The following is a 56496-nucleotide window of genomic DNA, read 5'->3' on the forward strand; positions in this document are numbered from 1 at the left end:
CAGCGTCGGCGCGATCCACCAGCACTTCGGCGCCGCCCACGACGGCCCCGACTGGCGCCCCGCCCACCACATAGGCCCCGCCGAGTTCGGCGTCCGCCCCACCCGCCGCGTCTCAGGACTCCCCGACGTCCCGCCCTACGTCCCCCGCGACTGCGACACCGAACTCGCCGCGAAGCTCACCCAGTACGGACTCGTCCTGCTGCTCGGCAAACCGGTCACCGGCACGTCGTACGCCGCGTGGCACGCCGCCCACCACCTCGACGGCCACCAGCTCTACGCCCCCGAGCGCGGCGCGGATCTGCGCGCCCTGCTCGGCAGCCTCAAGGGGAAGCCGGGCCGGTACCTGCTGTGGCTCGACGACATCGAGGGCCACCTCGGCGAACGGGGCCTGGAACCGGGCCTGCTGGGGCGGCTCACGGCACTCGGCGTGCGCATCCTCGCCACCATGGACGCCGACGCGTACTACGAGCGGCGGACCGGATCGACCCCCGGCGACCGGGTGGTCGCCCACGCGCACACCGTCGAACTGCCCCGCACCTGGAGCGAGTCCGAGTTCGCGCGGCTCGCCGAGCAGGTCGAGGACCCGCGCGCGTACGAGGCCCATCTGTGGACCGACGGCGGTAACCCGGCCGCGTACCTGGCGCTCGGCCACCTGCTGTACGAGGAGTGGATCCGGCTGAGCGCGCGGAACGCCGACCCGGACGGCGTCGCGCTCGTCCGGGCCGCGCTCGACGTGGCGCGGTGCGGATACGCCGGCCCGGTGCCGCTGGACCTGCTGCGGCAGCTCGGGGCGCCGGGCGACACCGACTGGGCGGCCGGGGAGCGGATCGGGAACGTCGGCTTCCTGATGCCGGGGGAGCGGCCCGGGACCTGGCGGGCCCACGGGGCGCTCGTGGCGGGCGCGCTGCGGACGGCGGGGGAGCCCGCCACGGACGAGCTGCGCTGGCGGGTGTTCGACGCGGCGGACCACCGCGGCCCCGAGGAGGCGGCCGTCGGCGACGCACTCGCCGCCGTGCTGCGGCCCCGCGCCGAGGCGGGCGAGGCCGACGCGGCGCACGGCATGGGCCAGCTGGCCCGGCTGGCCGACGACCCGGAGCAGGAGGAGCGGTGGTTCCGGCAGGCGGCCGACGCCGGACACGAGGCGGCCGTCGAGGACCTCGCCGTCCTGCTCGTGGCGGACGGCGAGTTCACCGCGGCCGTCCCGTACCTGGAGACGCTGGCCGCGGCGGGCAGGACCTGGGCGGCCCTGCAACTCGCCGATCACCACCGCGCCCGCGCCGAGGAACTGCTCACCGGCGCGGTGGAGGCGTCGGTGCCGTCCGGGCAGGCGGCGCTCAGCCTCGGCGACCTGATCAGCGGCACCCCCGGCCGCGCCGAGGAATCGATGAGCCACTACCTCGCGGCATGGGGCGCCGGCGTCGGCGACGCGGCCCTGCGCATCGCGGGCCTGCTGCACGACTGGGGCAGGCCCCAGGAGGCCGAGCCCTGGTACCGCTGCGCCGCCGAGGCGGGCGACACCCTCGCCGCCTACTACCTGGGCGTCTTCCTCTTCAACGCGGGCGAGCGCACCCCCGAGGTCCACACCCTCCTCACCCGTGCCGCCGCGGCGGGCCACGCCGCGGCGGAGACCGCCCTCGGCATGCTCGCGGAGGAGCGGGGCGACCGGCGGGAAGCCCTCACCCACTACGAGAAGGGCGCCGAGGGGGACCACCCCGAGGCCCCCTACCGGATCGCGCTCATGGCGGACGACCCGGCCGTCCGGGACGACTGGCTGCACAGGGCCGCGGAGAACGGCCACTACGACGCGAGCAGGACCACCGGGACGATCGCGCCGCGCCCGCCGGATACCGTCGACGGGTGACCGAAAGCCCCACCCCGCAGCCCGCCATGCCCGAACTCTTCACCTGGGAGTTCGCCGGCGACCCGTACCCCGCCTACGCCTGGCTGCGCGAGCACTCACCCGTGCACCGCACCACGCTGCCCAGCGGCGTCGAGGCGTGGCTGGTCACCCGCTACGCCGACGCCCGCCAGGCCCTCGCCGACCAGCGGCTCAGCAAGAACCCGGACCATCACGACGAGCCGTCCCACGCCAAGGGCAAGACGGGCATCCCCGGCGAGCGCAAGGCCGACCTGATGACCCACCTCCTCAACATCGACCCGCCGGACCACACCCGCCTGCGCCGCCTCGTGTCCAAGGCGTTCACCCCGCGCCGGGTGGCCGAATTCGCCCCCCGGGTCCAGGAGCTGACGGACCGGTTCATCGACGACTTCGCCGCCCGCGGCGAGGCGGACCTGATCCACGAGTTCGCCTTCCCGCTCCCCATCTACGCGATCTGCGACCTGCTGGGCGTCCCGCGCGAGGACCAGGACGACTTCCGGGACTGGGCGGCGATGATGATCCGGCACGGCGGGGGCAAGCGCGGCGGTGTCGCTCGCGGGGTCAAGAAGATCCGCGACTACCTGGCCGACCTGATCCACCGCAAGCGCGAGGCACTCGGCGACGACCTGATCTCGGACCTCGTCCGGGCGTCCGACCACGGCGAACACCTCACGGAGAACGAGGTGGCGGCCATGTGTTTCGTGCTGCTCTTCGCGGGGTTCGAAACCACCATCAATCTCATTGGGAACGGCACCTATGCGCTGTTGACGGATGAAGAGCAGAGAACCGCGTTGCAGGAAGCGGTGGACGGCGAGGATCTGCAGCTGCTTGATTCCGGAATCGAGGAGATGCTGCGCTTCGACGGCCCGGTCGAGGTGGCCACCTGGCGGTTCGCCACGCAGCCCTTGGAGATCGGCGGGCAGGACATCGCTGTGGGCGATCCGGTTCTCGTGGTTCTCGCCGCGGCCAATCGGGACCCGTCCCGGTTCGCGGAGCCGGACGTCCTGGACCTGGCCCGCAAGGAGAACCCGCACCTGGGGTTCGGGCATGGCATCCACTACTGCCTGGGGGCACCGCTGGCCCGCCTCGAAGGGCGAACGGCCCTGGCGACCCTGCTGCGCCGCCTGCCCGACCTGAAGCTGGCCGAGGACCCCGCCGAGCTGAGGTGGCGCGGCGGCCTCATCATGCGCGGACTGCGCAGCCTGCCGGTCGAGTTCACACCGCGTCAGGCATAGCGGTCACGTCCCGTTTCGCACCTTAAGTGAGCCCTAAGGAACTGACGGATCGTCAAACCTGTGACTTTCACGTGATCTGCGCTGCATCGACTTGTGACAAGCGTTCGAGTCCCGCTACGTTCACCAGTCATCGCGACACATGCACAACAGGCACCACTCTTCCCACTCGTCGCGTGCAGCATCAGTCTCGCGAAAGGCAACCGCATGCTCTCCGGGAACGGTCGTCACCGTCGCCCCCGTCAGGCTCCTGCTCTCGTCGTCGCCTTCGGCGTCACGGGAAGCGCCATCGCGATCCCGCTGCTCGCCGCGACGAGCGCGAGCGCCGCCTCCACCACCACCTGGGACAAGCTCGCCGAGTGCGAGAGCGGTGGCCAGTGGAGCCTGGACGCCGGCAACGGCTACTACGGCGGGCTCCAGTTCTCGCAGGAGATGTGGGAGCAGTACGGCGGCCTCGACTTCGCCCCGCGGGCCGACCAGGCCAGCCGCTCGCAGCAGATATCCGTCGCCGAGAAGGTCCTCGACGCCCGGGGCCCCCTCGCCTGGCCGAGCTGCTCGATCACCGCGGGCCTCACCCAGGGCGACGACTCCGCCGACGTCGACCCGGGCGCGAGCCCCTCCCCGCAGGCGTCCGACTCCGCGGGTGACGGCCAGGGATCGGACGGCTCGGGAGAGAAGAATCACGGCAAGTCCGGTGAGTCCGGCAAGGCCGATGAGTCCGGCGAATCGGGCGATCCGTCCGACTCCCCGTCAGCTGACGCCTCGGGAGATACCTCCGGTAACAAGGAGAGTGGCGAGCCGACGGACGACGCGACCGGCAAAACGGACAAGTCGGGTCGACTCGACTCCGCTTCCCCGGCCGCTCCGGACGCCTCGGAGTCCGCCACGCCGTCCTCGTCGGCCCCCGCCGACGACGCCACCGGCGGCCGGCACCGCGGCGACCGCGCCCCGGACGACACCGCCGACTCCCGTACGGGGGACGGCCGTCACGCCTCCCGCGACACGGAGCGCGGCGACGGTGACTACACGGTCCGCTCCGGCGACAACCTGTGGGACATCGCGGACGCCCAGGACGTGCGAGGCGGTTGGTCCACGCTCTACGACCTGAACAAGGAGACGGTCGGCTCCGACCCGGACCTCATCCTTCCTGGTCAGAGTCTGGATCTTGGTGTCGAATCGGGCGAAAAGTAGCGGGAGTTCAGGGTGGGTTGAGGCTCGTATGTCCACTTTTGCTCGAGTGAGACATGAGTCTCAAAGACCCTGATCGTCTTTGAAATCGGGCGGATCTACTGCTTAACGTCGTCACCGCTCGCCACTGCGGGCCCCGATGGACGTCACGCCGAATCCTGCCAACGTCCGTACGGGAACAGTCGACGCGTCAGCGCCGTAGGCAGGAGCGGGGGACCCAGGTAAGCGCCGTCGAGGGAGACCGAGACGGCTTGGGGTTAAGCCGCGCACAAGGTTGCGCGGCCGGGCACTCACTGGCCCGAACCCGACAGCTCACCTCGTAGGCGTCGGTGAGGGGATCTCTCCATGCTGTTCTCCAGCAAGGGCAAGCACCGCCGCCCGTCCAAGGCCGTCCGTGTCGCCACGCTCGCCGGTGTCACCGGTGCCGCCGTCGCCGTCCCGCTGATGGGCGCCACCTCCGCCTCCGCCGCCTCCACCTCCGAGTGGGACCAGGTCGCGCAGTGCGAGTCCGGTGGCAACTGGTCCATCAACACCGGCAACGGCTACTACGGCGGCCTCCAGTTCTCGGCCTCCACCTGGGCCGCGTACGGCGGCACCGCCTACGCGTCCACGGCCAACCAGGCCTCCAAGGCGCAGCAGATAGCCGTCGCCGAGAAGGTCCTCGCCTCCCAGGGCAAGGGCGCCTGGCCGAGCTGTGGTGTGGGCCTCTCGGGCGCCTCCACGTCCAACTCCGCGCCGGCCGCCGAGCCGCAGCAGCAGTCGCAGCCGCAGGCCCAGCCGAAGCAGGCTCAGCCGAAGCAGCAGGAGCGCTCCGACTCCTCGACGACCACGCGGTCCGAGAAGCGCGAGACCGTCACCACCCCGACCGGCAAGAAGGTCGAGAAGGGTGACGGCGAGTACAAGGTCAAGTCCGGTGACACCCTCAGCAAGATCGCCGAGGCGCACGGGACGACCTGGCAGAAGGTCTTCAAGCTGAACAAGGACATCGTGTCCGACGCCGACCTGATCTACCCGGGTCAGCAGCTGCACCTGAAGTAAGCAGCGCGCCGCACGTATATAGGGGAACCCGGCATCGGCGGACGCCGAGATCCCTTCCCGTCCCCAAAACGGGCCGCTCATCGCGCCCCCCGTCTCCGGAATCCGGAGGTGGGGGGTTTCGCGTGTCCGCCGTGCCCGGCGACGGTCGCCGGCCCGGCAGAACGGATTCCGTCACCCGGTCGCCACCACCCCGCTTTGTTTAGGTCGGGAACATTTTGCTAACGGCCGTGTCCACGAGACGGGCGGTCGGCTGGCCGATGCCCCGGAGGCGGTTAGGCTCAAGGGGTCGGGGCCGTGCATCGCGGCCCCGCATAGCCCGCGTCACATCCCAGAAGGAGATGCTCGTGCCGTCCATCGACGTCGTCGTAGCCCGGGAAATCCTGGACTCCCGAGGCAACCCCACGGTCGAGGTCGAGGTCGGCCTCGACGACGGCAGCACGGGTCGTGCTGCTGTTCCGTCCGGCGCCTCCACCGGTGCCTTCGAGGCCATCGAACTCCGTGACGGTGACCCCAACCGTTACCAGGGCAAGGGCGTCGAGAAGGCCGTCCTCGCCGTCATCGAGCAGATCGGCCCGGAGCTCGTCGGCTACGACGCCACCGAGCAGCGCCTGATCGACCAGGCGATGTTCGACCTGGACGCCACCGACAACAAGGGCTCCCTCGGCGCCAACGCCATCCTCGGCGTCTCCCTCGCCGTGGCCCACGCCGCCTCCGAGGCCAGCGACCTGCCGCTGTTCCGCTACCTCGGCGGTCCGAACGCGCACCTGCTGCCCGTCCCGATGATGAACATCCTGAACGGTGGGTCGCACGCCGACTCCAACGTCGACATCCAGGAGTTCATGATCGCCCCGATCGGCGCGGAGTCCTTCTCCGAGGCGCTGCGCTGGGGCACCGAGGTCTACCACACCCTCAAGAAGGTCCTGAAGAGCAAGGGCCTGGCCACCGGCCTCGGCGACGAGGGCGGCTTCGCGCCGAACCTCGGCTCGAACCGCGAGGCCCTCGACCTCATCCTCGAGGCCATCAAGGAGGCCGGCTACATCCCCGGCCAGCAGGTCGCCCTCGCGCTCGACGTCGCCGCCTCCGAGTTCTACAAGGACGGCAAGTACCTCTTCGAGGGCAAGGAGCGCTCCGCCGCCGAGATGACGGAGTACTACGAGGAGCTCGTCTCCGCGTACCCGCTCGTCTCCATCGAGGACCCGCTGTACGAGGACGACTGGGCCGGCTGGAACGTCATCACCGAGCGCCTGGGCGACAAGGTCCAGCTCGTCGGCGACGACCTCTTCGTCACCAACCCGGAGCGCCTGGCCCGTGGCATCGAGGAGAACTCGGCGAACGCCCTCCTGGTCAAGGTCAACCAGATCGGCTCGCTCACCGAGACCCTGGACGCCGTCGAGCTCGCCCAGCGCAACGGCTTCAAGTGCATGATGTCGCACCGCTCGGGCGAGACCGAGGACGTGACGATCGCGGACCTCGCCGTCGCCACGAACTGCGGCCAGATCAAGACCGGCGCCCCGGCCCGCTCCGAGCGCGTCGCCAAGTACAACCAGCTCCTGCGCATCGAGGAGATCCTGGACGACGCCGCGGTCTACGCCGGCCGCAGCGCCTTCCCGCGCTTCAAGGGCTGACCTCCCCTGACGCCGTAGTTACGTACGTCCCCGCACTCGGTCCCGTACCGTGTGCGGGGACGTACGTACGTATCGGGGAGGCGAGCAGGCGATGGCCGGTAAGGTCCGCGACCGGAACAAGGACCGGTCCGCCGCGTTCTCCACGGCCACCCGCCTGAGGCTGCTCGGTGAGCAGACCGCCGAGCGCGTCTACCGCTCGCAGAACAAGCGCCAGGCCCGCCGCTCCCGCCTCACCGGCCGCGCGGCGCTCCTCGCCCTCGTCCTGTGCACGCTGGTGGTCGCGCTCGCGTACCCGATAAGGCAGTACGTCTCCCAGCGCGGCGAGATCGAGGACCTCCAGCGCCAGCAGCAGGAGGCCAAGGAGCGGGTCGACCGGCTCCGCGACGAGAAGGCCCGCTGGCAGGACGACGCGTACGCCGAGCAGCGGATCCGCGAGCGGCTGCACATGGTGATGCCGGGCGAGACCGGGTACGTCGTGCCCGACCCGCGCGCCACCGCGTCGAGCCGCGCCGAGCAGGGCGAGACGGACCGCCCCTGGTACTCGAACGTCTGGGACGGCGTCGACAAGGCCGACCGCGCGGACAACTGACCCGCCTCCCGCACTTCACCCCTCCCTGATCCACGTACACGAAAGACAGTCAGAGACAGTCATGGAAACGCCCCCGCCCCAGACCGAGTCCACCGCGCCCACGGACGCCGACATCCACGCGTTCCAGGAGCAGCTGGGGCGTCCGCCGCGCGGCCTGCGGGCCATCGCGCACCGCTGCCCCTGCGGCAACCCGGACGTGGTCGAGACGGCCCCGCGCCTGGAGGACGGCACGCCGTTCCCGACGACGTTCTACCTGACGTGCCCGCGCGCCGCCTCGGCCATCGGCACGCTGGAGGCCAACGGCGTCATGAAGGAGATGACGGAGCGCCTGGGGACCGACCCGGAGCTGGCGCAGCAGTACCGCGCCGCCCACGAGGACTACATCGCGCGCCGTGACGCCATCGAGGTGCTGGAGAACTTCCCGAGCGCGGGCGGCATGCCCGACCGCGTGAAGTGCCTGCACGTCCTCGTGGCCCACTCCCTGGCCGCGGGCCCCGGCGTGAACCCGCTGGGCGACGAGGCGATCGCGATGCTGCCCGAGTGGTGGAAGAAGGGTGCCTGTGTCACCGCGGAGGAGGCCAAGTGACCCGCGTCGCCGCGATCGACTGCGGTACGAACTCCATCCGGCTGCTGGTCGCGGACGCGAACCCGCAGACCGGTGAACTCGTCGACCTGGACCGCCGGATGACGATCGTCCGGCTCGGCCAGGGCGTCGACCGGACGGGCCGCCTGGCCCCCGAGGCGCTGGAGCGCACGTTCGCGGCCTGCCGCGAGTACGCCGCCGTCATCAAGGAGCACGGGGCGGAGCACGTCCGTTTCGTCGCGACGTCGGCCTCGCGCGACGCCGAGAACCGGGACGAGTTCGTGGCCGGCGTCCTGGACATCCTGGGCGTCGAGCCCGAGGTGATCACGGGCGACGCGGAGGCCCAGTTCTCCTTCACGGGTGCGACGAAGGAACTGACAGGACGCGCCGACCTGGACAAGCCCTACCTGGTCGTGGACATCGGCGGCGGCTCCACCGAGTTCGTCGTCGGCGACGACGCGGTGCGTTCGGCCCTCTCCGTCGACGTCGGCTGCGTCCGCATGACGGAGCGCCACCTCGTCGGCGAGGACGGCAAGGTGACGGACCCGCCGACCCCGGCGCAGATCGAGGCGATCCGCGCGGACATCGCCGAGGCCCTCGACAAGGTCACGCAGATCGTCCCGATCCGCTCCGCGCGCACGCTGGTCGGCCTGGCCGGTTCGGTCACGACGGTGGCGGCGCTGGCGCTCGGGCTCCAGGAGTACGACTCGACGGCGATCCACCACTCCCGGATCCCCTACGAGAAGGTCGCCGAGCTCACCGACTGGCTGCTGGCCTCGACGCACGACCAGCGCGCCCTGAAGCCGGTCATCCATCCCGGCCGGGTCGACGTGATCGCCTCGGGCGCGCTCGTGCTGCGCCTGATCATGGAGTGGACCGGGGCCCGCGAGGTGGTCGTCTCCGAGCACGACATCCTCGACGGGATCGCCTGGTCCATCGCCTGACGATGCGCCTGGCGAATCGCCAGGCGCGAGGGCTCGCCTGAGCGTGTCCCACCCCGTCCGAGCACCGGAAACGGGGGTCCCGACACGCTTCGGCGACACCCCGTCGGGAAAGTTCGTGAAGTTCTTCACAAGGAATTCGGTCCCATTGGCGGCTGTTACGAGCCCTTGGGCCCGTCCGGGGGTGCCGCAGGACACTTCTGCCCGGGGTTTACGAGGTTCCGCGCGTGTTACGCGCGGATGAAAACCGTGAGTGGTCCAGTGCCGCCAAATGCTCACTGTGGCTGCTCAAGAGGGGTGAGCAACGACCGGGGGTGCTCCGTGGTTCCCTCCGCGGACCATGACATGGGTCACGTGGGCGGCGAAGTGTAGCAGAGGCCTCACCCGTGCTTGTGAAGGGGCGCACGAGCGACCCCCTCCAGTCGGGTGGATACTCGATGGCATGAGCACCACGGAGCGTCCCAGGATCCTCATTGTCGGGGGTGGGTACGTAGGCCTGTACGCGGCGCGACGCATCCTGAAGAAGATGCGTTACGCGGAAGCGACCGTCACGGTCGTCGACCCGCGCTCGTACATGACGTACCAGCCCTTCCTCCCCGAGACCGCCGCCGGCAGCATCTCGCCGCGCAACGTTGTCGTACCGCTGCGACGCGCTGTGCCGGGCGCCGAGATTCTCACCGGCCGCGTCACCACCATCGACCAGGACCGCAAGGTCGCCACGGTCGCCCCGCTCGTCGGCGAGGCGTACGAGGTGCCCTTCGACTACCTGGTGATCGCGCTCGGCGCGGTCTCCCGCACCTTCCCGACGCCGGGCCTCGCCGAGGTCGGCATCGGTATGAAGGGCGTCGAGGAGGCCATCGGCCTGCGCAACCACGTGCTCGAGCAGCTCGACAAGGCCGAGTCGACGACCGACGAGGAGATCCGCCGCAAGGCGCTCACCTTCGTCTTCGTCGGCGGTGGCTTCGCGGGCGCCGAGACCATCGGTGAGGTCGAGGACCTGGCGCGCGACGCGGCCAAGTTCTACAAGAACGTGAAGCGCGAGGACATGCGCTTCGTGCTCGTCGACGCCGCCGACAAGGTGCTGCCCGAGGTCGGCCCGGAGCTCGGCCAGTACGGCCGCAAGCACCTGGAGTCCCGCGGCATCGAGGTCTACCTGAAGACCACCATGCCGTCCTGCGTCGACGGTCACGTCGTGCTCTCCAACGGGCTCGAGGTCGACTCGAACACCGTCGTGTGGACCGCCGGCGTCAAGCCGAACCCGGCCCTCTCGCGCTTCGGTCTCCCGCTCGGCCCGCGCGGCCACGTGGACACCCAGGCCACCCTCCAGGTCGCCGGCAGCGACTACATCTGGGCCGCGGGCGACAACGCCCAGGTGCCGGACCTCGTCGGCCGCAAGGCGGGCAACGAGAACGCCTGGTGCCCGCCGAACGCGCAGCACGCCATGCGCCAGGCCAAGGTCCTCGGTGACAACGTGGTCTCCGGCATGCGGGGCTTCCCGCAGAAGGAGTACAGCCACAGCAACAAGGGCGCCGTCGCGGGTCTCGGCCTGCACAAGGGCGTCGCGATGATCGTCATGGGCAAGATGAAGATCAAGCTCAAGGGCCGTCTCGCCTGGTACATGCACCGTGGCTACCACGGTCTGGCCATGCCGACCTGGAACCGCAAGGTCCGGGTGATCGCCGAGTGGACGATCAACATGTTCCAGAAGCGCGACATCACCGCGCTCGGTGCCCTGGAGACTCCGCGCGAGGAGTTCTACGAGGCCGCCAAGCCGGCGCCCAAGCCCGTGGTCGAGGAGAAGAAGGCCGAGGCCAAGGCCTCCTGACCCGGCTCAGTGCCATCCCCGAAGGGGCCGCTCGCCATCCGTGGTGCGAGTGGCCCCTTCGGTTTTTCCCCGACCAGATACATGGCCTCTACAAGTATTTTGCCGTTCCGTGACGCGATAACGGGACTGCGCAAGCGGCCTGTTGGTGTTTACGTGGTGTTGGACCGTTCCGGGATTTCCCTCGTCACGGAGGTGTGCGCCATGCAGGACGCCGCACAGCGGCTGAAGAATCTCGCCGAGCAGCTGCTCGGCGCCGAGCTCCCGGTGCGGCTGCGCGCCTGGGACGGCTCGGAGGCCGGGCCCCCGGACACGCCGGCCCTCGTCGTACGCAATCGCCGCGCGCTGCGCCGACTGCTCTGGAAGCCGGGCGAGCTGGGGCTCGCCCGCGCCTGGGTGGCCGGCGACCTGGACGTGGAGGGCGACCTGTACGAGGCGCTGGAGGTCATGGCCGGGCTGATCTGGGAGCGCCCCGATGAGGAGCGCAGGAGCCTCGTGGAGGCGCTCAAGGACCCGGAGGTGCGGGGCGCGGCCCGCGAACTGGTCAAGCTCGCCGGACCGTTCCTGCCACCGGCCCCGCCCGCAGAGGAGATGCGCCGCAGGGGCCGTCTGCACCTCCACACCAAGGGCACCGACAAACAGGCCATCAGCCACCACTACGACGTCGGCAACGACTTCTACGAGCTGGTCCTCGGCCCCTCGATGGTCTACTCGTGCGCCTACTGGGAGTCGCCGGAGTCGACGCTGGAGTCCGCCCAGCGCGACAAGCTGGAGCTGATCTCCCGCAAGCTCGGCCTCAAGCCAGGGATGCGCCTCCTCGACGTCGGCTGCGGCTGGGGCTCGATGGCCGTGCACGCGGCCCGTGAGCACGGCGTGAGCGTCGTCGGCGTCACCCTCTCGCAGGAGCAGGCCGCGTTCGCCAGGAAGCGCGTCGCCGACGAGGGCCTCACCGACCGCGTCGAGATCCGCGTCCAGGACTACCGGGACGTGCGCGACGGGCCGTACGACGCGATCTCCTCCATCGGCATGGCCGAGCACGTCGGCTCCGCGCGGTACCTGGAGTACGCCACCGATCTGTACGCCCTCCTCAAGCCCGGCGGGCGGCTGCTCAACCACCAGATCGCGCGGCGGCCCCAGGAGGACGAGTCGGCGTACGAGGTCGACGAGTTCATCGACGCCTACGTGTTCCCCGACGGCGAGCTGGCGCCCGTCGGCACCACCGCGGGGCTGCTGGAGCGGGCCGGGTTCGAGGTGCGCGACGTCGAGGCCATCCGCGAGCACTACGCGCTCACGCTGCGGCACTGGGTGCGCAACCTGGAGGCCCGCTGGAAGGAGGCCCTGAAGCTGGTCAGCCCGGGCCGGGCCCGGATCTGGCGGCTCTACATGGCGGCCTCCGCACTGAGCTTCGAGCGCAACCGCATCGGCGTGAACCAGATCCTCGCGGTGAAGACACCGGTGAGCGGGGCCTCGGGGATGCCGCTGCGGGCCCGTACCTGGAACGTCTGACGCGCGTCCCGCACCACGCCGTACGACGGAGGGGCCCGACGGTGACATCACCGGCGGGCCCCTTCCGCGTACGACTGCCGTACGGCTACTCGGACTTGATCGCCGCCAGCATGTTCAGCCGGGCCGCGCGGCGGGCCGGCCACAGGGCCGCCAGGATGCCGACCACCGCGGCGAGCGCCAGGAAGATCCCCATCCGGCCCCAGGGCAGGATCAGCGCGTACGTCGACATGCTGTTGCCGATGAGCTGACCGGCCGCCCAGCCGAAGAACACGCCCAGGCCGATGCCGAGCACGCCGCCGAACAGGGAGATCACCAGGGACTCCAGGCGGACCATGCGCTTGATGCCCTTGCGGTCGATGCCGATCGCGCGGAGCATGCCGATCTCCTGCTGGCGCTCGAAGACCGACATGGCCAGGGTGTTGATGACGCCGAGGACGGCGACGATGACCGCCATGGCGAGCAGGCCGTAGAGCATGTTCAGCATCAGCGTGAACATCTGCGCGATCTCGTTGGAGATGTCCTGGCGGTCCTGGATCTTGACCGCGGGGTTCTCGCCGAGGGCCTTGGTCAGCTTGTCCTTGGTGGCGTCGGAGGTGCCGCCGGACGTCTTCAGCATGACCTGCATGTCGGAGACGCCGTCGGTGATGTGCGGGTTCAGGGTCGAGGAGTCGAGCATGATCCCCCGGATCATCTCGTTGCCCTCGTAGACGCCCGCGACCGTCAGCCGCTGCTCCTTGCCGTCCTCGTAGTGGGCGGTGAAGGCCGAGCCGGCCTTCCAGCCGTGGTCCTTCGCGGTCTTGTCGTCGACCACGACGTCGCTGCCGCCGACCGTGAACGTGCCGTTGTCCACCGGGAGTTCGGCGAGCCGGCTGATCGTCTTCCCGTTGACACCGGTCAGGTACTCGGTGCTGCCGTCGATGCGCGAGGGCGAGTTCGACAGACCGCTGGTGGCGGTGACGCCGGGCGTCCCGTCGAGCGTCTTGAGGACGTCGGGCGAGAGCGCGTTCCCGTTCGCCATCGAGACGACGTAGTCCGCCTTGAGGGAGTCGGCCGCCATCTTGTCGATCGCCGACTGGACGCTGCCCGCGATCACCGTCAGACCGGTGATGAGGGTGAGGCCGATCATCAGGGCCGAGGCGGTGGCGGCGGTGCGGCGCGGGTTGCGGACCGAGTTGAGGCGGGCCAGCTTGCCGGCGATGCCGAAGGCGCGCAGCACCGGGGCGGCGGCCGCGATCAGCGGGCGGGACAGCAGCGGCGTGAGGATGAAGACGCCGATGACCAGCAGACCGGCACCGAGACCCATCGGCAGCTGCCCGGAGTCGCCGCTCATGGTCGTCGCGGCGAGCACGGCCGTGACACCGGCGGCCGAGACGAGCGCGCCGAGCGTGTTGCGCAGCACCAGGGACTTGGCGGTGGGGGCGGCGTGCACCGCGTTCATCGCGGCGACCGGCGGGATCTTCGCGGCGCGGCGGCCCGGCAGCCAGGCGGCCAGCATCGTGATCAGGACGCCGACGACGAGCGCGGAGACGACCGTGCCGGGGGAGACGACCAGCGGGCCGTCCGGGATGATCGCGCCGGTCCCGTCCATCAGCGCCCGCATGCCCGCGCCGATGCCGATGCCGACGCCCAGACCGGTGACGGCGGCGACGGCGCCCACGAAGAACGCCTCCAGCAGCACGGACCGGGTGACCTGGCGGCGCGAGGCACCCACGGCGCGCAGCAGCGCGAGCTCCTTGGTGCGCTGGGCGACCAGCATCGTGAAGGTGTTGGCGATGATGAAGATGCCGACGAACAGGGCGATGCCCGCGAAGACCAGCAGCATCGTCTTCATGGAGCTCATCGACGACGAGATCATCTCGGCCTGGTCGTCGGCGAGCTGCTTGCCCGTGTCGGTGTCGACCGCGGCGGTGCCCAGCGCCTTGTCGAGGTTCCGCTTGAGCTGTTCCTGGCTCGTCCCGGCCGCGGCGGTCACGTCGATCTCGTCGTACGCGCCCTGCTTGTGGAAGAGCTGCTGCGCGGTCGCCGTGTCGAACAGGGCGAGGGAGCCGCCGGCCGCGACGTTGCCGTCGTCCGTGGTGAAGATGCCGGTGACGGTGGGCGTGAGCACCGGTCCGTCGATGGACATCCGCACCTGGTCGCCGACCTTGTACCCGGCCCGCTTCGCGGTCTCCGCGTCGAGGGCGACCTGGTGCTCGCCGCGCGGGGCGGCGCCGTCGGTGAGCGGGTAGCGGTCGTCGGGCTCGGCGGCGGTGCCCGAGTAGTTGCCGCCCTTGGTGGAGAAGCCGTTGCCGACGAGCTTGCCGTCCTGGTCGGCGACGGCCGCGTAGCCGCTGACGACGCCGGTCGCGGAGGCGGCGCCCGGCACGCTCCGCGCCTTCTTCAGGGTGGCGTCGGTCAGCTTCGTGGACCTGCCGACCCTGTCGCCCTCGGACTTGGTGGAGCCGGGGGTGACGGCGACGTCCACGTGGTCGAAGCCCTTGGAGGACGACTTCTCCAGGGCGGAGGAGATGGTGTTGGTGAAGACGAGGGTGCCGGTGACGAAGGCGACGCCGAGCATGACGGCGAGCACGGTCATCATCAGGCGGGCCTTGTGCGCGAAGACGTTGCGCAGGGCTGTCTTGAGCATGGGTGAGGTCCAGGTATTCGGAGCCACTCCGGCGATCGAGGAGCGGGGCCCGGGGCGGGGCCCGTGGCGTGCGCGCCGTAGGGGCTGATGAGGGGTCGGCGGCTGCCGGCCGGTGGGGCTTCTCGCGCAGTTCCCCGCGCCCCTCAGGGGCGCGTCCGCACGGTCGGGTCAGCTGGTGCGGCCCTTTGCGTCGAAGCGCTTCATGCGGTCCAGGACCGTGTCCGCCGTCGGTGCGTGCATCTCGTCGACGATGCGGCCGTCCGCCAGGAAGATCACGCGGTCCGCGTAGGCCGCAGCGACCGGGTCGTGGGTGACCATCACCACGGTCTGGCCCAGCTCGCGCACGGAGTTGCGCAGGAAGCCGAGGACCTCGGCGCCGGAGCGGGAGTCCAGGTTTCCGGTGGGCTCGTCGCCGAAGATGATGTCGGGCTTGGAGGCCAGGGCGCGGGCGACCGCCACGCGCTGCTGCTGGCCGCCGGAGAGCTGCGAGGGGCGGTGGCCGAGGCGGTCGGCGAGGCCCACCATCTGGATCACGTTCTCCAGCCACTGCTTGTCGGCCTTGCGGCCCGCGATGTCCATGGGGAGCGTGATGTTCTCCAGGGCGGTCAGCGTCGGCAGCAGGTTGAACGCCTGGAAGATGAAGCCGATCTTGTCCCGGCGGAGCCTGGTGAGCTGCTTGTCCTTGAGGGAGCCCAGCTCGGTCTCGCCGATCCGGACCGAACCGGAGGAGAAGGTGTCCAGGCCCGCGACGCAGTGCATCAGCGTCGACTTGCCGGAGCCGGACGGGCCCATGATCGCGGTGAACTCGGCCTGCCGGAACTCGACGGAGACCCGGTCGAGCGCGACCACCTGGGTCTCACCCTGTCCGTAGACCTTCGACAGATCCGTGGCGCGGGCGGCCGCCGTGGTGGTCCGGCCGGCGAGAGGGGTGGTGGTCACGGGTGGGTGCTCCTGTCGGTGCGACGTTCGGGGACCGTTCCATCGTCCCGGCGGATCGGAGCCGTGGAGTCAGTCGCAGTTCCCGTTCCGAGGGGCGACTCGGGTCGGACCGGGGGAGGCTGTGTCATACCTGGGGATGACACGGGACCCTGAGAAGCGGGCACCCGCCGGGACGCCCCCGGCGGAGGTGAAATCCCGTCAATCCCCTGGAGTGCGCCCTTGCCCGTGACAAGGCCTCCGGCAAGTGCGGATGGAGCTTGTAGTGGTCTGATGCACCCTCAGACGTCAATAAAATAAGACAACATCGGGCTGTTGTTCCGCTGATCGGGGGATGCCGCCGGATAGGCTCGGACGGTCGATGCGGAGCCCCACAGCCTGCCCGGATGGTGGAATGCAGACACGGCGAGCTTAAACCTCGCTGCCCTTCGCGGGCGTACCGGTTCAAGTCCGGTTCCGGGCACCTCCGTCCTCCCCTTCCCGTTTCCCCCTCGTTTCCCGTCCCGCCGCCTTTGCGGGCCTTGCCACAGGTATGTGTGCCCGGCGCGGGATCCGCCGCGCACGAGGGGGATCGGAGATCGCGAACTCCCTTGCTGGGCACGGTCCTTGGTGTGCGCACGCACCCTGCCGGCAGTCGCCGCCCGCTCCCGTCCACCGCCCGGCCATTGACACCCGTGCGACCGGGGCGGAGGATCCCGCCAGAGCCGCAATGAACGAAAGTTCACCAGGCGAACACGAGTGAACGAACGCACAGACGCGAGAGGGATCCGTATGCGCACCACCGTCGGCATCATCGGAGCGGGCCCGGCCGGACTGCTCCTGGCCAGGCTCCTGCACAACGCCGGGATCGACTCCGTCGTCCTGGAGAGCCGCGACCGCGCGTACGTGGAGCAGCGCCAGCGCGCCGGGATCCTGGAGCAGGGCACCGTCGACGTGCTGCGCGAGGCCGGCGTCGGCGCCCGCATGGACCGCGAAGGAATGCCCCACGACGGCATCGAGCTGCGCTTCGACCGCCGCCGCCACCGCGTCGACTTCCCGGCTCTGACCGGCGGGAAGCAGGTCATGGTCTACGCCCAGACCGAGGTCTGCAAGGACCTCATCGCGGCCCAACTCGCCGACGGCGGACCCCTGTTGTTCGAGGCGGAGGCGCTGGCGGTGGAGGGCGCGGACACGGACGCGCCGCGCGTCCGGTTCCGGCACGAGGGCCGCGAGGACGTCCTCGACTGCGCCTACGTGGTCGGCTGCGACGGCTTCTGGGGCGTGGCCAGGAACGCGATACCGGCGCCGGAGTCCGCGACGTACGAGCGCACGTACCCCTTCGGCTGGCTCGGCATCCTCGCCGACGTAGCCCCGTCCCACGACGAGCTGGTCTACGCCCGCTCCGACCGCGGCTTCGCGCTCCTGTCCATGCGCTCGCCCTCGGTCACCCGCGCCTACCTCCAGGTCCCCGAGGGCACGGACGCCGCCGACTGGTCCGACGACGCGATCTGGGACGAGCTCGACCGCCGCCTGGCGGTCGACGACCCGGCCTGGCGGCTGGCCCGCGGACCGATCACGCAGAAGTCCGTCACCCCGATGCGCTCCTACGTCCACGAGCCCATGCGGCACGGCCGGCTCTTCCTCGCCGGTGACGCGGCGCACATCGTCCCGCCGACCGGCGCGAAGGGTCTCAACCTCGCCGTCGGCGACGTCGTCACGTTCGCCCGCGCCCTCGTCGCGGCCACGGAGAAGGGCGACGCCGCGCTCCTCGACGCGTACTCGCAGACCTGCCTGCGCCGCGTCTGGCAGGCCGAGCGGTTCTCCTACGCGATGACCACGATGCTGCACCGCGCGCCCGACGCCACCGCGTTCGACGACAAGATCCAGCTCGCCCGGCTCGACCGCCTGACCACGTCGAAGGCCGCGGAGGCCGATCTCGCGGAGGCGTACACCGGTTTCCCGCTGTGATCGCCGCCGGGCGGAACATCACGGGGCCCGGCCACGTTCGTAGAAGCAGAAAGGGGTAACAGGATGAGAAAGATCCTCCCTGAGCACTAGGGCCGGATCTTTGCCAAGCTATTACTCTTGTGGCAAGGCCATACACGGTGGCCATGGAGGAGTGAAATGAGGAGCAGCAACCCGGTCTTCTCGCGACGGGGGTTCAGCCGCGACAACGGCTACGCGCAGTTCAACACCGCGCAGCAGCCGCAGGCCGGGGGCCCCGCAGTCGGGACGCAGGCCAATCCGTACGGCCAGGCCCCCGCCGGCAACCCGTACGCGCAGAACCCCTACGCGCAGCAGGATCTGCAGTACGGCGCTCCGCAGGCGCCCACCACCACCGGCCGCATGACGATGGACGACGTCATCATGCGCACGGCGACCACCCTCGGTCTCCTCGTCGTGACCGCCGCGCTCGCCTGGGCGCTGCTCCCGGTCGACGAGGCCAACATCAACAAGTCGTACGGCATCGCGATCGGCGCCGGCCTCGTCGCGATGGTGCTCGGCTTCGTGCAGGCCTTCAAGCGCAAGGCGTCCCCGCCGATCATCCTGGCGTACGCCGCCCTCGAGGGTGTCTTCCTCGGCGTGCTCTCCAGCATCGTCGACAACTACATCGCGAGCGGTGCGGCCATGCAGGCCGTGCTCGGCACGATGGCCGTGTTCGTCGCGGTCCTCGTCGCGTACAAGGCGGGCTGGATCCGCGTCAACCGCCGCTTCTACGGCTTCGTGATGGCCGCGGCGATGGGCTTCATCCTGCTGATGGCGGTGAACCTGCTGTTCGCGCTGTTCGGCGGCGGTGACGGCCTGGGCTTCCGCAGCGGTGGCCTCGGCATCCTGTTCGGCGTCATCGGCATCCTGCTCGGTGCCTGCTTCCTGGCCCTGGACTTCAAGCAGGTCGAGGACGGCATCGCGTACGGCGCCCCGAAGGAAGAGGCGTGGCTCGCCGCCTTCGGTCTGACCATGACGCTGGTCTGGATCTACATGGAGTTCCTGCGGATCATCGCGATCCTGCAGGGCAACGACTAACCGGCCGTCCGGTAGCTGTCTCGGGCCCGCGCACCCTTCGGGGTGCGCGGGCCCTTGGCTTACGGGGAGTCGGGGCGCGGCTCGGCCCGCCTCAGCCGAATCGGCGGGCGGCGCGCCTCAGGTCGTACTCGTGGATGATCGCTTTGGCATGGCCGTACGCGAGATCGTGCTCCCCGCGCAACCAGCTGACCTTCTCTTCGAAGCGAAGGAAGCAGGGGCCATCTTCGACGGTGCGCAGCCAGTCGGAGACTTCACGACCGGTGCAGTGGGGGATTCGAGCCAGCAGATTGCGGTGGGTCTCCTCGGAGAAGACTTGGGACATCGGCGCCTCCGGAACGCTTCGATGTGGCCGGTCCTTCACGCCACCGTGCCTGAGCGTTGGGGCCTTGTAAACAGCTACAGTTCGCCGGGTGCTTGATACGACGCCTTTGACCGCAGCGGTGGATCAGTTCGCGGACCGGCTCAGAGCCGCGCCGCAGAGTCGGCTCCAGCGGGGGGCCGCCGCGGAGGCGCTGGCGCTGGCCAGGGAACTCTCGGCGCGGGCCCAGCTGTTGGACGATCCCGCGGGGGTCGTCCGGGAGATGCCGGACGCGGGGATGTTCGCGGCGGCCGATCAGATCACGGTGGCCGGGCGGGATCTGGCGGTGTCCCTGCGGGGGGCCGGGGAGCTGGCGGAGGCCGTGGAGCTGGTCGAGGCGGCGATGAAGCGGGCCGGCGTCTAGCGGGTCGCTCCGTGGGTTCGGCGGGTTCTTGCCGGGTGCGGGTCCGGTGGGGGCTGGTCGCGCAGTTCCCCGCGCCCCTGGGGCGCGAGAAGCCCCGCCGGGCCGCAGTCGGCGAACAAGCAGTCGTGGCTACGGCGCTCAACCGTGGCCCGCGAACGGCTCAGGCCGAGGCTATGACGCGGTCCGCCAGGATGTAGACGCTGGCGCCGGCGCACTCGAAGGTCAGGGCGTACGCGCCGGAGACGCCGGAGCCGCCGAGGAGGACCGGGGTGTCGCCGTCGCGCAGGGCCGCGGCGAGCTGCTCGGCGGTCTCCCGGTGACCCGGGGTCATGCAGAGCGTGGTGCCGTCGGCGAAGACGTAGACGTCGAGCGTGCCGAGCGGGCCGGGGCGGACGTCGGACAGGGCCGTGCGCGCCTGCGCCAGCTCCTCCAGACACGCCACCGTGCGCTCGTGGTCGCTGGAGACGGGCGACTGGACCGGGACGAAGTCCGGGTGCGAGGGGTGGCGGCGGCGGGCCGCGGCCAGCTCGGCGGACTCCCCGGCGAACTCGTCCTCCGGCTCCAGGGCCGGCTCGACGACCGGCTCGAGACCGGCGAAGTCGGCCTGGCGCGGCATGAAGAACTCGTCGCCGAGCGCACCGCCACCGGTCAGGAACGGCGGCAGGTCGGACGTGTCGCGCGCCTCCTGCGCCGCCCAGAACGCCCGCGCCTCCGCCAGCTCGCGCTCCCGCTCCTCGGCGAGTGCGTCGGCGACGGCGCCGCGTATGGCGTCCGTGTCGGGAGTCGTGCGAGCCGCCGGCACGCCCGGACGCACGGCATCCGCGCGATCACGGGCCAGCTCCTTGCGGAGGTCCGCGATCTGCCGACGCAGGCCCCGGACGTTGTGCAGGGTGGCGGCGCCGACGGCCGTGGCAGCGGCCGTGGCGAGCAGCAATGCAAAGGGGATGGCGCTCACTGACGTACTCCCGGTTTCAAGTCGACCCCCGACTTCCTACATCAGCTTGAAGCCTGGACGAACCAGCTGTCAGTGCATTACGTCACGAATTGGACAGGTCTTTTGGCCGGGCGTTTAGCCCCGATATGGCCTGGGTACCGGGCTGACCTGCGAAAATCCATCTCCCCCGAGATGCATGTCACATCCTGGGGGAGATTGGATCACGATTGCATAGACGGATTCAGGTCAGCTCCGGCTCTGCTCTGGTCAGTTCCGGTCAGCTGAGGCGCTCGATGACCATCGCCATGCCCTGACCGCCGCCGACGCACATGGTCTCCAGGCCGAACTGCTTGTCGTGGAACTGGAGCGAGTTGATCAGCGTGCCGGTGATCCGGGCGCCGGTCATGCCGAAGGGGTGGCCGACGGCGATGGCGCCACCGTTCACGTTCAGCTTGTCCTCGTCGATGCCGAGGTCGCGGGCGGACGGGATGACCTGCGCGGCGAACGCCTCGTTGATCTCGAACAGGTCGATGTCCGAGACGGACAGGCCGGCCAGCTTCAGGGCGCGCTTGGACGCCTCCACCGGGCCCAGGCCCATGATCTCGGGGGAGAGGCCGGAGACACCGGTCGACACCACGCGGGCGAGCGGGGTCAGGCCCAGCTCGCGGGCCTTCGTGTCGGACATGATCACGAGGGCGGCGGCGCCGTCGTTCAGCGGGCAGCAGTTGCCCGCCGTGACCAGGCCGTCGGGGCGGAAGACGGGCTTGAGGCCCGAGACGCCCTCCAGGGTGACGCCGGCGCGCGGGCCGTCGTCCTTCGACACGACCGTGCCGTCGGGGGTGGTCACCGGGGTGATCTCGCGCTCCCAGAAGCCGTTCTTGATGGCTTCCTCGGCGCGGTTCTGCGAGCGCACGCCGAAGGCGTCCATGTCCTCGCGGGTGATGCCCTTCAGGCGGGCCAGGTTCTCGGCGGTCTGACCCATCGCGATGTACGCGTCGGGGACCAGGCCGTCCTCGCGCGGGTCGTGCCAGGTGGTGTTCTCCTGCTGGGCGACGGCCGCGGTGCGGGCCTCGGCCTCGGCGAAGAACGGGTTGCGCGTGTCGGGCAGCGAGTCGGAGTTGCCCTTCGCGAAGCGCGACACCATCTCGACGCCGGCCGAGATGAACACGTCGCCCTCGCCCGCCTTGATGGCGTGCAGCGCCATGCGCGTGGTCTGCAGGGAGCTGGAGCAGTAGCGGGTGACGGTGCAGCCCGGGAGGTGGTCCATGCCCATCTGCACGGCCACGATGCGGCCGAGGTTGTTGCCCTGCTCGCCGCCGGGGAGGCCGCAGCCGAGCATCAGGTCGTCGATGTCGTGCGGGTCGAGCTCGGGGACCTTGGCGAGGGCGGCCTGGATGATCGTGGCGGTCAGGTCGTCCGGCCGCAGATCCTTCAGGGAGCCCTTGAAGGCGCGGCCGATGGGGGAGCGGGCGGCTGAGACGATCACTGCTTCGGGCATCACGGCTCCAGAGGGTTCGTTGACCTTTTCAGGCGGGACCGTCTGGGAAGTTACCCGTACGTACTGCTCAGGTCACCGGCATGGGTGTGTGACCCCCGCCGCATTTTTCTAAGCGCTTGCTCAGCGCTCCGCGTCGAACGCTTGGGTGACCCCGCTCCTCAATCGCCGGAGGGGCTTGGATTGCCGGACGTGGCCGGGACCGGGTCCTGGGTGGAGAGTTGGCGGCGGCGGCGTCGCTTGAGGAGGGCCCACGGGCCGCGCGGCCCCGTGGGCATGGCGGCAGTGACCTCCGTGCCGCCCTCCTGGACCGCCCGGGCCGCCGCACGGGCCACCGGCAGGAAGCCCTCGGCGCGGGAGACGTCCGGGCGCTCCTCCTCCGGCCACAGGCCCAGGGAGGCGCACAGCGTGGGCAGGACGGCCATCGCCGCCGTCGCGTAGCCCTCCGCCGAGGGGTGGTAGTTGTCGGGGCCGAACAGCTCGCGCGGGTTCGCCGAGAACTCCGGGCCCAGCAGATCGCCCAGCGAGACGGTGCGCCCGCCCTGCTCCACCGTGCCGATCGTCTGCGCCGCGGCCAGCTGCCGCGACGCCCGCCGGGCCAGCCAGCGCAGCGGCTGCTGCACCGGCTCCACGGAGCCGAGGTCGGGACAGGTGCCCACGACCACCTCCGCACCGGCCGTGCGCAGCCTGCGGACCGCCGAGGACAGGTGGCGTACGGACTTGGTGGCGGGGATGCGGTGCGTGACGTCGTTCGCGCCGATCATGATCACGCAGACGTCCGGCTGCCAGGCCGGATCGGCGAGGATCAGCGCCACCTGGCGGTCCAGGTCGTCGGACTGGGCGCCGGGCAGCGCCACGTTGCGCAGCTCCACCGTGCGCTCGGCCACCGCCGCGAGTCCCGACGCGAGCAGCGCCGCCGGCGTCTGCCGGGCCCGGTGCACGCCCTGCCCCGCGGCCGTGGAGTCGCCGAGCATGGTGAAGCGCAGGGGCTGCGCCCCCGACGTCGCGTACGCCCTGCCGTACAGGCCGTCCGCCGACGGGACGTGCACCGGGTCCGTCCCGTGGTTGCCGACCTGGCGGCGCGCCATCTGGACCTCCGCAAGAACCACGCCGACGGCGGCCGCGCCGAGCAGCCCGATCCCGCCGCCGCCGTACGCCGCCCCCGCGGCGATCCGCCGTGCCACCCTCGCCCTGCTCGACATGTTCCGCGGCCACCTGCCTCTGTTCAGCGACGTACGACGATCGACGTTCCTTACGGCTACATGAACTCATTGCCCCGTAATCACCGTCGGCCAATCGCAACGGGAGATGAAGGGCCGGTACGCGCAATACGCTGACCGCATCCCCTACGCAGGAGACCCGGAGACAACGTGCAGATCCACGACTCGATGATCAGTCTCGTCGGCAACACCCCGCTGCTGAGGCTCAACAAGGTGACCGAAGGGCTTCAGGCGACCGTCCTGGCCAAGGTCGAGTACTTCAACCCCGGCGGTTCCGTGAAGGACCGCATCGCGCTGCGCATGATCGAGGCGGCCGAGCAGAGCGGGGAGCTGCAGCCGGGCGGCACGATCGTGGAGCCGACCAGCGGCAACACCGGCGTGGGACTCGCCATCGTGGCCCAGCAGAAGGGCTACAAGTGCATCTTCGTGTGCCCGGACAAGGTCTCCACCGACAAGATCAACGTGCTGCGGGCGTACGGCGCCGAGGTCGTGGTCTGCCCGACCGCCGTGGATCCCGAGCACCCGGACTCGTACTACAACGTCTCGGACCGGCTGGTCCGCGAGACGCCCGGGGCGTGGAAGCCGGACCAGTACAGCAACCCGAACAACCCGCTGTCCCACTACCACTCGACCGGCCCCGAGCTCTGGGAGCAGACCGAGGGGAAGATCACCCACTTCGTGGCGGGCGTCGGGACCGGCGGCACGATCTCCGGGACCGGGCGGTACCTGAAGGACGCCAGTGAGGGCCGGGTCCAGGTCATCGGCGCGGACCCCGAGGGGTCGGTCTACTCCGGCGGCTCCGGGCGGCCGTACCTCGTCGAGGGCGTCGGTGAGGACTTCTGGCCGACGGCGTACGACCGCGAGGTCGCCGACGGCATCGTCGCCGTGTCCGACAAGGACTCCTTCCAGATGACGCGGCGGCTCGCCAAGGAGGAGGGGCTGCTCGTCGGCGGCTCCTGCGGGATGGCCGTCGTCGCCGCCCTGCGCGTCGCCGAGGGCCTCGGCCCGGACGACGTGGTCGTCGTGCTGCTGCCGGACAGCGGCCGCGGCTACCTGTCGAAGATCTTCAACGACGAGTGGATGGCGGACTACGGGTTCCTCGACGACTCCGGGCCGAGCGCCCGCGTCGGCGACGTGCTCAAGGACAAGGACGGCGGCGCGCTGCCCGAGCTCGTCCACATGCACCCCGAGGAGACGGTCGGCGAGGCCATCGACGTGCTGCGCGAGTACGGCGTCTCGCAGATGCCGATCGTGAAGCCGGGTGCCGGACACCCCGACGTGATGGCCGCCGAGGTCATCGGTTCGGTGGTGGAACGGGAGCTGCTCGACGCGCTGTTCGCGCAGCGGGCGTCGCTGCACGACCCGTTGGAGAAGCACATGTCGGCGCCGCTGCCGCAGGTCGGATCCGGTGAGCCGGTGGCGGACCTGATGAGCGTGCTGGGCGCGGCCGACGCCGCGATCGTGCTGGTCGAGGGCAAGCCGACCGGTGTGGTGAGCCGTCAGGACCTGCTGGCGTTCCTGGCCAAGGGCGCCACGAAGTAGTCCGCGCGGTCCGCCGCACCGGTCCGCTTCACCGGTTCGCGAAAACGGTACGAGCGCGACACGTGCGCGCAGCACCGGCTTAACACGCGTCCGGCAGATTGGTGGGTGTCGGAGGGGGTGGGAGCGGCTCCCCGCCCCAGCCGGCACCACAGCGGCGTCAAGGACCTTCCGGAGCGGCTCCCGGACCTCCATGGACGCCCAGGACGTGACGCCCGGGCCTGACCCGGGCGCCGCGTCCCTCGCGGGGACCGCCGTCGTCCCGCCCCCCGTCACAGGGGGTGCGGCGGTCCCCGCGCAACTCTCTTTCCCCGTACGGGGGTTGCTCCACGGGCTTACTCCGCGGGCCTACTCCACGAAGAGGCCGCGCTCGGCCGCCCGTACGTCGAACTCCTCCAGGCGCGCCTGCGCCTGCGGCAGCCCGTCGCACATCGCCTCCAGGAGCACCCGGCCCAGCAGCATCGGCGCGCACGCCGTGTCGAAGGCGAGGCCCGTGCCGACGGCCGCCGGCAGCAGGAGGTCGGAGTGCTTGGCGACCGGCGCGAAGGCGGAGTCGGCGACGGTGACGACGGTCAGCCCGGTCTCCTTGGCGTACGCGAGGGCGTCGACGACCTCCCGCGGATGGCGGGGGAGCGCGAAGCAGAGCAGCGTCGTCGCGCCCGCGCGCACGGCCGCGTCGATCCGGTCGGCGAGCATCGTGCCGCCCTCGTCGAGGAGCCGGACGTCGGGGTGGACCTTCGCCGCGAAGTACGAGAACCCGTACGCCTGTGAGGCCGCGGCGCGCAGCCCGAGCACCGGCAGCGGCCGGGACGCGGCGAGCAGCCGGCCCGCCCGCTCGACCGGGGACGGGTCGGCGAGCAGCTCCGCCAGGTGGCGCAGATTGGCGATCTCGGCCTCGACGGCCTGCTGGTACTCGTTGGCCTCGGTGGCCGCCGTCCGCTCGGCGGGGGCGACCTCGCGCAGGTGCTTGCGCAGCGCCGGATAGCCGTCGAAGCCGAGGGCGACGGCGAACCGGGTCACGGACGGCTGGCTGACCCCGGCCAGATCCGCCAGCTCCACCGACGACAGGAACGGCACGTCGGCCGCGCGGCGCACCATGCAGTGCGCGATCCGGCGCTGGGTGGGCGTGAGCCGGTGGCCCTCGAAGAGGTGCTGGAGCCGGGCGGCGGGGCCCTGACCGAGCGCGGCGCGGTCCGTGTGGTCGTTCATCTCTCCCCGTTCCCCTGCGGTCCATTCAGTGCGGCTGCTGCGTGTATGAGCTTATTCAGAGCAGGGGACCGGCGCCAGGGGTTCCGCCGCGATGGGGCAACGGTAGTGTGCCTATCCGTCAGGCAACGGATGTGCAAGGGGGAGCGCCCGTGGGCAACGGGGGACCGGGGAGCGACGGCCAGACGCTGGCCAGTTCGCCCGCCGACAAGAAGAAGGCCGCCAAGTACCTGGAGGAGGAGCTCCTCCCGCACACGAAGTCGGCCGGGAACATGGCGGCGGGCGGCGGGGCCGTCAAGCCGCCCTTCATCGGCCCCGTGGCGCCGAACAGTCCGCTGATGAAGCAGGACACCGGGCTCAAGGGCCTCTCCGGCTGGGCCAGCGACCAGGGCCTGTCGGACGCGCTGGTGTCCTGGCAGGGGTCGGCGAACCGGCTGCTCGGCCGGCTGCAGACGGAGCTGAGCGCGCTGCACGGCACGAAGAACCTGTTCCAGGGCACCGACCTCGGCGTCCAGAGCCAGGTCAACGGCATCCGTCCGCCCAGCAGCTTCGACGGAATGTGACGGGGGTCCGGCGATGGCACTGACGTACCAGGACGTGATGACGGCCGATCTCTCCTCCTTCGTGGACGTCTCCACGGCGTGGAAGAAGATGGGCGACCGCTTCGGCGAGCTGCAGACGGACTACGAGAAGAACGTCCAGGGCGTGCTCGGCAACGGCAACTGGCAGGGCCTCGCCTACGGCGCCCAGCAGCAGAACGCCTCCGCCACCGCCTTCGAGTACGGCGCCGCGAAGGCGGAGGCGCACGCCGTCGCGAGCCTGCTCACCGACGCGCACACCGATCTGGTCCGGCTGCAGAAGGCGGTCAAGGACCTCGTCGAGGACGCGGAGAAGAAGGACTACAAGGTCGACTCGTCCGGCAAGGCGACCTACGTCGGCTTCGACAAGATGTCGCAGGACGAGAAGTTCGCGCTCCACCACGACCCCGACTATCCGAAGCTTGTCGCCGACGCCAACCAGAAGGCCAAGGACTGGTCCGACGCCATCGCCAAGGCCGTCCAGGCCGTCGACGACTGCGACCAGAGCGTGAAGCGCGCCCTGTCCCGGGCCTCCAGCGACGTGAACACGGACGGCCTCGGCTTCGGCGGGTTCAACGCGCACGCCGACGGCGACCTGAAGACGGCGGGCAAGCCGGAACCCAAGTCCGAGAAGAAGGACGGCGGTTGGGTCTCCGAGGGCGAGGCCGAGGCCTCCGGTCCCGAGGCCGGAGCCGAGGCCAAGGGCCCGGACGTCGGCGGCGGCAAGCTCGGCGAGGCCGAGGCGCACGCCTACCTCGGCAAGGCGTCGGCGGAGGGCTCGCTCACCAACGGCCCGTTCAAGCTGGCCGGTGAGGCCGAGGCGTTCGCCGGGGCCAAGGCCAACATCGGCGCGGGCATCACCAACGAGGGGCTCAACGCCGAGGCCGGTGCCTTCGCCGGCGGTGCGGCCTCGGCCCAGGGCAGCGCCTACGCGGGCCCCGTCGGCGTCTACGGGCGGGCCGAGGGCAAGGCGGGCGCCGAGGCGGAGGCCGGGATCAACGTCGGCAAGGAAGGCTTCCACGCCGGGGCCGGCGCGTTCGCCGGTGCCAAGGGCGAGGTCGCGGGCGGCGCCGACCTCGGCGGCATCGGCGTCGGTGTCACCGCCGAGGGCTACGCGGGGCCCGGTGCCGAGGCCAACCTGGACTTCGGCAAGGACCAGAACGGGGCCTGGCACTTCAAGGCCAAGGCCGGTGTGTCGCCGATCGTCGGCGGCGGTCTCGGCATGGAGTTCACCGTCGACCCGGGGAAGATCGCCGACACCACGGGCGACATCGTGAGCGGCATCGGGCATGGCGCGAGCTCGCTGGGGCATGCGATCGGCGGCCTGTTCTGATGGATGCCGACCCGGGCCGTCACAGCACCGCAGTGAGGAGTACCTGAGATGTCCACGACCCTTCCCGTGCCGATCACGTTCAAGCTGCCGGAAGGCTGGCAGGCCGCGGCACCGGACGCGGCGGGCGCCCCGGGCGCGGCGTTCGTCGCGGTGCACCCGTTCCCCGACAGCGGGTTCACGGCGAACATCACCATCGACGGCGAGTACCGCCCCGACACGGCGACGCTCGCGCAGATCGCCGACGAGTCGGTGGAGCGGCTGCGCGCGGCCGTCACGGACGTCCACGTCGTGGACCGCCAGGAGGTCGGCTCGCCCGGCTCCCCGGGGCTCACCCAGACCCTGGAGATCTCCGCACTGGCCGGGGGCGTGACGCGTGAGCTGGTCCAGTCGCAGGTGTACCTGGCGATGCTGGACGAGGCCGACGCGTCGAAGCGGGCGGTGACCCGGCTCGTGCTGACGGCCACCGCCGCCCAGTTCCCCGCGGTGGTGGGCGATTTCCAGGAGTTCATGAGCACCGTCCGGCCGGACACCGACGTCGCATAGGTTGAACGCATGGGACTCTTCGACAAGCTGACCGGGACCAAGCGCCCCGAGACCGGCGTCGCACCGGCCTCGCCCGACGAGGTGCGCGCCGCGCTGCTCGCCCTCAACACGGACGACGTTCCCTACGTCATCCGCGACGGCGGCGCCGACGAGGCCGACCTGGTGGCCGAGTGGCGGCTCGCGGAGCCGGCCTGGCAGACGTTCTTCTCCCGCACGCAGGTCACCCACGCCGTCCGCATCCGGATGCGGCTCGACGTCGGGAACCACGAGGTGCGGGCCCTGGAGGAGCAGTGGGAGCTGCAGTGGGTCGGCAACCCGCCGCGGCTCCAGATGTCGACGGAGTACTCGCGCGGCCCCGACCGGACCGTGACCCGCCAGTGGACCATCGAGCGCGGTGACAGCGGCCGTCTCCAGGCCACGGAGACGTTCCGCTACGACGCCTCGGACCTGCGCCGGCCGGTGCGCGACGCGGTCCTGCAGTCCGGGTGGGGCTGGAAAGGGCTGATGTTCGGCAAGCTGTGAGACCGTGGCGGGTGGCGCCGCCTCACTCGGCCAGCCGGTCGAGCAGCGCGGCCGCCCGTGCCACGTCCTCCGTCAGCGGCCGGTCCGCCGGGTCCGGGTCGAGTTCGGCCGCCGCCAGCGCGAACGCCCGGCCCACCGGCAGCGACGGCTCGGGGTGCAGGTCGCGCAGGCGCAACGCCCGGACGGCCGCCACCAGTTCGCAGCCCACCACCTGCCGGTAGGCGGTGCAGACGCGCAGCGTCTGGCGGGCCGCGAGCGAGGCGAAGCTGGCCTGCTCCTCGACACCGCGGGAGAGGACCGCGTGGCCGAGGGACGCGGGGGCGGAGAAGGCGCGGAGGTCCCCGAGGGCCGCGCCGGCCGCGTACTCCAGGATCATCACGCCCGACGAGGCCGGCTCGCCGTCCGCGAGGAACGGGCGCAGCCGGGTGTACGCAGGTTCGTTCAGCGTCGACAGGCGGGACGTGGAGAGCCGGGCCACCTGGGTGAGGGACAGGCGGAAGTGGTCCAGGGCCAGGGCCAGTTGGGCCATGTAGAAGCCGCCGTGGTGGTAGGCGGCCATGTCCGCGGGTGAGATCAGCGGGTTCTCCGCCGCCGCGTTGATCTCGACCGTCAGCACGTCCTCCAGGGCGTCCGCCGCGTCGTGCGCCGGGCCGTGGATCTGCGGCACGCAGCGGAAGCCGTACGGGTCCTGGATGCGGCCGAGCGGTGGTGTGGGGCGGTCCGGGGCGCCGAGCGTCGCGCGCATGCTCTCCGCCACGTCGTACGAGCCCCGGTGCCGGCGCGCCTCGTGGACCGGCAGGGCGTACGCCTCGTACGAGCCGTCCACCGCCAACAGGCTGAGCGCGGCGACCAGTTGAGTGGCCGTCAGGAGCGTGCGCAGTTCGTGCAGGGCGAGCGCCGACTGGCCGAGGGTGAGCGCGTTCGACGAGATCAGGGCCAGTGCGTCGTTGTTGTCGAGGGGCTGCGGCTCGGGAGCGGTGCCCTTGCCGCGCCAGGGGTGTTCGCCCGCGAGCGCCAGGCCCATCTGGGCCAGCGGGGCGATGTCGCCGGTGCCGACCGAGCCGTGCTCGTTGACCGCCGGGTGCGCGCCGTTCTCCAGCGCCTCGCACAGCGCCGTCACGACGCTGGGGCGCAGGCCCGCGCCGCCCGCGAGCAGCTGGTTCGCGCGGACCGCGAGCATCGCGCGCACCTCGCGCTCGGGCAGCTCGGCGCCGATCGCGCCCGCGTGGCTGCGCAGCAGGCGCAGGCCGTGGTCGGCGGCGGCCTCGGTGGGCACGTCCTCGCTGCGGTTGGCGCCGACGCCGGTGGAGCGGCCGTAGACCCGGCCCCACGCGGCGATCTCGCGGGCCGCGTTCCAGGACTCCTCGACCCGCTTCATGGCGTCGGTGCCCGGCACCGGGCGGGCGGTCGCGTCGGCGAGGCGGACCACGTCGGAGACCGGGAGGCCGTGACCGTCGAGGACGACGACCGGGGGAGTCGTCGGGGGCGTCGTGGACATCAGGCGCTGTTCCTCCTCTAACCAGGCGTAAAAGGACGACCGCGTCTCACAGTTCGGTCCGCCAGGCGCGGATTTACGGGTGATTTACGCGGGGGCATTGACAAGTTATTCACGCACCAAGAACTCTGCATGACGATATGCAGGACGGGCAAGAGGACTCCAGAGGCGCTCCATGATTCAGTTCGAAGCGGTCCACAAGCGATTCCCCAACGGCACGACAGCGGTTCACGATCTCTCGCTCGACATGCCCGAAGGGGGTGTGACCGTCTTCGTCGGGTCGTCCGGCTGCGGCAAGACGACCAGCCTCCGCATGATCAACCGTATGGTCGACCCGACCTCCGGCACCATCCGGGTCGGCGGCCGGAACGTCCTGGAGCAGGACGCCGCCGAACTGCGGCGCTCCATCGGCTACGTCATCCAGCAGGCCGGCCTCTTCCCGCACCGCACCGTCCTCGACAACATCGCGACCGTGCCGCTGCTCCTCGGCTGGGGCCGCAAGAAGGCCCGCGCCGCCGCCGGTGACCTCCTGGAGCGCGTCGGCCTCGCCCCGGAGATGGGCAGGCGCTACCCGCACCAGCTCTCCGGCGGACAGCAGCAGCGCGTCGGCGTCGCCCGCGCACTCGCCGCCGATCCGCCGGTGCTCCTCATGGACGAGCCGTTCGGTGCGGTCGACCCCGTGGTCCGTACTCAGCTCCAGGACGAACTGCTGCGCCTGCAGCGGGAGTTGAACAAGACCATCGTCTTCGTCACGCACGACATCGACGAGGCGGTGCGGCTCGGCGACCGGATAGCCGTGTTCCGTACGGGCGGGCACCTCGTGCAGTGCGCGTCGCCCGCGGAACTCCTCGCCCGGCCCGCGGACGACTTCGTCGCGGACTTCCTGGGGGCCGAGCGGGGGCTGAAGCTGTTGTCGCTGACCGCGCTGGTGGACGTGAAGCAGGGGGCGGCGCCGGACGGTGGGCCCTGGGAGCTGGTGCTGGACGGTGCCCGCAAGCCGGTCGTGTGGCGGGAGCGGGGCGGTGCCGGTGGTGCGGAGGTGCCCGTGCGGCCCCTCCGCGATACGGACTCGCTGCTCTCGGCCCTGAACGAGTCGATCGCGTCCCCGTCGGGGCTGGTGGCCCGGGTCGACGCGGAAGGTGTCCTGACCGGGGTGTCGTCCCGGTCCGACATCCATTCGGCGGCGGGAGACGCCCACCTCAGGGGCGCGGGGAACGGCGCGACCAGCCCCGACGGCGGCGCACCGGCACCTGAGCCCTCCGCCCCCACGGCGGCAACGCCTCGGGGCTCCGCCCCGGACCCCGCTGCTCAATCGCCGCAGGGGCTTGATCTGCCGGCCCCTGCCGACGCCCCTGCCGACGGCAAGAGTGGGCGTGGCGTCGCATGAGCTTCGACTGGGAATGGGTCGGGTCGCATCGGGACGACCTCGCCACCCTCACCGTCTCCCACCTCCAGGCGGCCCTGACGGCAGTCCTCCTCGGGCTGCTGATATCCCTGCCGCTGGCCGTCCTCGCGCACCGCGTGCGGCCGCTGCGCGGATTCCTCCTCGGGCTGTCGAACGTCCTGTTCACCATCCCGTCCATCGCCGTGTTCGTGCTGCTGCTGCCGGTCTCCGGGCTCACCCGCACCACCACCGTGATCGGCCTGACGATCTACACCCTCGTCGTGCTCCTGCGGAACACCGTCGAAGGACTCGACTCCGTGCCGCAGAAGACGAAGGAAGCGGCCAAGGCGATGGGGACGCGGCCGCTGCGCACCCTGCTCACCGTCGAACTGCCGCTCGCGCTGCCGGTGATCATGGCCGGCGTACGGATCGCGACCGTCATGTCGATCTCCCTGGTCTCCGTGGCCACGTACATCGGCGACGGCGGGCTCGGGCAGCTGTTCACCGACGGGTTCCAGCGCAACTTCCCGACCCCGGTCATCGTCGGCGTCGTCCTCACCCTCCTGCTCGCGCTCGTCGCCGACGCGCTGCTCGTCGGCGTCCAGCGGCTGCTGACGCCGTGGGCCCGCACCCGGACCCGGAAGGCCTGACCGCCATGTACGAACTCTTCAAGGACCTGGGCGCGTGGCTGGTCAGCGGCGACCAGTGGGGCGGCGCCGACGGCATCGCGCAGCGGCTCGCCGAGCACCTCCAGTACTCGCTGCTCGCCACGCTCATCGCCGCCGCGATCGCGCTGCCCGTGGGACTGCTCATCGGCCACACGGGCCGCGGCGCCTTCCTCGCCATCAACCTCTCCTCCTTCGGCCGCGCCCTGCCCACCGTCGGCCTCGTCGTCCTGGTCTTCCTGGCCAGCGGGCTGTCGATGTGGCCCGTCTACATCGCCCTCGTCGCGCTCGCGGTGCCGTCCATCGTCACCAACACGTACGCCGGGATGACCGCCGTCGACCCGGAGGTGAAGGACGCGGCGCGCGGCCAGGGGATGCGCGCCCACCAGGTGCTGTTCCAGGTCGAGCTGCCGCTCGCGCTGCCGCTGATCATGACCGGGCTTCGGCTCGCCCTCATCCAGGTCGTCGCGACCGCCACGATCGCCGCGTACGTCTCCTTCGGCGGGCTCGGCCGCTACGTCTTCGACGGGCTCGCCCAGCGCGACCTCGTGCAGGTGCTCGGCGGCGCCGTCCTCGTCGCGCTCGTCGCCGTCGTCCTCGACCTGGCCCTCTCCGGCCTGCAGCGCCTGCTCTTCCGCCACCGCCCCAGCACCCTCAAGTCCGCCTAGGAGCACCCCAGATGAACCGACGCACCCTCCTCGGCGGCCTCTTCGCCGCGGCCGCCGTACCCGCCGTCGCCGCCTGCTCCGGCGGCATCACCTCGCTCGACGGGCAGGGCTCCGGCGGCTCCGGCGGCGGCTCCAGCAAGGGCGGCCTCACCATCGGCACCGCCAACTTCACCGAGAACCAGGTCCTCGGGTACCTGTACGCGGCCGTCCTGGAGGCGGCCGGCGTCAGGACGACGGTCCGGGCCAACCTCGGCACCCGCGAGATCCTCATCCCCGCGCTCAAGGGCGGCGACCTCGACCTGCTGCCCGAGTACCAGGGCGCGCTGCTTCACTATCTCGACGCCAAGGCGACCGCCACCGAGGAGGGCGCGATGCAGAACGCCCTCGCCCTGGCGCTCCCCGCCGGCCTGCAGATCCTGCCCTACGGCATGGCCGAGGACTCCGACGCCTTCGCCGTCACCCGCGAGACCGCCGAGAAGTACGGGCTGAAGTCCCTCGCGGACCTCGCCAGGCACGACGGCAAGCTCGTCATCGGCGCCGCGCCGGAGGTCAAGAAGCGGCAGGTCGGCGCGGTCGGACTGAAGGACGTCTACGGCGTCGAGTTCAAGGAGTTCAAGTCGCTCGACTCCTCCGGGCCGTTGGTGAAGGGCGCTCTGAAGAAGGGCGACGTCGACGTGGCGAACCTGTTCACCACCGACACCGACATCGCCGCCAACCACTGGGTCGTCCTCACCGACCCCAAGAACCTCGTCCCCGGCCAGCACATCGTCCCGCTGATCGCCGACCGCAAGGCCGACTCCACGGTCCGCAAGGCGCTGGCCCGCCTCGGCAACGTCCTGACGACCGAGCACCTCACCGAGCTCAACCGCCTCGTCGACAAGGACAAGAAGGACCCCGAGGACGTCGCGAACGACTACGCCCGCCGGCACGGGCTCAGCAAGAAGAAGTAGAGAGGGCCGTCCCATGGCAGCGGTAGTGGAGAAGCACTCCATCGACGTCGTCCCCGACAGCGCACGGCACGGGCGCGCGTTCAACCAGTTCACGCTCTGGCTCGGCGCCAACCTCCAGATCACGGCCGTCGTCACCGGCGCGCTCGCCGTCGTCTTCGGCGGCGACGTGGTCTGGTCCCTCGCCGGCCTCGTGGTCGGCAACCTGCTCGGCGGCGCCGTCATGGCCCTGCACTCCGCACAGGGCCCCCGGCTCGGACTGCCCCAGATGATCCAGTCCCGGGCCCAGTTCGGAGTGAAGGGCGCGGTCGTCCCGCTGCTCCTCGTCATCCTCATGTACGTCGGGTTCTTCGCGAGCGGCAGCGTGCTCGCCGGGCAGGCGACGGCCGAGCTGACCCACACGAACGACACGACCGGCATCGTTGTCTTCGCGCTCGTCACCGCCGTGGTCGCGGCGCTCGGCTACCGCGTGATCCACGTGCTGGGCCGTGTCGCGAGCGTGATCTGCGCCCTGGCCTTCGTCTACCTGGGCGTACGGCTGCTCGACCGCGTCGACCTCGGCGACCTGCTGGGCGACGCCCACTTCTCGCTGCCGATGTTCCTGCTCGCCGTCTCGCTCTCCGCCTCCTGGCAGCTCGCCTTCGGGCCGTACGTCGCCGACTACTCGCGCTACCTGCCGCGGTCCACCAGCGCCAGGGCGACGTTCTGGTGGACGCTGTCCGGGTCGGCGATCGGGTCGCAGTGGTCGATGACGTTCGGCGTGCTGGTCGCGGCGTCCAGCGGCGGCGCGTTCCTCGACAACCAGGTCGGGTACGTCGTCTCGCTCGGCGGCGCGGGCCTCGTCGCGTCCTTCTTCTACTTCGTGATCGCGCTCGGCAAGCTCACCATCAACGTGCTCAACACGTACGGCGGCTTCATGTCGATGGTGACCGGCATCAGCGGCTTCCGCGGCCGGCGCGTCCTGTCGCAGCGCGGCCGGGCCGTCTACATCGCGATCATCATGGTCGCCGGCACGGCCGTCGCCCTGCTGGGCAAGGACTCCTTCCTGGCCTCCTTCAAGGACTTCCTGCTCTTCCTGCTGACGTTCTTCACGCCGTGGTCGGCGATCAACCTCGTCGACTACTACCTGATCTCGCGCGAGCGCTACGACATCCCGGCGCTCGCCGACCCGCACGGCCGCTACGGCGCCTGGCGCTGGGACGCCCTCGTCGTCTACGGCATCGGGCTCGTCGCCCAACTCCCGTTCCTGGCCACGCACTTCTACACCGGGCCGCTCGTCGAACCGCTCGGCGGCGCGGACGTGTCGTGGATCGTGGGCCTGGTCGTCCCCGCCGTCCTGTACTGGCTGCTCGCCCGCCGGGACACCTCGCACATACCGGACGCCACGATCCTGGGCACCGAGGAGTCCGCGGGGCCGCTCGTGGCCGGGGGCGCGGCCCACCGGTGATTGGGGGGTTAGCCCCACTGCCCGGGACGCCCCCGGTCCGTACCGTTGACCGGTATGGAAGCCCGCGAACGCGCACGTGACGCCGAACTGAAGAAGGAACTCGACGCCACCCTGCATGCCCGCAGGGAGCTCGGTGAGGAGTACGAGTCCGCGCTCGTGGACTCCTTCCTCGACAAGGTCGACCAGCGGCTCGACTCGGTCGTGGACCGGCGCGTGCGCCGGCAGCTGGCCGAGCACCAGATGGTCGTGGCCCGGGACAGCCGGAGCCCCCGCGGCGGCGGTGGCGGCGACAACTGGGGCGAACGCTTCGGCTTCGCCATCGTCTCGCTCGTCCTCGCGATCCCGCTCTCCGCGATCGCCGTGGTCAACGCGCACCTGCCGGGACTGCTGATCGCCTGGGGCGGGATCGTGGGCGTGAACGCGCTGCACGCCGGGCACCTGTGGCCCCGGCGGCGCGACCGGCGCCCCGAGCCGTCCGACTGGGAGGAGTAGTCACGCCTGCCGGGTCGGCAGGACGATCGCCTGGCGCAGGTTCACGTGCCGGGGGCGGCTCGTCGTGTAGGCGATGAGGTCCGCGACGTCGTCCGACGAGAGGCCGATGAGCGCCTCGAACATGCCGTCCAGCTGGCCGGAGAGCTCCGCGTTGTCGACGTGGGAGCCCAGCTCCGTGTCGGTCAGGCCCGGCTCGATGTTGGTGACGCGCACGTCGCGCGGGCCCAGCTCCGTGCGCAGCGACTGCGACAGGTACGTCAGGGCCGCCTTCGTGGCGCCGTACACCGCGTAGTTCGGGAACGGGACGTGCGCGCCGATCGACGAGATGTTGACCAGGTCGGCGGTGCCGCCGTCGGCCGCCGTCGCGATCAGGTCGGGGGTGACGGCGCGGATGACGCGCAGGGCGCCCGCGACGTTCGTGTCGAGCATCCGCTGCCACTCGTCCGCCCGGCCGTCCGTGACCGGGTTCGGGAGCATCACGCCCGCCGAGTTCACCACCAGGTCGACCCGGCCGTACGCGGCGCGCACCCGCTCGGCCGCCGCGTCCACCGACGCCTGGTCGGTGATGTCCGTGGGCACCGCGAGCGCCTGCCCGCCGTCGGCCTCGATCTTCGCCGCGAGTTCCGTGAGGCGGTCGGCGCGGCGGGCCAGCAGGGCGACGCGGGCGCCGTTCGCGGCGAGCAGCCGGGCGGTGGCCTCGCCCATGCCGCTGGCGGCGCCGGTGATCAGTGCGGTGCGGCCGGTGAGCGTGCTGTACGTCGTCTGAGTCATGGCACCAGCCTGCGACGGTCCGCGCCGCTCACCCAGGGCAGAGCTTTTCCTGGGTACGGCAGTACCAGGATGGATCCGGGCCGGGTGCCTAGGATCGACGGCATGGACGAGCACGGGGACAGCGGGGACGGCGGCGGCATCGGTGGCATAGGCGACTTCCTCAGGTCGCGGCGGGCCCGGATCCAGCCGGACGAGGTCGGTCTGCCGGGGCACGGGCGGCGCCGCGTGCCGGGCCTGCGCCGCGAGGAGGTGGCGCAGCTCGCGGGTGTCAGCGTCGACTACTACATCCGGCTCGAACAGGGCCGCGGCCCGTCCGTCTCGGACGCCGTGCTCGACGCGATCGCCCGCGTCCTGCGCCTCGACGACACCGAGACCGCGTACCTGCGTTCGGTGGCCCGGCCGGCGCGGACCCGGCGCAGGGCGCCCGCCCGCCCCGCGGGACAGCGGGTGCGGCCCGGCCTCAGGCTGCTCCTGGACACCATCGACAAGGCGCCGGCGTTCGTGCTCGGCCGCCGGATGGACGTCCTCGCCTGGAACGCGCTCGGTGACGCCCTCGTCGGCTTCTCGGCGATGGCGCCCAAGGAGCGGAACATGCCGCGCCAGGTCTTCCTCAACCCCGCGGCCCGCGACCTCTACCCCGAGTGGCCGGCGGTCGCCGCCGAGACCGTCGCCTACCTCAGGCTCGACGCGGGCCCGCACCCGAAGGACCCCCAACTGGCCACACTGGTCGGCGAGTTGTCGCTGGCCAGCGAGGACTTCCGGCGGCTGTGGGCGGACCACCAGGTCAAGGAGAAGACGTACGGGGCGAAGCGCATGACGCACCCCGTGGCCGGTGAACTCACCATGCCGTACGAGACGTTGACCGTCTCCGGCGAACCCGACCAGGCCCTCGTCGTCTACACGCCGGAGCCCGGGTCCGTGACGGAGGAGCGGCTGCGGCTCCTCGGGAGCTGGGCGGCGACCGTGCCCGCGGCCGAGTGAGACGGCTCTCACGAGACCCTCAGGGATCACTCAGAATCCCGCACTAGTCTCCCGGGCGGCCGAGCCGACGGTCTACGGCCTACGGCCTACGGAGGGAGACAACGGTGACGCGCGGAGCGCAGGGTCTGGTCAGGACCGCCGTGGTGGTGCGCGCCGGAGCCGCACCCCTGTGGTGGCTCGGAGTGCTCGCGGCGGCGATCGGACTGCTGCCCGGCGGATTCACCGGACGCCGGATCGGTGTCCTGGCGGGCGCCGTGCTGTTCCTCGTGGCCGTGGCGGCGGTGGCGTACGGCAGGCGCGGGCGGTACACCGCGCTCACCGGCTCGGCGGCCCGCGCAGGGAAGCACGACGTGCTCCAGGACCGGGCCGTCACCGTACGGAACTGGCGGCGCGGCCACCGCTGGTGGCTGGCCCTCGCGTTCCTCGCGGCCCTCGGCAGCGCCTTCGCGGTGCCCGCCGCGGGCGGCATGGCGGTCGCCGGGGCGGGTGTCGGACTGTGGCTGAAGGCCGCGTGGCTCGGGCGGTGCGAGCGGAGCGACGACGCGCTGCTGTGGCTGCGCGTCGACTGGCTCGGCTCCCGCGCGGGCGCGCCCGTCGGCAAGCAGGTCAAGGCGTACCGGCGGACCGGGACCCTCGCGGGCGACGCCGCGCCCGGTGGGGCGCGGCGCCGCTGAACCCCGCGGACGAGCGGTCTGCTCAGACCTCCAGTTCGGCCTCGATCTTCTTCAGCTGGTGGCGGGCCATCGCCAGGTTGGCGCGCTGGTTGTCCAGCACCAGGTAGAGGAAGAGGCCGTTGCCGCCCCGGCCCTTGAGCAGCCGGATCAGGTGGTACTGCGTGCCGAGCGTGATCAGGATGTCCTCGATCTCGTCCTTCAGGCCGAGGTGCTCCATGGTGCGCAGTTTGGAGCGGACCACATCGGTGTTGCCGGCGGCCGCGACCTCCAGGTCGAAGCTCTTGGAGCCGCCGATCGTGCCGAGCGCCATCCCGCTCGTGTAGTCGACGAGGGCGGCGGCGGAGGCTCCTTCGATGGAGGCGAGGGCGTCCTTGAGAGCGGTCTCGGTGTTGGCCATGGTGGCTTCCTTTCCAGTTGCTGCTGTTGTCGCTGTTGTCGCTGTTTCCGGTGGTGCCTCTGTTGCTGTCCGTGATTCCGTGGTGCTGCCGTCGGGTCAACGGGCGGTTCGGGGCTGCAGGTTGGTTTCCGGGAGCTTGGACCGGGGGGTGCGGACGGGCAGTTCGCCCTCCGGGTTCGGGGTGGTGCGGGCGCGGGCCCGGCCGCGGGTGCGCACGACCGGCTCGGGCGGTTCGGGGGGCGCCGCGTCGACGAGCTCGCCGATCCGGGTGCCGGCCCGGCGCCCCTCCAGATGGAGCCGGCCGACATTGACCCGGTCCTCCGCGAGCAGCGTGAGGACGGCCGTGTCCCCTGCCGCGTACGTCGCGACGTAGCCGTCCGTGCCGCGCACCAGGAGTTCCCGGAAGGCACCCTGGGCGGTGGCGTCCGCGAGCCGCTGGGCGACGCCGAGCGCCGCCGCGGTCAGGGCCGCCACGCCCTCCGGTTCGACGCCGGGGGTGTCCTGGGCGAGCACGAGTCCGTCGACGCTGGCCGCGAGTGCCCCGGTGACCTGGGGCACCCGGACTCTCAACCTCTGTAGTTCGCCGAGGACTTCGGCCTCGTCGGCCATCGGCGGTCTCCTTTCGGGAGTTCCGGAAGCTTCGGTGCCGGCTCGTCCGGTGCGGCGGAGGCGCTTCACAGGGCCTCCAGCGCGGCGCGCAGCCGGCGCAGCAGGGCCACGTCGGGGTCCTCGACGCTGCTGTGCGCGACCCATTCGGGCACGGGCGTGGTCGCCGCCGGGGGTGGCGGGACGGCGGCCACCAGGCCGCCCGCGGCGAGCCGCCGCAGGTCGACCAGGGTGTGAAAGGCGGGCCTGCCCAGGGCGGTGGCGATCTGGGACGCGGTGCGCGCCCCGTCGACCAGGTCCAGGACGCGGCGCCGGCGCGCGGGCACCGGCCTGTCCGGGTCGGGCCCCAGGGTCAGCGACGCCGTGTCGGTGTCCGGCTCGGGCCAGATCCGCTGCAGCAGCTCGCGCCGGCGCAGCGTCTCCCGCTCGACGGCGGCCACCGGCACCGGGCGCACGGTGCCGAACCAGTGCGAGACCCCGTACCGGAAGCGGGTCGGGCCGCTGGTCGGGGCGAGCGTGAAGTAGGCGGCGTCGAACAGGGCGCCCAGGTGGCACAGTTCGAGCGCCCCGTCGGTCAGCCGGCCGCGCTCGACGAGATACCGCCCGACGCGCTGCCTGGCCCCCGCCTGGTCGACCGCCTCCCACCAGCCCTCGGCCTGGACGGCGCCGCCCGCGGTGAGCAGCACGTCGATGCCGGGCGTCGCCGGGGACTCCGCGTGCACGATGTGGCCGTCCTCCAGGTAGAGGGTGCCGTGCTCCCGGATCAGCGCGCCGGTCGCCTGCTCGGCCGCCAGGCGGCTGAGCATCGGCGAGACGCCCGTCGGGGCGGGGGCGGAGGTCATCCCAGGATCAGCCGGTCCGCCAGATCGGACAGCCGCAGCCGGGCGAGGGCGAGATTGCCCTCTCCGCGGTCCAGCCACAGGTACAGGAAGACGCTGCTGTCGAAGCTGGTCCGGACGAACCGCAGGACGTGATAGCCGTCCCGGTTCGTCACCATGACGTCCTCGACGGGCGGCGCCTTGTCGCCGGCGGAGCCCTCGGTCCAGTCGCTGCCGTCCGCGGGCGCGAAGGCCCGGTGCTCGGCGGCGAGCCGGGCGAGCTCGGCGGCCTCGGCGGCGGTGGCCTCGTGGTCCCCGTTCGGCGACTCGCCGACGGTGCCCAGGGCGAGTCCACTGGTCCAGTCGACGACCGCGGCACCGCGGGCCCCCGGCAGCCGCATGACCTCGAGCAGGCACTCGTCGATTCCGGGCACGCCTGAAACCCCCCACTTCGTCGCCACGTCGGTGTATTTCTGGTGTGTGTGAGCGCGACGCTACGCACGGTTCGGTGACCTGGTGAGGGTTCTGGCATTTTCCGATGGAACATGCGTACCGAGGACTAGAATCCGCCAACCGGCCCGAAAGTCACGGCTGTTCGGGCCGGTCGGTGTGGGCTGTGCGGGGTGTTCAGTCCTCCGTGCGCGCCTTCATCACCAGCTTGTTCACCGCCCACAGAGCGATGCCGATGGCGACGAGCACCCCGGCCCTGACGTAGACCTCGGCGGGCCGGTCGGCGAGCGGGCTGGCCAGGATCAGCGCGGTGACGGCGCCGAGCACCGGCAGCACGGTCGGCGTACGGAAGTGCCGGTGCTCCACCCGGTCCTTGCGCAGCACGAGCACCGCGACGTTGACGACGGCGAAGACGCACAGCAGCAGGAAGGCCGTGGTGTCGCCGAGCCCCTCGATCTCGCCGGTCGACACCAGGCCGATCGCGAGCAGCGACACGAAGACGATGCCGACGACGGGGGTGCGGCGGGCGGGCAGCACCCGGCCCATGGCGCGTGGCAGGATCCGCTCGTTGGCCATGCCGTAGCAGAGCCGCGAGGCCATCATGATGTTGATGAGCGCCGAGTTGGTGACCGCGAACAGGGCGATGAGCGCGAAGAGCTTGTGCGGGAAGTCCAGCCCGCCGGCCTTCACGACCTCCAGCAGCGGTCCGCTCGACGACTCCAGCGTCGTGTGGTCGACGAGCAGCGACGACACGAGGGCGACGAGGACGTAGATGGTCCCGGTCACCGCGACGCCGATGAAGATCGCGCGCGGGAAGGTGCGCGTCGGATCCTTGGTCTCCTCCGCCATGTTGACCGAGTCCTCGAAGCCGACGAACGCGAAGAACCCGAGCGCCGTCGCCCCCAACACCCCGGTCATCAGGGCGAATCCGCTCCCGCTCGCCTCGAACTCGGTGAGCCGCGACGGTTCTCCCTCGCCGGTCAGCACCGCGTACGCGCCGATGGTGAGGATGATCAGCAGCCCGGTCAGCTCGACCATCGTCAGCACGACGTTCGCCTTCACGGACTCGCTCACGCCCCGCAGGTTGAGGGCGGCGAGCGCGAGGACGAACAGGATGGCGACGAGCGTCGGCGGCAGCGCGTCGTTCGTCAGCTCGCCGAGGTAGTCGCCGCTGAACGCGCGGGCGGCGGCGCTCGCCGACGACAGGCCCGAGCACATCACCATGAACGCGATGATGAAGGTCAGGAAGGGGACCTTGAACGCCTTCTGCGTGTACAGCGCCGCCCCGGCCGCCTTCGGGTACTTGCCGACGAGTTCGACGTACGAGGCCGCGGTCAGGATCGCCACCACGAACCCGATCACGAACGGCAGCCACAGGGCGCCGCCGACCTTCCCCGCGACCTTTCCGGTGGTCGCGTAGATCCCGGTGCCGAGGATGTCGCCGATCACGAAGAGGATCAGCAGCTTGGGGCCGATGGCGCGGTGCAGCGTGCCGTCGCCGGACGGTGGCGGTGTGGTGGACGTGGGCGTGGACGACGTCGTCACGGGTGCCTCCCCCGAGGTGGATGCCTGGAAGGGGACGCATGCCCGTGACGCACGTCACGGATGCGCGAGTTGAGCAATCTCAGAGGTCGCGCAGGCCCCGCCGCAGGCCGCCGCCGGACTCGGCCACGATCTCCTCGACCGTCTGCGGCTCGCGCGCGGTCGCGAACCGCACCCCGCCGTCGGCGTCCGCCACGAAGCCGTAGACGCCCGGCCTGGCCAGCGAGTTGTACGAGTAGTGCTGCGCGAAGTAGTACGCGCCGGTGTCGAGCGCGGCGGCGTAGTCGCCCGCCTCCAGGAGCGGCAGCGGGTGGTTCTCGGCGAGCAGGTCACCCGCGAAGCAGGCCGGACCCGCCACGTCCTGGGCGACGGCGGGCCCGGTCTTCGGCAGCCCCTTCGCGTCGTACGCGGCGATCCGCAGCGGCCACGACCCGGGCGCGTACACGGTCCTGGTGGCGACCTGGACGCCCGCGTGGGTCACGGCGATCGGGCGGCCGCCGCTCTCCTTCGCGTACTCGACGAGGGCGAGCAGCGTGCCGTGCTTGGCGAGCAGCGAGCGGCCGAACTCGGTGACGATGCCGTACCGCCCGTCGAAGAGGCCCGGCACGGTCTCGGCGAGCAGCTGCGCGTACGCCGCGTGCGTGGGGGTCTCCTCGTCGGAGGCGAAGTTGACGGGCAGGCCGCCGCCGATGTCGAGCGTGTCGATCTGCTGCCGGCCGGCCGCCGCGTTGATCTCCTCGGCGAGTTCGTACGTCGTGCGCACGCCCTCGGCCATCAGCTCCAGGGGCACGCCCTGCGACCCGGAGTGCGTGTGCAGCCGGGTCAGCCACGGCCGGTCCAGGTACGTCCGCACGAGCCAGGCCCGCGCCCCCTCGTCGCGCAGGGCGACACCGAACTTGGAGGTGGCGGTCGCGGTCGACAGGGCGCCGATCGACCCGGCGCCGATCTGCGGGTTCACGCGGACGCCGAGCGGGGAGCGGGTGGGCGCGGAGCTCACGAGGGCGTCGAGGCGGGCCAGCTCCTGCGCGTTGTCCGCGTTCACGGCGATGCCGAGCGCGAGGGCCTCGCGCAGTTCGGCGGAGGTCTTGGCGGGGGAGTCCAGGACGGTGTGGGTGGGCGGCACCACCGCGGCGCGGGCCAGGGCCAGCTCGCCGGGGCTGGCGACCTCCACCCCGATGCCCTCCTCGCGCAGCAGCCGCAGGACCGGGACGAGCGGCGTCGCCTTCACCGCGAAGGTGTGCAGGATCTCGGTGCCGGGGGCGGCGACCGCGTCGAAGGCGGCGCGCAGGGCGGCCGCGGAGGCGCGGATGCCGGTGACGTCGAGGAGTCCGGCCACGGGGGCCGAGGGGCCGACGAGTCCTTGCTCGACGGCGGCCCGTACGGCCTGGTCGCGGCGGGTGGAGAGGTGCGGGGAAGCGTCCGTGGCAGCCATGTGGTCCAGACAACCACCCGAACCGCTGTCATGGGAATGTATTGACTAGCTCTATTCAGGAAGTCAGGATGTGAATATCCGCATCAACATGGAGCACCCCAGGAGGCCGCCGATGTCAGGACCCCGCCCCGTACGAGCCCCGCGCGGCACCGAGCTCAACACCCTGGGGTGGCAGCAGGAGGGCGCGCTGCGGATGCTCATGAACAACCTCGACGCCGAGGTCGCCGAGCACCCCGACAAGCTCGTCGTCTACGGCGGCACGGGCAAGGCGGCCCGGTCCTGGGAGGCGTTCGACGCGATCGTGCGCACGCTGAAGACGCTGAAGTCGGACGAGACACTCCTCGTCCAGTCCGGCAAGCCGGTCGGCGTGCTGCGCACCAGCGAGTGGGCGCCGCGCGTGCTGCTCGCCAACTCCAACCTGGTCGGCGACTGGGCCAACTGGGAGGAGTTCCGCAAGCTGGAGGCCGAGGGCCTCACCATGTACGGCCAGATGACGGCCGGTTCGTGGATCTACATCGGCTCGCAGGGCATCGTCCAGGGCACGTACGAGACCTTCGGCGCGGTCGCGCGCAAGAAGTTCGACGGCACGCTGGCCGGCACCATCACCCTCACCGCCGGCGTCGGCGGCATGGGCGGCGCCCAGCCCCTCGCGGTCACCATGAACGAGGGCGTCGCGATCTGCGTCGACGTCGACGAGACCCGCATCGACCGCCGCATCGGCACCCGCTACCTCGACGTCAAGGCCGACAACCTCGACCACGCCCTGGAGCTGGCGGTCCAGGCCCGCGACGAGCGCCGCGGCCTGTCCATCGGCGTCGTCGGCAACGCGGCCGAGGTCTTCCCCGAACTGCTGCGCCGCGACGCCCCGATCGACATCGTCACGGACCAGACCTCGGCCCACGACCCGCTCGCCTACCTCCCCGTCGGCATCTCCGTCGAGGACTGGGACAAGGAGCGCGAGGCGGACCCGGCCGGCTTCACCGACAAGGCCCGGCACTCGATGCGCCTGCACGTCGAGGCGATGGTCGGCTTCCTCGACAAGGGCGCCGAGGTCTTCGACTACGGCAACTCGATCCGCGACGAGGCCCGCAAGGCCGGCTGCGAGCGCGCCTTCGACTTCCCCGGCTTCGTCCCGGCGCACATCCGCCCCCTGTTCGAGGAGGGCCTCGGCCCGTTCCGCTGGGCCGCCCTGTCCGGCGACCCGGAGGACATCCGCAGGACCGACGCCGCGATCAAGGAGCTGTTCCCCGAGAACAAGCACCTGCACCGCTGGCTCGACATGGCCGCCGAGCGCATCTCCTTCGAGGGCCTCCCGGCACGCATCTGCTGGCTCGGCTACGGCGAACGCCACCTGGCGGGCCTCAAGTTCAACGAGATGGTGGCCAGCGGCGAACTGTCCGCTCCCGTCGCCATCGGCCGCGACCACCTCGACTCGGGTTCGGTGGCCTCCCCGTACCGCGAGACCGAGGCCATGAAGGACGGCTCCGACGCGATCGCCGACTGGCCGCTCCTGAACGCGCTGGTCAACACCGCTTCGGGTGCCTCCTGGGTCTCCCTCCACCACGGCGGCGGCGTCGGCATGGGCCGCTCCATCCACGCCGGCCAGGTCTGCGTCGCCGACGGCACCGACCTCGCCGCCCAGAAGATCGAGCGCGTCCTCACCAACGACCCGGCGATGGGCGTCATCCGCCACGTCGACGCGGGCTACGAGCACGCGGCCGAGGTCGCGGCCGAGCGCGGCGTGCGGGTGCCGATGCGGGAGGGCGAGTGACCGCGTCCACGGGTGCCGCCGGTGCCGGGTTCCTGGAGATGTGGCGCGATCTGCGCCCCATCGGCCGGAACCGGGACAGCGGCGGCTACCGGCGCTACGCCTGGACCGCGGCGGACGCCGACTGCCGCGCCTGGTTCCGGGCGCAGGCCGAGTCCCGCGGCCTGACCTACGAGCTGGACCGCAACGGCAACCAGTGGGCCTGGCTCGGCGACCCGGACGCCGGGGACGCTGTCGTGACCGGCTCCCACCTGGACTCCGTCCCCGACGGCGGCGCCTTCGACGGCCCCCTCGGCGTCGTCTCCTCGTTCGCCGCCCTGGACGAACTCCGCCACAGGGGAGCGGAGTTCACCAAGCCGCTCGCGATCACCAACTTCGGCGACGAGGAAGGCGCCCGCTTCGGCCTGGCCTGCGTGGGCTCCCGCCTCACGTCCGGCGTCCTCACCCCCGAGCAGGCGCACGCGCTGACGGACGCCGACGGGGTGAGCCTCCCGCAGGCGATGGAGCGGGCCGGGTACGACCCGGAGACGATCGGCCCCGACCACGACCGGCTCGCCCGCATCGGCGCGTTCATCGAACTCCACGTGGAGCAGGGCCGCGCGCTCGACCTGTCGGGCGACGCGGTCGGCATCGCCAGCTCCATCTGGCCGCACGGCCGCTGGCGCTTCGACTTCCGCGGCGAGGCCAACCACGCGGGCACCACCCGCCTGGTGGACCGCAGGGACCCGATGCTCAGCTACGCGGAGACGGTCCTGGCCGCCCGCCGCGAGGCCCGGCTCGCAGGCGCGGTAGCCACGTTCGGCAAGATCGCGGTGGAGCCGAACGGAGTCAACGCCATCCCGTCCCTCGTACGCGGATGGCTGGACTCCCGGGCGGCGGACCAGCAGGCCCTCGACGACACGGTCACGGCGATCGAGAAGGCGGCCCGCGCCTACGCGGACGAGCACGGCATCGAGGTGTCGCTGACCCGCGAGTCGTTCACGCCGGTCGTGGAGTTCGACCACGCCCTGCGCGACGAGCTGGCCAGGATCCTGGGCACGGACCAGGAGCTGAAGGTGCCGGTGCTCGGCACGGGCGCGGGACACGACGCGGGAATCCTGGCGTCGTCGATCCCCACCGCCATGCTGTTCGTACGCAACCCCACGGGCGTCTCGCACTCCCCGGCGGAGTCCGCCGCCGAGGACGACTGCCTGGCAGGTGTGCACGCCCTGGCCGACGTACTGGAAGGACTGGCCTGCACGTGACGCAGACGACGCGGTACTGGCTCGAACACGCCTGGCTCGACCCGACGGTGGAGCCTGGCGTGCTGGTGGAGGTCGCCGACGGCCGCATCACCACCGTGCGCAAGGGGGTCGAGACCCCGCCGCCCGGCGCCACGGTGCTGCGCGGCCTCACCCTCCCCGGCCTCGCCAACGCCCACTCGCACGCCTTCCACCGCGCGCTGCGCTCGACGGTGCAGGTCGGCTCGGGCACGTTCTGGACCTGGCGCGAGGTCATGTACGGGGTGGCCGACCGGCTGACCCCGGACACGTACCACGCGCTGGCCCGGGCGGTGTACGCGGAGATGGCACTGGCCGGCATCACCGCGGTGGGGGAGTTCCACTACCTCCACCACGCCCCGGGCGGCACCCCGTACGCCGACCCGAACGCGATGGGCGAGGCGCTGATCGCGGCGGCCGACGAAGCCGGCATCCGCATCACGCTCCTCGACACGGCCTACCTCTCGTCGGGCTTCGGCAAGGCGCCCGACCGGCACCAGCAGCGGTTCAGCGACGGCACGGCGCAGGCCTGGGCCGAGCGTGCGGCCCTGCTGAAGGAGCGGCCCGGGGTGCGGATCGGCGCGGCGATCCACTCGGTCCGGGCGGTCCCCGCGGACCAGCTCTCCACCGTCGCGGAATGGGCCTCGGACCGGCGCGCCCCGCTCCACGTGCACCTCTCCGAGCAGACCGCGGAGAACGACGCGTGCCAGGCCGCCCACGGCTGCACCCCCACGCAGCTCCTCGCGGACAACGGGGTGCTGGGCGCACGCACCACCGGCGTCCACAACACCCACCTCACGGACCGGGACATCGCCCTCATCGGCGGCTCGGGCACCGGCACCTGCATGTGCCCGACGACGGAACGCGACCTGGCCGACGGCATCGGCCCGGCCGTGGCCCTCCAGAAGGCGGGCTCCCCGCTCTCCCTCGGCTCCGACAGCCACGCCGTGATCGACCTCTTCGAGGAGGCGCGCGCGATGGAACTGAACGAGCGGCTGCGGTCGCGTACCCGTGGCCACTGGACGGCGGCGGCCCTGCTGCGCGCGGCGTCCGCCGACGGCCACGCGGCCCTCGGCTGGGACGACGCGGGCGTCCTGGAACCGGGCGCGACGGCCGACCTGGTCACCCTCACCCTCGACTCGGTCCGCACGGCGGGCGCGTTGCCGCGCCTGGGCGCGGAGACGGCGGTGTTCGCGGCGGGCGCGTGCGACGTGACGCACGTGGTGGCGGGCGGCCGCGTGATCGTCCGCGACGGCTCCCACGTGACGCTCGGCGACGTGGCCCAGTCCCTGACGAAGGCGATCACGTCCCTGCACTAGGCGTCCCGCCGGTTCGGGTGGGCGAGTGCGGGTGCGTGGGGGCTGGTCGCGCCCCGCGGCGGAGCCGCTGATGACACAGCCCCGCGCCCCTGAAGGCATGCGCTGACGCGCAGCCTTCCCCACCGGGGAGAGGCCGCCCGAAGGGCGCGCCTCTCAGGGGCGCGGGGAACTGCGCGACCAGCCCCTACCGGCCCGCAGCCGACAAGCAACCCGACCCGACCCACCCCCACGGAGAGGCCCATGACGGAGCCCAGTACGACCACGGCCATCACCAACATCGGCACCCTGGTCACCAACAACCCCGACCTCGCCGAAGGCCCCCTCGGCCAGATCGAGAACGCCGCCCTCGTGATCGAGGGCGACAAGATCGCCTGGGCGGGCCCCACGGCCAAGGCCCCGGCGACGGACACGACGTACGACGCCGCCGGCCGCGCCGTGATCCCCGGCTTCGTCGACTCCCACTCACACCTGGTCTTCGCGGGCGACCGCACCGCCGAGTTCAACGCCCGCATGTCCGGCCAGAGCTACCGCGCGGGCGGCATCCGCACGACGGTCGCCGCGACCAGGTCGGCCACGGACGCCGAGCTGGCGGCGAACCTCACCCACTACCTGGCGGAAGCCCTCCGCCAGGGCACCACGACCTTCGAGACGAAGTCCGGCTACGGCCTGACGACGGCCGACGAGGAACGGGCGCTGCGCATCGCGGCGGCCCACACGGACGAGGTCACGTACCTGGGCGCACACATCGTCTCGCCGGACTACGCCGAGGACCCGGCGGCCTACGTGGACCTCGTCACGGGCGAGATGCTGGACGCCTGCGCCCCGCACGCCCGCTGGATCGACGTGTTCTGCGAGAAGGGCGCCTTCGACGGCGACCAGGCGCGGGCGATCCTGACGGCGGGCAGGGCGAAGGGCCTGCACCCGCGCATCCACGCGAACCAGCTCAGCTACGGCCCCGGGGTCCAGCTCGCCGTGGAACTGGACGCGGCGTCGGCCGACCACTGCACCCACCTCACGGACGCCGACGTCGACGCGCTGGCGAACGGCAACACCGTGGCGACCCTCCTGCCCGGCGCCGAGTTCTCCACCCGCGCCGAGTGGCCGGACGCCCGCCGCCTCCTGGACGCGGGCGTCACGGTGGCGCTCTCGACGGACTGCAACCCCGGCTCGTCCTTCACGTCCTCGGTCCCCTTCTGCATCGCCCTCGCCGTACGGGACATGGGCATGACCCCGGACGAGGCCCTCTGGTCGGCGACGGCGGGCGGAGCACAGGCCCTGCGCCGCACGGACGTCGGCCACCTGTCACCGGGCGCACGGGCCGACATCGCACTCCTGGACGCGCCGAGCCACGTCCACCTGGCGTACCGGCCGGGGGTGCCGCTGGTGTCGCGCGTGTGGCGCTCCGGGCAGGTGGTCGCGGGCTGAGCGAGGGCTCCGGCGAGCGGGCCGCGCCCCGTCACCCCGTGATGCCCGTGCGCGCCCCGAACTTGCCGCCGCGGCAGGCCAGTTCCTTGATCAGGGTGCCGGTGCGGCCGGTGACGTACGCCGTGCGGAGGCTGTCGTCGAAGTGGGTGAACTGGATCACCGCGTCCTTGCGGCCGATGCTCAGGGCCCGGGAGACGTAGCGCAGCGGGTACGGGGCGGGCTCGCGGCCGGCGGTCAGGCGGGCGAGGACGTCGGCGGCGTGCTTGCCCTGCGGGCCCGCGCTCTGGCAGCCGAAGCGGGCGCCGGGCACGGCGGCGACGTCGCCGACGACGAAGATCCGCTCGTCGCTGACGCTGCGCAGGTAGGGGTCCACGAGCGCGCGGCCGTCCTCGGCGACGTCGAGGCCGCTGCGGGCCGCGAGGTCCGGGACGCCCGACACGATCGCCCACAGCGTGAGGTCGGAGGCCAGCTCCGTGCCCGACGCGAGGCGCACGGTGCCGTCGGACTCGTCCACCTCCGCGACGGCGCCGGTCACGACGTCGACGCCGAGGCCCGCCAGACCGGTCAGCATCCGGGTGCGCGCGGCGCCGGAGAGATTGCCCGCGACGTCCGTGCCGACGACGCGTACCCGCAGGTCGGAGCGGGCCTCGGCCACCTCGGCGGCCGTCTCGGTCCCCGTCGCCCCGCCCCCGACCACGGTCACCGTGGCGCCCGCGGGAAGCGCGGCGAGCGCCGTGCGGGCCCGCTGGGCGCCCTCCCAGGTGCCCACCGGCACCGTTCCCGGCAGGGGCCGCACCGTGCTGCCCACGGCGAGGACGGCGTAGTCGAAGTCCAGGCTGTCGCCGTCCGCGAGGGCCAGCGTCCCGTCGCCGATCTTGTCGACCGAGCCGACCCGGACGGTGATGCCGTCCCGCAGCATCCCGGTGAGCGGCGTCGCGGCCTCACCCGTGCCGGCGAGCTGCTGGTGCAGCCGCACCCGCTCCACGAAGTCGGCGCGCGGGTTGACCACGGTGATCTCGGCACCCGCGACCTTCTTGGCCAGCCGGTTCGCCGCGGTCGTCCCCGCGTATCCGGCGCCCACCACTACAACCTTCATCTCGGCCTCCCTGGGAGCTGATCACTTCAGCGTCTCGCCCCCATGACGAGCGAGCCCCGGATCCTGTGACACGGCGCCGGGGGTGACCCGGGTCACGACGCGCACGGGCCCGCCTCCCGGGGATCAGGGAGGCGGGCCCGTGCGTGCTGGGAACGGTAAGGGGCCGAGGGGCGGGCTCACTCCTCCACCGTCAGCCCCTTGCGCAGCCGCACCAGCGTGCGCGACAACAGCCGCGACACGTGCATCTGCGAGATTCCCAGCTCGTCGCCGATCTCGGACTGGGTCATGCCCGCGACGAAGCGCAACGACAGGATCTTGCGGTCCCGCGGCGGCAGTTCGGCGATCAGCGGCTTCAGCGACTCGACGTACTCGATGCCTTCGAGGCCGTGATCCTCGTAGCCGATACGGTCCGCGAGCGCGCCCTCGGAGTCGTCCTCCTCGGGCTGGGCGTCGAGGGAGCTGGCGGTGTAGGCGTTGGACGCCGCCATGCCCTCCACGACCTCCTCGTTCGAGATGCCCAGGCGTTCGGCGAGCTCGCCCACCGTGGGGGCGCGGTCGAGCTGCTGGGCGAGTTCGTCGCCCGCCTTGGCGAGGTCGAGACGGAGTTCCTGCAGGCGCCGCGGTACGCGCACCGACCAGGAGGTGTCACGGAAGAAGCGCTTGATCTCGCCGACGATGGTCGGCATCGCGAACGTCGGGAACTCGACGCCCCGGCTCAGTTCGAACCGGTCGATCGCCTTGATCAGGCCGATGGTGCCGACCTGGATGATGTCCTCCATCGGCTCGCTGCGGGAGCGGAACCGGGACGCGGCGAACTTCACCAGGGCGAGGTTGAGTTCGACCAGCGTGTTGCGGACGTAGGAATACTCGTGCGTGCCTTCTTCAAGCGATTCGAGGCGCTCGAAGAGGGTCTTGGAGAGAGCTCGTGCGTCGAGCGGTCCCACCTCGTCGTACGGGGGGATCTCCGGCAGGCCCTCAAGTCCTTCGAGGGTGTCGGACGCGGGCTGCTCGACCTCCGTGCGGGGGGATCGGGGTTCCGGGGGGAGTGTCGACGTCGCCTGGTCAGTACGCGATTCGTCGAGCCGGGGTGACATGATGTCCTCCATCGTTCTCGGCATATGGCTGCCGATGCCAATACGTGCACTGCGGTGTGCGGCGCCTCCAAAGCCGGCCGTGTCGATTTCTGTCCTTACTAGGCCTACCCGCTTTCCTCACTGAGCCGCAAGTGCGCTCTGTGCTGAATTGTCCGATTCCTAGGGGTTGTTCGGGTACCGGGGGGCGTACAGAAGGCGTAGTGTTCGAGGGCGTCAACCGGCACGTCGAAGGCAGCGAGAGAGAGACGTCATGGACCGCGGGACAGTCGGCAGCGCGGCTCGGGGCCGGCTTCTGGTCGAGGTGCGACAAGAGGGCTCGAGTGCCGTCGTGACCCCGGCGGGTGAGCTGGATCACCACACCGCCGATCTGCTGCGCGAACCCCTTGAGCAATGTCTCGCCGATGGGCTGTCGCGGCTGGTCATCGACTGTTCGCGCCTCGAGTTCTGCGACTCGACGGGGCTGAACGTGCTCCTCGGAGCCCGCCTCAAGGCCGAGGCGGCCGGGGGCGGTGTCCATCTGGCCGGGATGCTGCCGGTGGTGGCCCGAGTCTTCGAGATCACCGGCGCGGAGGCCGTTTTTACGGTGCATGAATCCCTGGAGGCGGCCCTGGCGGCCGAAGCGTCCGGCGACTGACCGGATCCGCCCGATCGCGGACAGTGGCGACCAGCAGAAGTTACGCTCCAGTTGTCTTCGCGTGATCGCCGCGTTACCAGCGTCACAAGGCCTGACCCGAACAAGTGGGTGTTCCCGGCGTTCGCCCGGGCAGGAGACACCCCGAGCAAGACCCAGGACCCGACGACGCGCGACACTCGAAGACAACAGGACCCGGACCCCCGCCCGCGAACCCTGAACCCTGAATCCTGAAGCTGAATTGGTGAATCGGTGAGGTGAAGTGCTGATGAGCACCACCCGGCCTTACTCGCCGGGCGACCACGGCCCCGAGCCCGGCGACGTGCCGGCCGCCGGGGACCGCCAGGTCCGCAGGCTGAGCCTCCATGGCGCGAGCGGAATCGTGCCGCTCGCCCGCGACTTCACCCGGGACGCGTTGCACGCCTGGGGCTGGCTGCCCGCTGCGAGCGCGGACCGGCGCGCCGCCGCGGAGGACGTGCTGCTGGTCGTCTCCGAGCTGGTCACCAACGCGTGCCTGCACGCCGAGGGCCCGGACGAGCTGGCGCTCTTCTTCGGCGACTCGTCGGCCCACAAGGTGCTGCGCATCGAGGTCACGGACCGCGGCGCCGGCCAGCCCGCCCCGCGCACCCCGCACCGTGCGGGCCGCCCCGGGGGCCACGGCATGTTCATCGTCCAACGCCTCTGTCTGGACTGGGGAGTCGTGCGCACTCCCGGAGTGACGGGCAAGACCGTGTGGGCCGAGGTGGGCGCCCCCGCCTGACCCGTCCGTACGGGGTTCCGTACCTGGTGCCCGGCACCGTCGAGAGCACGCCGGATCGTCTTCGATCCGGCGTGCTCTTTGTCTTCCCTCGGCAAGGTCCCGGGCGTACCTTGAGCCACCCGCATCTGATGAACCGTCAGTAACCGCCGGTCTGAAGGGATCTCGAGGTGTCGTACCGGACGTACCCGAAACGAACCGCCGCGTTCGCGCTCAGCGCGGCCTTGGCAGGCTCGGCGGTGCTGATGGCCGCCCCCGCAGCCGAGGCGACGGTCCAGGACGTGAACTACCAGTGCAAGACGCCGATCGGGAACAAGGGCGCCGTCTCCCCGATCGACATGAAGAGCGTCAAGAGCGGCAGCGGCTACAAGATCACCATGTCCTTCCAGAAGGGCGTCTCCTCCAGCCCGGTCGAGCTCGGCAAGGGCGCGATGAAGCCCAGCGCCGTCATCAAGGTGGCCGGCGCCGACAGCGGCTCGGTCCCGGTCTCGGGCCCGCCGAACTCCGAGGCGATCCCCGCCAACACACCCATCAAGATCAGTGACCTGTCGGGCACGTACACGCCGAAGAAGAGCGGCAAGGTCACCTTCACGGCCGGTGTCCTCACCATCAAGGCGCTCGGCACGACGACCACCTGCACCCCGGCCAACAACCCGAAGCCGTCCCTGGAACTGGACGTGACGGCGGCGGGCGGCTCCGGCGGCGGTGGCGGCTCGACGGGCTCCGGCTCGTCCGGCTCCTCCCAGTCGGCCCCGTCCGGCGGCGACTCCCTCCCGCAGACGGGCCCCGAGGACTCGGCGATAGCGCTGGGGACGCTGGGCGGGACGGTGCTGCTGGTCGGTGCGGCGGGCGCACTGTGGCTGACCCGCAGGAACCAGTCGGCGCGCTAGATGGCGCTCCGCAGGGGGCGCGGGCCTGTGCCGAGGTGTGGCTCCGCCACGTGGCGCGGGCAACCACGCACGACCCGCGCCCGCACCCGAATCCGCGGCTCCCGCGCCGCCTCGGCACTCCTGGGTGCCGCCCTCCTGACCTGGGGCGGCACCCCGGCACGAGCGGCCCCGCCGGACTGGACGATCGCCCCCTCCGCGGGCGGCGGGTCCCGGCCCGCCGCATCGGACGGCCGTCCGTACATCTACGCGGAGGGCACCCCCGGCACCGTCCTGGAGGACAAGGTGGCCGTCACGAACCCGACCACCCGACCGATCAGAATCAGCCTCCGCGGCGCCGACGCGGACAACCTCAGCGACGGCTCCCTGGACGTCCGCACGAAGGCGAAGGACACCGGAGCCTGGATCACGTTCGCCGAGCGGACGGTGCGGGTCCCGGCCCGCACCCGCGCCGAGGTCCCGTTCACGGTGACCGTGCCGCCGGGCGCGACACCGGGCGACCACCCGGGCGCGGTCGTCGCGAGCGCGGCCGGGCGGGACGCCGGGGTCAGCGTCCACCTGCGGATCAGCGGCCCCACGCTCTCCGCGCTCACGGTCGAGCACGTACGCGTGGAGCGCGGCGACTCCATCTCGTACGACGTGGTGAACCGCGGCAACACGACGCTCACGCCCCGCCTCGCGGTCCGGGCCGACGGCGTCTTCGGCACCGTCCTGCGCAAGAGCCCCCGCACCCTCCCCGTCGAACTGCTCCCCGGGCGCCGGGTCACCCTCACCGAGCCCTGGCGGGACGCCCCCGCGCTCGACGCGGTCGACGTGAAGGTGACGGTCACGGCGGGCGGCGGCGCGGCGGACTCGGCGACGGGGACCGCCCGGTTCGTGCCGTGGGGCGCGGTCGGCGGCGCCCTGGCCGTGCTCGCCGGCGCGGTCTGCGCCGCCTTCTGGTACGTACGCCGCCGACCCGGGAACCGAAGGAGCACGCCATGAATCGCCGCAGCGCCCGCGCCCCGCGGCTGCTGACCGTCCTGGCTCTGGCGGCCGCGCTCCTCGCGGGCACCGCCCCCTGGGCAGGACCGGCCGCCGCCGCCGGCAAACCCACCGTCACCCTCTCCAAGTCCCAGGCGGGGACGGGCGGTTCGATCACCGTCAAGGGTGCGGACTGGCGTCCGAACGCCTTGCTGATGATGCTGATCTGCGGTCAGTCGAGCCCCGCGCGCGGCGTGATCGGCGGCACCAACTCCTGCGCGAACGCCGACGGCCTCGCCGTCACCACCGGCGCGGACGGGACGTTCAGCAAGAAGCTCGCCGTCGCCGAACCGCCCAAGGCGTGCCCCTGCGTGGTCCACGTCGCGACGGTCACCGGGGAGAAGGCGCAGGTCGACGCCGAGTTCAAGGTGGCGGGCCACCCCGTGAAGTCGCTCCCGCGGTCCTCCGGCGACGGACAGCTGTCCATGGTCACCGACACCCGCCTCGACGGCTCCAGCGGCCTGCTGACCTGGTTCGGCGCCCCGCCGTCACGCACCTTCACCTTCACCGTGGGCAACGTCGGCTCGGCCCCCGTCAAGAACCCCGTCTTCCAGGTCGGCACCTCCCACGGCGTGTTCGCGCCGCAGTGGGAGGAACAGCAGTGGCGCGGCACGATCGCGCCGGGCCGCAAGGCGCAGATCGAGCTGCCGGTCGAACTGACGGCGGGCGCCCACGGCAGCTACCTGGTGTCGCTGAAGTACGGCGGCAAGGTCCTGGCCGAACAGCCCTGGGGCGTCGGCCGCCCCTGGGGCGTCACCCTCTTCTGGATCCTGCTGTGCGTCGTCGTGCCGGCCGCCGTCTTCCGGATCGGCATGGCGGTCGTGGACCGCCTGCGCCCGCGCGACCGGCACGCGCCGGGCCGCCACCGCGGCTCCCAGCGCCTGGCCGAACTCACCGTACGGATGCCGAGGCTGAAGCTCCCGCAGCAGGAGCCGAAGCCGGCCGGGCCGCCCGGGAACGGCACCGGCCCCGTGTCCGACACCACGACCACCCTGCCCTGGTTCACCCCGGACACCGATCCGGGGCTGCCCACGGCCGGTCAGCTCTCCGCACCGCCCGACAGTCCGACGACGAAAGGAAACACGTGAGCACGCAACGGAGAGTGAGCGCGGCCGGCGTCGCCCTGATGCTCGGCGGGGCGGGACTGCTCCTCGTCGCATCCCCCGCGCAGGCCGCCGAAGTCTCGTACCAGACCGAGTGCGTCCCCCCGGCGATCTCCAACCTGCCGCCCGTCGAGGGCACGACGAAGGTGGAGATCACGGCGCCGGCGGAGGCGAAGGTCGGTGACGAGGTGGAGATCACCTGGAAGTTCGTCCAGGCCGCCTCCAAGAACCCGGACGTCCTCGACCTCGACGCGAACACCGTGCAGCCCACCGGCACCCTCAAGGCGGCCGGCGCGCAGACCGGG

53 protein-coding genes, 1 tRNA gene and 1 riboswitch (1 of these 55 only partly in view) are annotated in these 56496 nt (G+C 71.6%); of the genes, 37 read left to right on the forward strand and 17 right to left on the reverse strand.

What is annotated here, in order from left to right; genetic code table 11:
- From M4J07_RS06820 to M4J07_RS06865, 10 genes are all read left to right on the forward strand, one after another.
- Positions 1 to 1861: hypothetical protein (locus M4J07_RS06820; protein WP_255968418.1), on the forward strand; the 1861-nt coding region annotated here is incomplete at its 5' end.
- Positions 1862 to 1887: 26 nt separating this feature from the next.
- The gene (locus M4J07_RS06825; RefSeq protein ID WP_255968544.1) at positions 1888 to 3114 is read left to right on the forward strand and encodes a cytochrome P450 family protein; all 1227 of its coding nucleotides are present in this window, start codon (positions 1888 to 1890) and stop codon (positions 3112 to 3114) included.
- A 204-nt stretch (positions 3115 to 3318) separates the two neighbouring features.
- Positions 3319 to 4302, forward strand: a complete 984-nt coding sequence (locus M4J07_RS06830) for a transglycosylase family protein (protein ID WP_255968420.1) — start codon at positions 3319 to 3321, stop codon at positions 4300 to 4302.
- A 181-nt stretch (positions 4303 to 4483) separates the two neighbouring features.
- A riboswitch (cyclic di-AMP (ydaO/yuaA leader) is annotated at positions 4484 to 4640 on the forward strand.
- A 4-nt stretch (positions 4641 to 4644) separates the two neighbouring features.
- A complete protein-coding gene (locus tag M4J07_RS06835; RefSeq protein WP_255968422.1) occupies positions 4645 to 5337 on the forward strand; it encodes a LysM peptidoglycan-binding domain-containing protein in 693 nt (230 codons plus the stop codon).
- Between the two features lie 344 nt (positions 5338 to 5681).
- Positions 5682 to 6962 carry a phosphopyruvate hydratase gene (eno, locus tag M4J07_RS06840; RefSeq protein ID WP_255968424.1) on the forward strand — a complete coding sequence of 427 codons (1281 nt, stop codon included), beginning with the start codon at positions 5682 to 5684 and terminating at the stop codon, positions 6960 to 6962.
- Between the two features lie 91 nt (positions 6963 to 7053).
- On the forward strand, positions 7054 to 7551 hold the full coding sequence (locus tag M4J07_RS06845; protein ID WP_255968426.1) for an FtsB family cell division protein: 498 nt from the start codon (positions 7054 to 7056) through the stop codon (positions 7549 to 7551).
- A gap of 61 nt (positions 7552 to 7612) precedes the next feature.
- On the forward strand, positions 7613 to 8137 hold the full coding sequence (locus M4J07_RS06850) for a DUF501 domain-containing protein (protein ID WP_255968429.1): 525 nt from the start codon (positions 7613 to 7615) through the stop codon (positions 8135 to 8137).
- Positions 8134 to 9078 (forward strand): Ppx/GppA phosphatase family protein, encoded by a 945-nt coding sequence (locus M4J07_RS06855; protein WP_255968431.1) that lies wholly within the window; start codon positions 8134 to 8136, stop codon positions 9076 to 9078. The genes M4J07_RS06850 and M4J07_RS06855 overlap by 4 nt, the downstream gene beginning before the upstream one ends.
- Before the next feature lie 439 nt (positions 9079 to 9517).
- On the forward strand, positions 9518 to 10900 hold the full coding sequence (locus M4J07_RS06860; RefSeq protein WP_255968433.1) for an NAD(P)/FAD-dependent oxidoreductase: 1383 nt from the start codon (positions 9518 to 9520) through the stop codon (positions 10898 to 10900).
- Between the two features lie 201 nt (positions 10901 to 11101).
- Positions 11102 to 12403, forward strand: a complete 1302-nt coding sequence (locus M4J07_RS06865) for an SAM-dependent methyltransferase (RefSeq protein WP_255968435.1) — start codon at positions 11102 to 11104, stop codon at positions 12401 to 12403.
- Between the two features lie 85 nt (positions 12404 to 12488).
- Here the strand turns inward: M4J07_RS06865 and M4J07_RS06870 are convergent, their stop codons facing one another.
- Positions 12489 to 15029 carry an ABC transporter permease gene (locus tag M4J07_RS06870; protein WP_255968437.1) on the reverse strand — a complete coding sequence of 847 codons (2541 nt, stop codon included), beginning with the start codon at positions 15027 to 15029 and terminating at the stop codon, positions 12489 to 12491.
- A 168-nt stretch (positions 15030 to 15197) separates the two neighbouring features.
- The gene (locus M4J07_RS06875; protein ID WP_255968439.1) at positions 15198 to 15968 is read right to left on the reverse strand and encodes an ABC transporter ATP-binding protein; all 771 of its coding nucleotides are present in this window, start codon (positions 15966 to 15968) and stop codon (positions 15198 to 15200) included.
- Positions 15969 to 16345: 377 nt separating this feature from the next.
- Here M4J07_RS06875 and M4J07_RS06880 point away from each other — a divergent pair.
- The 3 genes from M4J07_RS06880 (at position 16346) to M4J07_RS06890 (ending at position 18968) form a co-directional block, all read left to right on the forward strand.
- Positions 16346 to 16428, forward strand: a tRNA-Leu gene (locus M4J07_RS06880).
- Positions 16429 to 16736: 308 nt separating this feature from the next.
- Positions 16737 to 17912, forward strand: a complete 1176-nt coding sequence (locus tag M4J07_RS06885) for a 4-hydroxybenzoate 3-monooxygenase (RefSeq protein WP_255968441.1) — start codon at positions 16737 to 16739, stop codon at positions 17910 to 17912.
- A gap of 156 nt (positions 17913 to 18068) precedes the next feature.
- A complete protein-coding gene (locus tag M4J07_RS06890) occupies positions 18069 to 18968 on the forward strand; it encodes a Bax inhibitor-1/YccA family protein (protein ID WP_255968443.1) in 900 nt (299 codons plus the stop codon).
- Between the two features lie 91 nt (positions 18969 to 19059).
- Here M4J07_RS06890 and M4J07_RS06895 read toward each other — a convergent pair whose 3' ends face one another.
- The gene (locus M4J07_RS06895; RefSeq protein ID WP_164559093.1) at positions 19060 to 19290 is read right to left on the reverse strand and encodes a DUF4287 domain-containing protein; all 231 of its coding nucleotides are present in this window, start codon (positions 19288 to 19290) and stop codon (positions 19060 to 19062) included.
- A gap of 88 nt (positions 19291 to 19378) precedes the next feature.
- On the opposite strand from M4J07_RS06895, the gene M4J07_RS06900 reads away from it, so the two are divergent.
- Positions 19379 to 19690 carry a hypothetical protein gene (locus M4J07_RS06900; RefSeq protein WP_255968449.1) on the forward strand — a complete coding sequence of 104 codons (312 nt, stop codon included), beginning with the start codon at positions 19379 to 19381 and terminating at the stop codon, positions 19688 to 19690.
- 160 nt (positions 19691 to 19850) lie between these two features.
- Here M4J07_RS06900 and M4J07_RS06905 read toward each other — a convergent pair whose 3' ends face one another.
- The 3 genes from M4J07_RS06905 to M4J07_RS06915 form a co-directional block, all read right to left on the reverse strand.
- Positions 19851 to 20636, reverse strand: coding sequence for a hypothetical protein (locus M4J07_RS06905; protein ID WP_255968547.1), 786 nt, complete (start codon positions 20634 to 20636; stop codon positions 19851 to 19853).
- Positions 20637 to 20901: 265 nt separating this feature from the next.
- The gene (locus tag M4J07_RS06910) at positions 20902 to 22122 is read right to left on the reverse strand and encodes an acetyl-CoA C-acetyltransferase (protein ID WP_255968451.1); all 1221 of its coding nucleotides are present in this window, start codon (positions 22120 to 22122) and stop codon (positions 20902 to 20904) included.
- Positions 22123 to 22280: 158 nt separating this feature from the next.
- Positions 22281 to 23321, reverse strand: a complete 1041-nt coding sequence (locus tag M4J07_RS06915) for an SGNH/GDSL hydrolase family protein (protein WP_255968453.1) — start codon at positions 23319 to 23321, stop codon at positions 22281 to 22283.
- A gap of 168 nt (positions 23322 to 23489) precedes the next feature.
- On the opposite strand from M4J07_RS06915, the gene M4J07_RS06920 reads away from it, so the two are divergent.
- Entirely contained in the window at positions 23490 to 24881 is a 1392-nt protein-coding gene (locus M4J07_RS06920) for a cystathionine beta-synthase (RefSeq protein WP_255968455.1), read from the forward strand.
- A gap of 345 nt (positions 24882 to 25226) precedes the next feature.
- Here the strand turns inward: M4J07_RS06920 and M4J07_RS06925 are convergent, their stop codons facing one another.
- Positions 25227 to 26087 carry a MurR/RpiR family transcriptional regulator gene (locus M4J07_RS06925; RefSeq protein ID WP_255968457.1) on the reverse strand — a complete coding sequence of 287 codons (861 nt, stop codon included), beginning with the start codon at positions 26085 to 26087 and terminating at the stop codon, positions 25227 to 25229.
- 149 nt (positions 26088 to 26236) lie between these two features.
- Here M4J07_RS06925 and M4J07_RS06930 point away from each other — a divergent pair, with 149 nt between their 5' ends.
- The 4 genes from M4J07_RS06930 to M4J07_RS06945 are packed head-to-tail and all read left to right on the forward strand — an operon-like array spanning position 26237 to position 29060.
- Complete coding sequence (locus M4J07_RS06930; RefSeq protein WP_255968459.1) at positions 26237 to 26647, forward strand: hypothetical protein; 411 nt, start codon at positions 26237 to 26239, stop codon at positions 26645 to 26647.
- Between the two features lie 13 nt (positions 26648 to 26660).
- Entirely contained in the window at positions 26661 to 27995 is a 1335-nt protein-coding gene (locus M4J07_RS06935) for a hypothetical protein (protein WP_255968461.1), read from the forward strand.
- A 48-nt stretch (positions 27996 to 28043) separates the two neighbouring features.
- Positions 28044 to 28538 carry a DUF1795 domain-containing protein gene (locus M4J07_RS06940; protein WP_255968463.1) on the forward strand — a complete coding sequence of 165 codons (495 nt, stop codon included), beginning with the start codon at positions 28044 to 28046 and terminating at the stop codon, positions 28536 to 28538.
- 9 nt (positions 28539 to 28547) lie between these two features.
- Positions 28548 to 29060, forward strand: coding sequence for a hypothetical protein (locus M4J07_RS06945; protein WP_255968465.1), 513 nt, complete (start codon positions 28548 to 28550; stop codon positions 29058 to 29060).
- Positions 29061 to 29082: 22 nt separating this feature from the next.
- Here M4J07_RS06945 and M4J07_RS06950 read toward each other — a convergent pair whose 3' ends face one another.
- The gene (locus M4J07_RS06950; RefSeq protein WP_255968467.1) at positions 29083 to 30558 is read right to left on the reverse strand and encodes an aromatic amino acid ammonia-lyase; all 1476 of its coding nucleotides are present in this window, start codon (positions 30556 to 30558) and stop codon (positions 29083 to 29085) included.
- 172 nt (positions 30559 to 30730) lie between these two features.
- Between M4J07_RS06950 and M4J07_RS06955 the strand changes: the two genes are divergently transcribed.
- Genes M4J07_RS06955 through M4J07_RS06980 form a run of 6 tightly spaced genes read left to right on the forward strand, consistent with a single transcriptional unit; the run spans position 30731 to position 36158 of the window.
- Positions 30731 to 31942 (forward strand): ABC transporter ATP-binding protein, encoded by a 1212-nt coding sequence (locus M4J07_RS06955; RefSeq protein ID WP_255968470.1) that lies wholly within the window; start codon positions 30731 to 30733, stop codon positions 31940 to 31942.
- Positions 31939 to 32589, forward strand: coding sequence for an ABC transporter permease (locus tag M4J07_RS06960; RefSeq protein ID WP_255968472.1), 651 nt, complete (start codon positions 31939 to 31941; stop codon positions 32587 to 32589). The genes M4J07_RS06955 and M4J07_RS06960 overlap by 4 nt, the downstream gene beginning before the upstream one ends.
- A gap of 5 nt (positions 32590 to 32594) precedes the next feature.
- Entirely contained in the window at positions 32595 to 33272 is a 678-nt protein-coding gene (locus M4J07_RS06965; RefSeq protein ID WP_255968549.1) for an ABC transporter permease, read from the forward strand.
- A gap of 11 nt (positions 33273 to 33283) precedes the next feature.
- Positions 33284 to 34222 carry an ABC transporter substrate-binding protein gene (locus M4J07_RS06970; protein WP_255968474.1) on the forward strand — a complete coding sequence of 313 codons (939 nt, stop codon included), beginning with the start codon at positions 33284 to 33286 and terminating at the stop codon, positions 34220 to 34222.
- 13 nt (positions 34223 to 34235) lie between these two features.
- Complete coding sequence (locus M4J07_RS06975; protein ID WP_255968476.1) at positions 34236 to 35666, forward strand: purine-cytosine permease family protein; 1431 nt, start codon at positions 34236 to 34238, stop codon at positions 35664 to 35666.
- A gap of 54 nt (positions 35667 to 35720) precedes the next feature.
- Positions 35721 to 36158, forward strand: a complete 438-nt coding sequence (locus tag M4J07_RS06980; protein ID WP_255968478.1) for a hypothetical protein — start codon at positions 35721 to 35723, stop codon at positions 36156 to 36158.
- On the opposite strand, the gene M4J07_RS06985 is transcribed toward M4J07_RS06980, so the two are convergent.
- Entirely contained in the window at positions 36159 to 36929 is a 771-nt protein-coding gene (locus M4J07_RS06985; protein ID WP_255968480.1) for an SDR family oxidoreductase, read from the reverse strand. It abuts the gene before it with no gap.
- 102 nt (positions 36930 to 37031) lie between these two features.
- Here M4J07_RS06985 and M4J07_RS06990 point away from each other — a divergent pair, with 102 nt between their 5' ends.
- Positions 37032 to 37910, forward strand: coding sequence for a helix-turn-helix transcriptional regulator (locus M4J07_RS06990; protein ID WP_255968482.1), 879 nt, complete (start codon positions 37032 to 37034; stop codon positions 37908 to 37910).
- A 104-nt stretch (positions 37911 to 38014) separates the two neighbouring features.
- Positions 38015 to 38584: a hypothetical protein gene (locus M4J07_RS06995; RefSeq protein ID WP_255968484.1), complete on the forward strand. Its 570-nt coding sequence runs from the start codon at positions 38015 to 38017 to the stop codon at positions 38582 to 38584.
- Positions 38585 to 38606: 22 nt separating this feature from the next.
- Here the strand turns inward: M4J07_RS06995 and M4J07_RS07000 are convergent, their stop codons facing one another.
- The 6 genes from M4J07_RS07000 to M4J07_RS07025 all read right to left on the reverse strand — a co-directional run bounded on the left by M4J07_RS07000 (position 38607) and on the right by M4J07_RS07025 (position 43829).
- Positions 38607 to 38981, reverse strand: a complete 375-nt coding sequence (locus M4J07_RS07000; RefSeq protein WP_255968486.1) for a hypothetical protein — start codon at positions 38979 to 38981, stop codon at positions 38607 to 38609.
- A 96-nt stretch (positions 38982 to 39077) separates the two neighbouring features.
- On the reverse strand, positions 39078 to 39590 hold the full coding sequence (locus M4J07_RS07005) for a roadblock/LC7 domain-containing protein (protein WP_255968488.1): 513 nt from the start codon (positions 39588 to 39590) through the stop codon (positions 39078 to 39080).
- Between the two features lie 65 nt (positions 39591 to 39655).
- Entirely contained in the window at positions 39656 to 40429 is a 774-nt protein-coding gene (locus tag M4J07_RS07010) for a DUF4388 domain-containing protein (RefSeq protein WP_255968490.1), read from the reverse strand.
- Positions 40426 to 40839: a hypothetical protein gene (locus M4J07_RS07015; protein WP_255968492.1), complete on the reverse strand. Its 414-nt coding sequence runs from the start codon at positions 40837 to 40839 to the stop codon at positions 40426 to 40428. The genes M4J07_RS07010 and M4J07_RS07015 overlap by 4 nt, the downstream gene beginning before the upstream one ends.
- A 193-nt stretch (positions 40840 to 41032) precedes the next feature.
- Positions 41033 to 42400 (reverse strand): APC family permease, encoded by a 1368-nt coding sequence (locus M4J07_RS07020; RefSeq protein ID WP_255968494.1) that lies wholly within the window; start codon positions 42398 to 42400, stop codon positions 41033 to 41035.
- A gap of 79 nt (positions 42401 to 42479) precedes the next feature.
- On the reverse strand, positions 42480 to 43829 hold the full coding sequence (locus tag M4J07_RS07025) for a diaminopimelate decarboxylase (RefSeq protein WP_255968496.1): 1350 nt from the start codon (positions 43827 to 43829) through the stop codon (positions 42480 to 42482).
- Between the two features lie 112 nt (positions 43830 to 43941).
- On the opposite strand from M4J07_RS07025, the gene hutU reads away from it, so the two are divergent.
- The 4 genes from hutU (at position 43942) to hutI (ending at position 49600) form a co-directional block, all read left to right on the forward strand.
- On the forward strand, positions 43942 to 45600 hold the full coding sequence (gene hutU, locus M4J07_RS07030; protein ID WP_255968498.1) for a urocanate hydratase: 1659 nt from the start codon (positions 43942 to 43944) through the stop codon (positions 45598 to 45600).
- Positions 45601 to 45638: 38 nt separating this feature from the next.
- A complete protein-coding gene (locus M4J07_RS07035) occupies positions 45639 to 46841 on the forward strand; it encodes an allantoate amidohydrolase (protein WP_255968551.1) in 1203 nt (400 codons plus the stop codon).
- A complete protein-coding gene (locus M4J07_RS07040) occupies positions 46838 to 48175 on the forward strand; it encodes a formimidoylglutamate deiminase (RefSeq protein ID WP_255968500.1) in 1338 nt (445 codons plus the stop codon). The genes M4J07_RS07035 and M4J07_RS07040 overlap by 4 nt, the downstream gene beginning before the upstream one ends.
- A 240-nt stretch (positions 48176 to 48415) precedes the next feature.
- On the forward strand, positions 48416 to 49600 hold the full coding sequence (hutI, locus tag M4J07_RS07045) for an imidazolonepropionase (RefSeq protein ID WP_255968503.1): 1185 nt from the start codon (positions 48416 to 48418) through the stop codon (positions 49598 to 49600).
- A 31-nt stretch (positions 49601 to 49631) separates the two neighbouring features.
- Here the strand turns inward: hutI and M4J07_RS07050 are convergent, their stop codons facing one another.
- A complete protein-coding gene (locus tag M4J07_RS07050; protein ID WP_255968504.1) occupies positions 49632 to 50696 on the reverse strand; it encodes an NAD(P)/FAD-dependent oxidoreductase in 1065 nt (354 codons plus the stop codon).
- A 176-nt stretch (positions 50697 to 50872) separates the two neighbouring features.
- The gene (locus tag M4J07_RS07055) at positions 50873 to 51790 is read right to left on the reverse strand and encodes an RNA polymerase sigma factor SigF (RefSeq protein ID WP_255968505.1); all 918 of its coding nucleotides are present in this window, start codon (positions 51788 to 51790) and stop codon (positions 50873 to 50875) included.
- A 250-nt stretch (positions 51791 to 52040) separates the two neighbouring features.
- Between M4J07_RS07055 and M4J07_RS07060 the strand changes: the two genes are divergently transcribed.
- The 6 genes from M4J07_RS07060 to M4J07_RS07085 form a co-directional block, all read left to right on the forward strand.
- Positions 52041 to 52424, forward strand: a complete 384-nt coding sequence (locus M4J07_RS07060; RefSeq protein ID WP_255968506.1) for an STAS domain-containing protein — start codon at positions 52041 to 52043, stop codon at positions 52422 to 52424.
- A 265-nt stretch (positions 52425 to 52689) separates the two neighbouring features.
- On the forward strand, positions 52690 to 53181 hold the full coding sequence (locus M4J07_RS07065; protein WP_255968507.1) for an ATP-binding protein: 492 nt from the start codon (positions 52690 to 52692) through the stop codon (positions 53179 to 53181).
- A 167-nt stretch (positions 53182 to 53348) separates the two neighbouring features.
- A complete protein-coding gene (locus M4J07_RS07070; protein ID WP_255968508.1) occupies positions 53349 to 54068 on the forward strand; it encodes an LPXTG cell wall anchor domain-containing protein in 720 nt (239 codons plus the stop codon).
- A 27-nt stretch (positions 54069 to 54095) separates the two neighbouring features.
- Positions 54096 to 55049: a COG1470 family protein gene (locus M4J07_RS07075; protein ID WP_255968509.1), complete on the forward strand. Its 954-nt coding sequence runs from the start codon at positions 54096 to 54098 to the stop codon at positions 55047 to 55049.
- A complete protein-coding gene (locus M4J07_RS07080; protein WP_255968510.1) occupies positions 55046 to 56176 on the forward strand; it encodes a DUF1573 domain-containing protein in 1131 nt (376 codons plus the stop codon). The genes M4J07_RS07075 and M4J07_RS07080 overlap by 4 nt, the downstream gene beginning before the upstream one ends.
- 38 nt (positions 56177 to 56214) lie before the next feature.
- Positions 56215 to 56496 carry the 5' portion of a hypothetical protein gene (locus M4J07_RS07085; RefSeq protein WP_255968553.1) on the forward strand. Its footprint extends 1029 nt past the window's final position, so 282 of the gene's 1311 nt are visible here — the first part of the coding sequence; it begins with the start codon at positions 56215 to 56217; its stop codon lies beyond the right edge, outside the window.

The sequence above is a fragment of the Streptomyces longispororuber genome, from assembly GCF_024448165.1.
Taxonomy (GTDB): Bacteria; Actinomycetota; Actinomycetes; order Streptomycetales; family Streptomycetaceae; genus Streptomyces; species Streptomyces longispororuber_A.

What these genes read in the sequence shown, in the direction of transcription:
- M4J07_RS06825 (WP_255968544.1), top strand. Translation starts at nt 1,888, where the DNA reads ATGCCCGAACTCTTCACCTGGGAGTTCGCCGGCGACCCGTACCCCGCC.
- M4J07_RS06830 (WP_255968420.1), top strand. Translation starts at nt 3,319, where the DNA reads ATGCTCTCCGGGAACGGTCGTCACCGTCGCCCCCGTCAGGCTCCTGCT.
- M4J07_RS06835 (WP_255968422.1), top strand. Translation starts at nt 4,645, where the DNA reads ATGCTGTTCTCCAGCAAGGGCAAGCACCGCCGCCCGTCCAAGGCCGTC.
- M4J07_RS06845 (WP_255968426.1), top strand. Translation starts at nt 7,054, where the DNA reads ATGGCCGGTAAGGTCCGCGACCGGAACAAGGACCGGTCCGCCGCGTTC.
- M4J07_RS06850 (WP_255968429.1), top strand. Translation starts at nt 7,613, where the DNA reads ATGGAAACGCCCCCGCCCCAGACCGAGTCCACCGCGCCCACGGACGCC.
- M4J07_RS06860 (WP_255968433.1), top strand. Translation starts at nt 9,518, where the DNA reads ATGAGCACCACGGAGCGTCCCAGGATCCTCATTGTCGGGGGTGGGTAC.
- M4J07_RS06865 (WP_255968435.1), top strand. Translation starts at nt 11,102, where the DNA reads ATGCAGGACGCCGCACAGCGGCTGAAGAATCTCGCCGAGCAGCTGCTC.
- M4J07_RS06870 (WP_255968437.1), bottom strand. Translation starts at nt 15,029, where the DNA reads ATGCTCAAGACAGCCCTGCGCAACGTCTTCGCGCACAAGGCCCGCCTG.
- M4J07_RS06885 (WP_255968441.1), top strand. Translation starts at nt 16,737, where the DNA reads ATGCGCACCACCGTCGGCATCATCGGAGCGGGCCCGGCCGGACTGCTC.
- M4J07_RS06890 (WP_255968443.1), top strand. Translation starts at nt 18,069, where the DNA reads ATGAGGAGCAGCAACCCGGTCTTCTCGCGACGGGGGTTCAGCCGCGAC.
- M4J07_RS06895 (WP_164559093.1), bottom strand. Translation starts at nt 19,290, where the DNA reads ATGTCCCAAGTCTTCTCCGAGGAGACCCACCGCAATCTGCTGGCTCGA.
- M4J07_RS06910 (WP_255968451.1), bottom strand. Translation starts at nt 22,122, where the DNA reads ATGCCCGAAGCAGTGATCGTCTCAGCCGCCCGCTCCCCCATCGGCCGC.
- M4J07_RS06915 (WP_255968453.1), bottom strand. Translation starts at nt 23,321, where the DNA reads ATGTCGAGCAGGGCGAGGGTGGCACGGCGGATCGCCGCGGGGGCGGCG.
- M4J07_RS06925 (WP_255968457.1), bottom strand. Translation starts at nt 26,087, where the DNA reads ATGAACGACCACACGGACCGCGCCGCGCTCGGTCAGGGCCCCGCCGCC.
- M4J07_RS06935 (WP_255968461.1), top strand. Translation starts at nt 26,661, where the DNA reads ATGGCACTGACGTACCAGGACGTGATGACGGCCGATCTCTCCTCCTTC.
- M4J07_RS06940 (WP_255968463.1), top strand. Translation starts at nt 28,044, where the DNA reads ATGTCCACGACCCTTCCCGTGCCGATCACGTTCAAGCTGCCGGAAGGC.
- M4J07_RS06945 (WP_255968465.1), top strand. Translation starts at nt 28,548, where the DNA reads ATGGGACTCTTCGACAAGCTGACCGGGACCAAGCGCCCCGAGACCGGC.
- M4J07_RS06950 (WP_255968467.1), bottom strand. Translation starts at nt 30,558, where the DNA reads ATGTCCACGACGCCCCCGACGACTCCCCCGGTCGTCGTCCTCGACGGT.
- M4J07_RS06955 (WP_255968470.1), top strand. Translation starts at nt 30,731, where the DNA reads ATGATTCAGTTCGAAGCGGTCCACAAGCGATTCCCCAACGGCACGACA.
- M4J07_RS06960 (WP_255968472.1), top strand. Translation starts at nt 31,939, where the DNA reads ATGAGCTTCGACTGGGAATGGGTCGGGTCGCATCGGGACGACCTCGCC.
- M4J07_RS06965 (WP_255968549.1), top strand. Translation starts at nt 32,595, where the DNA reads ATGTACGAACTCTTCAAGGACCTGGGCGCGTGGCTGGTCAGCGGCGAC.
- M4J07_RS06970 (WP_255968474.1), top strand. Translation starts at nt 33,284, where the DNA reads ATGAACCGACGCACCCTCCTCGGCGGCCTCTTCGCCGCGGCCGCCGTA.
- M4J07_RS06975 (WP_255968476.1), top strand. Translation starts at nt 34,236, where the DNA reads ATGGCAGCGGTAGTGGAGAAGCACTCCATCGACGTCGTCCCCGACAGC.
- M4J07_RS06980 (WP_255968478.1), top strand. Translation starts at nt 35,721, where the DNA reads ATGGAAGCCCGCGAACGCGCACGTGACGCCGAACTGAAGAAGGAACTC.
- M4J07_RS06985 (WP_255968480.1), bottom strand. Translation starts at nt 36,929, where the DNA reads ATGACTCAGACGACGTACAGCACGCTCACCGGCCGCACCGCACTGATC.
- M4J07_RS06990 (WP_255968482.1), top strand. Translation starts at nt 37,032, where the DNA reads ATGGACGAGCACGGGGACAGCGGGGACGGCGGCGGCATCGGTGGCATA.
- M4J07_RS07000 (WP_255968486.1), bottom strand. Translation starts at nt 38,981, where the DNA reads ATGGCCAACACCGAGACCGCTCTCAAGGACGCCCTCGCCTCCATCGAA.
- M4J07_RS07005 (WP_255968488.1), bottom strand. Translation starts at nt 39,590, where the DNA reads ATGGCCGACGAGGCCGAAGTCCTCGGCGAACTACAGAGGTTGAGAGTC.
- M4J07_RS07010 (WP_255968490.1), bottom strand. Translation starts at nt 40,429, where the DNA reads ATGACCTCCGCCCCCGCCCCGACGGGCGTCTCGCCGATGCTCAGCCGC.
- M4J07_RS07025 (WP_255968496.1), bottom strand. Translation starts at nt 43,829, where the DNA reads ATGGCTGCCACGGACGCTTCCCCGCACCTCTCCACCCGCCGCGACCAG.
- hutU (WP_255968498.1), top strand. Translation starts at nt 43,942, where the DNA reads ATGTCAGGACCCCGCCCCGTACGAGCCCCGCGCGGCACCGAGCTCAAC.
- M4J07_RS07035 (WP_255968551.1), top strand. Translation starts at nt 45,639, where the DNA reads ATGTGGCGCGATCTGCGCCCCATCGGCCGGAACCGGGACAGCGGCGGC.
- hutI (WP_255968503.1), top strand. Translation starts at nt 48,416, where the DNA reads ATGACGGAGCCCAGTACGACCACGGCCATCACCAACATCGGCACCCTG.
- M4J07_RS07050 (WP_255968504.1), bottom strand. Translation starts at nt 50,696, where the DNA reads ATGAAGGTTGTAGTGGTGGGCGCCGGATACGCGGGGACGACCGCGGCG.
- M4J07_RS07055 (WP_255968505.1), bottom strand. Translation starts at nt 51,790, where the DNA reads ATGTCACCCCGGCTCGACGAATCGCGTACTGACCAGGCGACGTCGACA.
- M4J07_RS07060 (WP_255968506.1), top strand. Translation starts at nt 52,041, where the DNA reads ATGGACCGCGGGACAGTCGGCAGCGCGGCTCGGGGCCGGCTTCTGGTC.
- M4J07_RS07065 (WP_255968507.1), top strand. Translation starts at nt 52,690, where the DNA reads ATGAGCACCACCCGGCCTTACTCGCCGGGCGACCACGGCCCCGAGCCC.
- M4J07_RS07080 (WP_255968510.1), top strand. Translation starts at nt 55,046, where the DNA reads ATGAATCGCCGCAGCGCCCGCGCCCCGCGGCTGCTGACCGTCCTGGCT.